This window comes from Metallosphaera sedula DSM 5348 (genome assembly GCF_000016605.1).
GTDB lineage: Archaea > Thermoproteota > Thermoprotei_A > Sulfolobales > Sulfolobaceae > Metallosphaera > Metallosphaera sedula.
Map to the genome: position 1 here is coordinate 280,585 of NC_009440.1, position 55,608 is coordinate 336,192.

A 55,608-nucleotide genomic window follows, 5' to 3' on the forward strand; every position below is an offset into this window, starting at 1 on the left:
TACTCTACGCCTGGGTTAGGGGGCCCCCTGTTAAGAACCTGGATCCCTGGAATTCAGAACAGCTCATAGGGATACCAGACTTCACGCTCAGGCCCATTGCCCTACCGCTATCCTTTGGGAAGGAGATGGATGGCACAACCCCTGAGCATAGGCATGGCTCCTATTTCCCTTCACTGTTGGGGTTGCTGTTGTGCTTCCCACCACTGGGCTTCATGTTAATCCTAGCAGGTATAACTATCCCCGGAATTTTCATGGTTTTAGCCTTCATAGGAGTGGGAATGGCTTGGCTATATAACGACTACTTCAGGCAAATTAAGCCAATGCCAGGGCTTGGGGGTTTCGGACTAACCAAGATGTTGAGCTCAACGCCAACAGGGTCCACTGGTGCCCTGGGAGGGGTTGAGAACCCAACGATCCAGGAGAACGGGGTCGAGATCGCCAGGAGGGCGAAGACGCCTGTCCTCTTCTTCATCATAGCTGAGATATTCCTATTTGGAAGCTTCATAGGCGGTTACATCTATGACGTGAACGAGACTCCGACGGTGGCTAGCCTACCAAGGTTACCTGTAGATTGGTATCCTCTTCCCCTGATCATGACGGTGGTTCTATTATCAAGTTCGATTCCAGCTCATCTCGCGTATCATAACTTCCTAAAGGGTAGGATCAAGATGTTCAAGATACTGGGTGCATTGACTACCCTGATGGGATTCTCGTTCCTAATGGGACAGGTATACGAGTTCACGCATATAGTCAAGTTCACTCCACAACAGGACGTATACTCAGCATTCTTCTTCAGCATAGTGTCACTCCACGCATTTCACGTTATAATGGGGCTAGTTCTCTGGACAATTACCCTACTTAGGACCAGGATCACCATCCCATACCAGCTATCCACAGGGGCATCCTACTACTGGCACTTCGTTGACGCTGTATGGGTGGTCGTATTCACTATGCTTTACTTGCAACTACCAATCTATCACCCGTGAGTTTATGAAAGGAAAGACTGTTTTTTTGGGAATTTTCCTTACACTATTGATAGTTAACCCACTTTTTGAGAAAATATATGGAAAAAATGCCGTGCTCTACATGGCCTCCCATTACGCCCTGTTTGCCTTGGGAATGTGGATTGGCTTGGCTATGGTCTCGAGGAAATATTGGGTGGGTAAGCTAGTTGTGGGCTCCGGATTAGCGGTACTGGCTCACATACCCTTGATATTTGATGTTTCCGCATATAGTGAACCAGTGAGACTGATCCTGGAGCTAGGCTTGGTACTAGGAGGCTTCCTAGTTGGCTCCTCATTTCAGGCGGGAGGTAACATGGTAGGTTATACCTTGTTGGGAGGATGGATGGCTGGGGACACGGCCCTCTCAATCGCTTTCCTTCTTGGTGACAGCGGGTATACCTTCCCCTCCTCTCCCTATCCCACGTGGCAAATCAAGGATGCTGGGGTGTTCATGTTCCTTCTAATGAATGTTGTGGCTTTCTTCATTATCATGAGGATCTTTATAAGATTCCTTGAGAAGGGCGAGCTATACCCTGAGAGTAGATGATACAAGATGTGCACCATCATAGTCCTCTTAACACACTTCTAAAGGCAAGATATATCACGGTGGCTAATATTACGTTCATCGCCACTATCATGAAAATCCCAGCTAAGGGGAGAGACTCAGGAGAATAAGGGGAGAAAGGATAAACCTTATTGCTGTACTCGGGGCTTCCAATGACTAGAAGAATACTAAGCACAGTATCTCCCAACATGTAAAGGGCGAAGAGGCTAATCTTACTCCACTGTGGAAGGGCGTGTATGGACGAGCCCAAGAGGAAACCACCTAAGAGTAGTGAAACGTCTAGAAGGACCCTAAACTCAAGGATTCCCGCCCCCAGGGAGAAGGGTAAGGGTAAGTGCCAGAATATCACGGGGACCACTCCAATAACAGAAAATTTCCAGTCGTTCCTTAAGAGAAGGTATCCCAGTATGAAGCCTGAGGAAACAACGGCGTAATGCGATAACATATATGCAGTTGCCGAGTGAAATTCGAGTTCCTCGGTCGCGGGGTTCAACCCTACGACGGCAAGTATTAGACCCAATGCGAGCATCTTCTTGTTCATCAATCAAGATTTGGGCCTGGGGTTTAAAACATAGGCATAAATTAGTAATTTATTCTTCCCAGAATATAATCTCTTTTCATTAGAAAAGAGTTTAATATTTTCCATCGTTCATGGGTTATAGGATTAAAATAAAGGTTAATAACGACGAAATATCATATCAAGTTTATAACTTATTATATCTAAGACCCGCGTATTCTTAAAAACTTTTAATCTACTAACTTATCTACTTGTAAATATTCGAGGAATACATGCGTATGAAGTCCTTCAGAGCAAGTCTCCCTAGAGGAGTGTCAACATATTGGATAAATCGGCTATTGCGAACAAGCCAACTAAAACCAGCGCAGGTAAAATCACGGATCTTCTCACCAGGAAAGCAGAGCCCACAATCGCCACAACCTTTAGTAGAGTCATCACTAGGAGCAGAGTCAACGGATTTCCTTGAAGTAAGTGAAGTAACGCGTTCTGTTCTGTATATCCTGCCTGAACGCCCACATAGGTAGTAAGAATATCAATTAGTCCTAGACCGCCAAGTAATGGAAGCAGTATTCTCTGAATCATAGGTTATTATTGATATCTAAAATTAAAAGTTGCATATGTTTAAGTTTATCGTTATATATAGAAACAACTAAAGAAGTAGACTCTTTTATACATTTATCTACATATCAACATAAAGTTTATTACCCATATTTTGTTAATAGGTATAATAATGGTGAAAAAGTTTGAACACTGGTCTAAAGATAGGTGAGGTTGTAGCCATAGTGCTTATCGCAGGGGCTCTCTCCCTGGGATTCTTGGGAGGGAATGTGAGCGCTCAGGTTCCCTCAATCCCATCGGTCTCGGTCCTTGATCATTACACTGGCTTAAGTTGGTCGCTCGTTAGCTCATTCAAGGGAGTTGCGGATAGTTCTCCCACCGCATTCTTGCAGAGTTTCGGATCATATGCGATATCCTACGCTAATCTCACTGATAGTGGAGGAGATCTGCTCACAGTCCTTCAAGTTTACTTCCCGTCAGCCCACTCCGCGTTATCATACCTCGAATCGGTGGCTCCCTCAAGCCCTCAGTTGATAAATGGTGTATGGGTCTCCACGTATTCACTGGGCCAAACGGAGATTGTGTACATGGTTAGCGGGTCTCATTTCGTTCAGATTTCGTATGTAGGTAGCTCTGGTGCCCTCCCAAGCCTCAGTTCGTTAGAGCAACTAGGCTCATCCCTGCTTTAGCAAGCCTTTTTGACATCTTTCCTTCATTGACTGATTTTCCTCTTTTTATTTTTAGCCAGTGAGAGATCGCACTTTTGTTATGGAGAAATTAAAAAAGGGTTAAGGTAATTTATATTCACGGGAAATGTTGTGGAGAGACCAAGCTTCAAGGCTATCTCAATGATCTATATTCTATTTGTCGTCTATCTGCTTATCTTCTTCGTCATGGATTCTCACATTTCCGTCCAAAACTTATTAGTTGGTCTCTCCATTCCACTTTCATGCATACCCCTTGCCCTCCCTAGAGCAAATCTTTACGTTGTTCCCGTGTATTCAATTACCCTTTTCCTCCCTCTGTTTCTTTATCTCTCAAACTTGGATTTGGTGGTTGCAATCCTACTAGTTGTTTCGTCGCTTGGAGTGCCCTTATCCGCTGGCGATCTAAGGAGATTAGTTGTAGTACCCTTCATGGCCTTCCTAGTCATGTTTGGTATTACCTATTCCGTTGCAGGAATTATTCTAGTTAGTTCAGGGGCATATTCATGGTTCCCTGTTCTAGCTGGGGTACCTCTCTTCATATCTCCTGTCATGAAACTGGTTCAAAGCAAGTGGAATGTTGTGCCGGGCATTGCGTTGGTGTTTATTTCACAGTTCCTAGAGAGTGGTCTTAATTTCTTGGGTTTGAGCCTTACAAGTTTCCTTTCAATATCCTCGATCTCGGTGATACTTTGGGGAGTTTTGGCCTTTCTCGTTTCAGTTTCTTTCCTGGCTCTGGGCTTCAAGAGATCAATTCCTCTGATATTCTTGGGGCTATCGGCATTAGTGTATCTTCTAGGTCCTACACAACTGGCATTTCTCCCCCTCGAGGCAGGATCAGTGAGCATAGTGAATAGAGAGGAAAGCAAGGAACTAGAGGTAAGGGCTGAGGGAAACAAGATAGTTGTGAAGTTTCGTCCAAGGGGCACGAAGACTACTCTCCTTGTGGACTCTCTTCCCCAGAAATTCTCGTGTAACAATTCGGAGTGCATCTCGACCATATTCACACGTCCTGGATCACATGAGGTGAAGCTCTGTTTCGCTGGTGAGTGTATCTCACAGAACATCGTTACCACTCAGCACGTAGCTTCAACGCCCATCAAAATAGAGAGTATGGTGAACGGTAATAAGTTGAATATAGTGGTGAAGGTTACTGGTAAGGTTAACTCGCTTGAGGTATCAGTTAATGGGGAGCCAGTGAAACTTCAGGAGAACGGGAGGGAATTCACTGGAGAGTACTTGATTCCAGCTCCAGGGAAATATGTAGTGGAGGCAACGGCAAGTATCAGAAATAACACCATTTCAGTGTCAAGGGAGGTTGAAGTCAAGTCCCTAAATCTAGAAATCAATCTTAAGGTTGATCAAAGATGGCCTGATTTGATTATTACAGCTGAAACTATTGTGGACGGTTCTAAATCCCCTGTAGATAAGATAAGGATAAGGGTAAATGACGAAGATCTCTCCTTCAATAACCCAGAGGCTGGAGTTTACACCGCGACGGTTACATCCCTAGAAGGGAAGACCTATGAGGTGGTAGTCGAGGCTCAAAAGGGCGAGATAACTAGGGTAGAGAGAAGGAAAGTGACCATATCTCCGCCTCTTCTCAGCTCCTGGGATCCCAAGATCTGGATAGGGAGGACTATCTACGGTTACGACGTGGAGAGCATTCTAGGCATTGGGGGAACCTCGTATGTGCTTCTAGGGAGGAGGGAGAACAAGAAGTATGCAATAAAGATAGCCAACGTTTCTCCTTCATCCTCAAGTTCCTCAACTAGGCTAGGAATCTCTACGTTCTCTGACCTCAGTAAGGAATCGTCAAAACTCCAGGAGATATCTGAGCGCTCCAATGACATCGTTAAACTGTATGGGGTCTACGCTGACGTTAATACCATCAGGGAGATCCTGGAGGGAAAGTCCTTCCTATACCTTACCAATCCCCCTGCTATAGTCATGGAGCTAATGACCGGCGGGACAGCGGAGGACCTAGTGAAGAAGGAGGCAGTGTTTCTCTCATCCAATTGGCCCTCCGTGGTAAGGATTATCTTCATGAGTACAGCGAGGGCACTCTCAGTGGTTCACAGGGAGAACTACGTTCACCTAGACGTTAAGCCCAGGAATATCTTTTTCAGTGAACCGCCAGGGAACACTGGTGGAGAAGTTCTGAACAATCTGGTTAACGGGAAGACTGCGGTAAAGCTTGGGGACCTGGGTTCTGCTAGGAGGAGAGGAGAGAGGATCACCGAATATACAGCCGAGTACTGCCCTGTGGATCAAGTTGAGGACATGTTATTGGGAAGAGGTGCCAGGCCAGACATGGACGTTTTCGCGCTTGGGGCAACAATTTACAGGTTAATAAACGGGACTTCACTTAATCCGCCAGAGGTGGTCAGGGAAATGGACGGAGCTGTAGACGCTTTTCTGAGGAGGGGTGACTTTAGGGCTAACCTAGATAGGGCGAGGAGGGCATATTCTGCAGTCCATTCTAGTTTAAGATTGAGCAGGTTCCATGAAGTCGAAGGTCTGGTGAAGAAAATGACGGATCCTGATCCGACAAGGAGACCCTCCATACAGGAGGTCCTTAACGAGTTAAATGCGATAAAGTGAGGAAAAGTTTCAACTGGATCCTCAAGGAAAACGACTTATCTTACCTTTAATCCTATAATTATCGCTACGGCTAGGAAGATTATGAGAGTTATTACCTTGACATAGAAAGATGATATAGTTAGTATCTGTGCAGGTTGAGTCGTAGAATTCTCACCGAGAGAACTAACGTTAGAGGATGGTGGGATAGTCGTTCTTGTTAGGTTGAGAGTGTTTCTCGTAACGTTTTCACTTTTCGTGAAGCTAACCGTGAGCGATGAGTTGAGCGGGACCACCACCTTCAAGGGGTAGGTCACGTTATAGCCATTGGGCGGCGAAACCTTAACGTAGTACAAGCCTGGATATAGGTAGAGGGTAGAATTTCCAGTCACGTTGTAGGGCGTTCCGTTCAGGTTAAGGGTGAACGGGATTTGGCTTTCCACGCGTAGCGGGAACCTCTCCTCGGTGAAGTTGATCTCGACGTAGAGCGAGACGTTGCGATATGTCCTCCCGTTCAAGGTCACCGCGTTAGAGGAGGGGGTTACGGTTACCTTTCCCTGAGAAAGTTGACCAGTTATGACCTTGACGGTGTAGTTGTAGTATTCTGGAGGGATTACGCTGAACCCGTAAACTCCCACAGACTCGCTCAGGACCACTAGTCCCGTCGAGTTCACGAGGTGACCGTCTATCTCCAGGCTCCAGTAAGGCGCACCGAAGCCCACGATTAGTAGAGTGTAAAGCGATTTGACTGGGGTAAGGAGTAGGGTCGAATTGGTGGGAGAGATCTCCCCCGTGATCACGTTGTACCCGGGCTCGGGCCTCACGGTGAAGGTGTACTCTCCTGACGGGAGGGTCAGAACTAGGGTTCCCGTGACGTTAACTTCAACGTTGCCCAGCTCGAGGACCCAATACCCTGGGTAGTTCAGGGTTATGGAGGCCGTGAAGCCGGGAGACGAGGCAGAGTACACGTATACCTGGTCGTTGACCAAGGTGTACAGGAGGATCCCTCCCTGGAATGGGACGAAGCCTACCAGGTTACCCTGGATCGGGGTCGAGGACACCTCCCCCGTGAAAAGATTTATCTCCTCAAGGCCTTGCGACAGGAGGTAGGCTGTCCCCTGGCTCTCGTATAGGAGGGATGAGGCCGAGAAGGTGATTGAGGACACCAGGGTTGACCCCCTCACAACATAGGTCTGATCCCCAGACACAACGTAGGTCACATTGAAGGGTCCAGGAATCGCGAGTTGACCCGGAGACGGGAGCGGGATCATGGAGACGCTGGAGGAGGCTATCACCAGGCTAGAGCCGTTCAGGATGAGGGCAGTGTTGCCGTCTATCCAGGCAGAGTTAACCTCGGTTAGGCCAGGGACGTACAAGACCTTGCCCGAGTCGGTGATGATGTAGGACTGAGGGCCCTCGATTATTAGCCCGCCATGTACCTTGATGAGCTTACCTGGAGACGAAACAAGTGCGGTTGGGGGACCTGATAGGAGGGTTCCAGAGTACACGAAAAGTTGTTCCAGGCTGACCTGTACTATTCCACCGTTGACAGACCATATCAAAAGGTTGGCACTATCTGCCGTGGAGTTCAGCATTTCCACCCCAACTTTCCCCTGCCCCAGGTAGACGCTAACGCCCACGAATTTCCCGGTACTCATGTTAAGGGCTGTGACGGAAGACCCAGAACTAGAGTTATACTCCAGGAATAGGTAATCCCCCACGTTCCCCACAAGCGTGTAGTTCGTCGAGATCGGAATCTCAATCTCTCTATTGTTCACCACGTTAAGGATCCACATCCTCAGGAAAGGCGTTCCGTTCACGACCACATACCCCTCAATCACGACGTAATTACCCTCTAGTCCCGCACTTCCAATCACCCCTTGCCCCATCAGGACCAGACTGGTGTTCTCCCAGACATACACGTCTCCCTGAAAGCATCCAACCATGTAATTTTCGTTTGTAACATTGGAGTGGAACACCCCCTTCACACTCTGCACGTTATATATCACGTTCTGGATAAGGGCCTGCGAACTGGTTAGCGGAACCAAGGCGAACAACAAAAGGGCAACGAGTAGAACTACTCTCATTTTAACTCCCTTATTACACCACTTTTTTAACCTTGTCCTAACTTCCGCGACGATTAGACCTACTCGATGTCCTCCTCAATCTCCCTTCTCCAGGAGAACAGAAACAATACTGAAATAGTACAGTCGTGACGCGTGGTGATTTAGTCATAACACCTTAATTCATTTAGAGCAATGTTCTGTAATTATATGATTCTATATATCATTGAACTCCAAAGATACTAATTTATGTTTCCCTAGGGTAGTTATTATCATGTCAGTAGTCGCTTGTTTCAAAGTGGTACCAGACGATACGTCTGTTCGCGTTATAGGCGGGAAAGTCGAGACAAACGTTCCCGTCAAGATAAGCACCTACGATAAGAACGCTATTGAGGAGGCCGTTAGATTGAAGGAGAAGCTGGGATGGAAGGCCATAGGCGTTACCGTTGGTAATACTGACAGGAAGAGCATCAGGGATGCCCTCTCCATGGGATTAGACGAGGTTGTGGCAATATCCACAGGTTACCTAGACGTAGCAGGGACGGCCATGGCACTTGCCGAGACCGTGAGGGGAATATCACCCAAGCTTGTGTTAATGGCTGAAACCACTACTGACAGCAGTACTTCTGCGCTTCCCCCTTACCTAGCACAACTGTTGGGTTATCCTCTCATCTCCTATGTTAGATCTCTTACGATTCACGACTCAACGATCACGGCAGAGAGGAGTGTAGGTGACGTAGAGGTCGTGGAGGCGCCTCTCCCAGCCGTGGTGTCTGTGACCGGGGAAATTAACACACCTAGGACGCCCTCAGTGAAGCAAATAATGGAGTCGGCGAAAAAACCTGTGAAGCAGGTTAATTTCTCGTCTCAACCCTTAGCTGAGCTGGTTGAAGTTCAACCCTTCGTCACAACGAGGAAGAAGGTGATAATCGAGAAACCCATGGCTGAGGCCGTGGATCAGCTCATAAACTACCTGAAGGGGGAGGGAGTGCTATGAGAATCCTAGTCGTTTCAGAGGACCCAGACTTCTTCAGATCCTCATCGTGGATCGCACAGCAACTTGGAGGTGAAATACTTGGGATCCATCCCTCGGAGAGCAGGTATGTGGACAAGTTGTTCATTCCAACCCTGGAGGGAGCGTGGGAACTACCCCTCTCCGAGTTTGCATACACCCTAAAGCCTGATGTAGTGATAGCTGGAGGTACCAAGAGGGATAGAACCTTCGCCTTCTCGCTTGCGGGTAAGCTCAAGGCCTCAGTCGCCTCAGATGTGATGGAGGCCAAGTTTGAGGGACAGTCCCTTCTGGTAAAGAGACCAGTTTACAGCGGTGTGGGAATAGCTACCCTCAGGCTCAAGTTGCCCGCAGTTATCACGGTTCAGAAGAACACGATGGAGCCTAACCTCCTCAAGGGAGAGGTAGAGAAGGTTACCTTGCCTAGCTCCAGTGTTGTCTTGAAGGAGAGGAAGCCCGCACAACAATCGGTTAGTCTTGACAAGGCCAAGATAATCGTGTCAGTGGGAAGGGGAATGGGATCCAAGGAGAACGTCAAGTATGCCGAGGAATTGGCCAAGTTGTTGAATGGCGCAGTGGGAGGTAGCAGGCCTGTGACTGCGGAGATGGGTTGGCTCCCTGAGGACAGGCAAATAGGCCTATCAGGGAACAAGGTTAGACCTCAGCTCTACATAGCCCTGGGAATTTCGGGTCAGCCTCAACATATAGCCGGGATCAGGGACTCGAAGATAATAGTGGCGGTCAACAAGGACAAGAATGCCCCGATTGCCGAGAACTGCGATTACCTAGTTGTGGGGGACGCAATAGAATTCTGTAAGGTAATGATCGGGAGGCTTTCAAAATGAGCTTTGATGCAGACGTTATAGTTGTGGGCGGAGGCCTCGCTGGCCTATCAGCTGGGATAACCGCGAACAGGGAAGGTCTGTCCACCCTAATCCTGGAAAGAGGTGAGTACTCTGGAGCAAAGAACGTTAGCGGGGGGAGGATGTATGTTCACGCACTTAAGAGCCTAGTTAACCTTGAGGAGGCTCCCCTTGAGAAGCCCATCGTTAGGGAGACGTACGAAATTACCTGCGGGGAGAAGAGACTCACCTTCTCTTTTTACGATCCGAACACAAGGAATAGCTACTCGGTGTTGAGAGCTAAGTTTGATCCATGGCTCGCAAAGAAGGCAGAGGAGGAGGGGGTTTTAGTTATGTATGAGACCTTGGTTCATGATGCAGTGAGGGAGAATCAGGGTATCACCGTGAGAACCAGCAGGGGAGATCTTAGGGCTAAGTTAGTGATTGAGGCAGATGGAGTGACCGCAGGCGTGTCTAGGTACCTAGGACTGAGGAGTCTCTCCCCCGACTCACTCATGCTGGGAGTAAAGGAAGTGATAAAGCCTGACAGCGTTCCTGAGGAGGGTGAGGCGAGGGTACTAGTGGGGTACCTGAACGGCCTACTTGGAGGTGGTTTCATGTACGTGAACAAGGACACTTTGTCGATAGGTGCCACAGTCAAGGTCAATTCCCTGCAGAAAGAGAGAGTCTTGGCCAGGGATATAGTGGAGGATCTAAGAACCAAACTGGGAGTTGAGGGTGAAATACTTGAGTATTCGGCTCACCTTATCCCCTACTATGGTTATACTAAGCTTCCCCCTCTTACCGCACCTAACCTGCTCGTTACAGGTGACGCGGCGGGTTTCCTGATTAATGACGGATTTGTCATAAGGGGAATGGATCTGGCCATTGGGTCAGGGATTGTGGCCGGAAGGGCTGCCAAAAAGATACTGGATCTAGGGGATCCCTCTAACACGAAAATTTATGAGGATATGCTCCAGGAATCCTTCGTGATGAAGGACCTTAAGACAGCCAGCAGGGCTTTTCAGCTCATGAATAACGAGAGGTTGTTCAAGGTTTACCCAGAACTGTTCTGCAGGGTCCTTTCAAGAATGTTCACAGTGGAGGGAGAGAGGAAGACTCTCATGACCGTCTTCCAAGAGGAAGTGAAGAGAGATGGTCTCACCCTGACGCAGGTAGTGAGGGACTTGACGAAGGTGATGTGATTGGATCTAGTTAAGAGGCTTTCACTCAATAAGTACCGAGTTGACAGGGAACCACACATTAAGGTTAACCTAGAGGTATGCAGGACCTGTGCCGAAAAACCCTGCGTTAAGGTGTGTCCTGCCGGAACCTATGAGAGATCCGGTGACGTTATAGAAGTACATTACGAGAGGTGTCTAGAGTGTGGTGCCGCCCTCGTAGCCTGTCCCTTCGGCGCCATATCCTTCAAGTTCCCTGAGGGAGGAGTTAGCTTCAGATATGGTTAACTTCAGGGACGGTTCATTGCTATTTATAACTTGCATTTGTATCTTTTTATTATGGTCCTTTCTCTACGGCTAGAGGGCTCTCACTTATTTTCGTGGAATGGGGAGCTCAAGTTTGCGTTTCGAGCGACCATAGTCCCGGAGAGAGTGAAACCTGTACCCCTTGACCTCTTCATAGTCCTTGACGTGAGCGGTTCCATGGGTATTATTGATAACCCTCCTGAGGTAGACGATAGCCTGATTGCAGGCACGGCCGAGGTTGATGGACACGTAGTTAGGTACTTGAAGGACGACATAGGCGTTAACAACAGGTTAGAGGTGGCACTCGAGGCCATAAGGAACCTTTTGGAGAACGCTGATACTTCCACAAGGGTTACGATTATCACGTTCTCGGACCACGTGAACGTTCTCTGCAGGAGGGTTACACCTAGTACGGCCCTGGAGCACTTAGAGGAAATAGTCCCTGACGGAAACACTGCCCTCTACTCCGCAGTCAAGAAGGCCATTTCCCTCATTGACGAACATCCAGCCAGAGTATTACTCATCACCGATGGCTATCCCACTGATGTGGAGGATGAGACGGAGTACTCTAAGCTAGAGGTCCCTAGATTCTCGCAGTTCATTCCCATTGGCGTAGGCGAGTATAACGCGAAAATCCTACGCAGTTTGGCAGACCTTAGTAACGGACGCTTCTATCACGTGAATGACGTGAGCGAGATCTCAAGGATAATGGAGGAAGAGAGGGCGAAGCCATCTGGTGGAGTGAAGGTCAGGGTAGACGTCCTCTCTAAGTTTCCCGTGAATTATGTGAACTACACCCCTCCGATCTACATTGGTACAGTTGAGGGTGTCACAAGGATTTACGGTTTCATTCAAGTGCCCCCCAAATACTCTGGCGAACTCGTGAGGGTTAAGTTAACCTACACAGACACGCTTGATGACAGGGAGTATTCCCTAGAGAAGTTCATCTCCGTAATCCCAGCGACGGACAGTGCGCAGTTCGTCTCTGGGCTAAACAAGTACCTTCTATGGGAGGCAGAATATTACGAGAAGATGAAGGAGATATCCAAGCTCCTGGAGTCGGGCATGCAGGTCGAGGCAACCAGGAAGATGCAGGAGCTTAAGGATATTGCAGAAAGGACGAGAAAGGCAGATCTGATTGAGGCTACGAAGAAGTTGATGAATTCGAGCGACGAAAAGGAGATAAGTAGTGAAATAACGAGGAAAATGAGATCATGAAGGTCCTCTACGAGGAAAGGGATGGAATATCCTGGATAACCTTCAATAGACCTGAGAAACTCAACGCCTTAGATGCAGAGAGTTGGAAACTCCTGGGGGATCACGTGAGGCGTGGGGATTCCTCCGACTCGAGGGCTATCGTCATCACTGGGAATGGGAGAGCCTTCAGCTCTGGGGATGACATTGGGTCCATGACCTCCCTTAACGATCAAAGGGAGGCTGAGGACTTCTTTAACGCGTTACTCTACGCGGTGGATGGGCTAATCTACACCAACAAACCCGTGATAGGAGCAGTTAACGGGTTAGCTTACGGTGGAGGGTGCGAGATACTTCTCTTCATGGATGTCGTAATCTCAACTAGGTCAGCGAGATTCTCAATCCCCGAGGGAAGACTAGGCCTTATCCCTCCGATGGCATTATCCGTTGGATATAACTCGATTGGACGTTCAGTTGCATGGCTAGCCATCACAGGTGAGGAGATAGATGCCATGAGGGCGAAGGAAATAGGCCTTGTTGATATTGTGGGAGATGACCTCAACCTAGAACTGGAAAAGGTAATGGCCAGGATTTCGTCCATGGATCAAGGCTCCATAAAGGTGATCAAGGCCTGGTTGAGAAAGAGTAGGGAACCGATCAGGGAAGCGATTAGGGAACTGTCCTTTATGTCACTATCGACTCAAGCAAAGGAAAGGATGAAACGATTCCTTTCACGATAACTTTCTAGTGTTTATTCCTGGAATAAAGGTAAGGAATATTCCGAAGAGGGTTACCGCTGATCCCACGGCCTCCTCCAAGGTGGGAATTTCCCCTAGGAGCAGATAGGAGAAAAGATAGGAGGAAACAGGGACGAGGAGGACGATGGTACTTGCCCTCACTGGTCCAATGGACTTGACAGCGTTGAACCATAGGATGAATCCAAGGGCCTGTGCCGTGACTGACACAAGTAGGGCTAGCCCTATTCCCTCCAGATTAGGCGTGAACCTAGGCTCAACCAAGGAAACTGGTGCCAGGAAGAGTCCAGAGAAAAGCGACATATACGCATTTAGGGCGAGAACGTCCCTATCCCTCAGGTAGACCCTGTAGTAAATGGTTCCCACGGCCCACGTTAATCCTCCCAGGAGGGCAATTACGCTTCCCAAATCAAAGTTCGAGAGTCCCACCGAGGCTATGACGCCAGTGAAGGCCAACACTATTCCAAGAACTTGAAGAAGGTTTATTCTCTCCTTCAGGACTAGTCTAGATAGTATGAGAACGAATACCGGTTGCGTGTAGATCAAGGTTGAGGCAAGTCCTGGGTTGGCCGAATACTGTATCCCCAAATTGAGAAGAACCAGGAAAATTCCTATATTTAGTAAGGCGGAGATCGACTCCTTCACGCCATATGCCAGTTTCCTCACAACAAGAAATAACAGGGTTCCTCCAACTGTCACCCTGATAAGGGCTATAATGAAGGGTGACATAAACTGTAGGGTAATCTTTATGATGGGGAAAGCTGATCCCCAGAACAATATCAGTAATATTAAGCCCATGTATTGCTTGGGTGGCACAGTTGCTACTCCGTTAAATGCTTAAAAGTTCATTTGTGAAGATAATATATCTCTAGATAGAGAAAGACGTTAATATGTATACAATCTCCTCACGTTTTACCTCTCAACTTCATCAAGGGAAATCACGTTAACTATCCCCTTTTTCCCTATCTTTCTCCTCAGTTTCTCATCCTCAGTCACCAGTTGGACGTTGAGGTCACTGGCTAAGCTAACGAATGATGCGTCGTAACAGGTTATGTCGTTGGAAATGGCAATCATTTCGGTCCTAACCATGTTTACCTCGGCAATTATCATGGCGTCTAAGACATTTTCTATGTATGTAGTTAATTTCAGGCCCTCTTCCTTCGTGAGATTCTTCCTTAGACTTACTTCCTTCCAGATTATGTTCCCTAGCTCGAATCTGGCCAGTGGCGCAGTATAATTTCCTCCTAGGAGGTCAACCCTTCTCTCGAGAATTGCCCTATAAATTGAGGAAGAATCGAAGAGGTAACTCATCTACTTTCCCTATCTTCCCTAATCGATGAGACCCCTTCCCTCGTTGATAACTTGCTCAGGATGTGATCTATTTTGTTAAGTTCCATGTTGAGTTCCCTGGCCTTGGCCCTTTTCACCTCCATCATTAGAGCCCTCCTAATAACCTCAGCCTCGTTAATCCCGTACTTCTCCAGTTCCCTCTTCAACTCCTCAGGTATCCTAGCCGATACGGTAACAGTCTTACTCATGGATATAAACTATATCACTGTGAAAATAAGGTTTACTCTTTGTAAACAGTAGAGTGTAGGGTTAAACTTATTCCCCTTGTACCCACATGATCGTGATGCATTCAATTGTACTGCATGGAAAGGGGTCGTCACCATCAAAGGTAGAGTGGTTGTCAGTTCCTCTCAAGAGGTTCGGCACTGTTGAGGTTCCAAACTTTGATTATGATGTGGAGCAGGGACTAGAGATCGTGTTGAAGACCGATTTTCAGTTGATCGCAGGTCACTCAAGGGGAGGTACCGTTGCGCTTCTCGCTGGAGCTAGGAGGGGTGTACCAGTGATTGCGGTCTCTGCCCCCACCGATAGGTTGCTCCAGCTGGAACACCTTTCCAAGTTTCCGGAGGACAGTGAACAGGGGAAACTCTACAGGTATCTTTCCTCCTTCCCCCGGGAAAAACTCCTCGAGACGTCACCAATAGCCCACGCCTCTTCCCTTAGGAACATACTTCTAATACACGGAGAAGGCGACGACGTAGTTCCCATCATTCATTCGGAAAGGCTGTGTGATAAGGTGAGAGAGGCCGGGAACAGCTGTGAGATTGTGAAGCTTAACATGAGACACTCACCACCTAAGCACCTGTATGGCGAGATAGAGAACGTAATCGTCAACTGGGTTAATTCACTATGTAAAAAAGGAGTACTGTCTTGCTCTACGTAACCTTGTCAAGATATTCCTGACAAGATCTCTTCCATTTGTTGCTGAGATGCGGTGAAGTTCACTAGATTGATCTCTATCAGGGTGTTGTCCTTGTAAGCTAGAAGGTATGTATGCGGGTAGAAGAAGGAGTTCTCGGCATAGATTACGGTGTATCCGTCGTAGGTGGTCACGTTATATCCGAAGATATGATGGAATAGGCCTCCATGAAATCCCAACATCATTCCGTGAGCCCAGAAGCTTATGTTGGAGGTAAATGTTATGACGTTTACGCGCATCACCACCTTAGTCCCGTTGATGTTACCCACAAGCACCTCGTGGTCCACAGACTTAACTTGATGAGGGTATGGAACAGTGACGTTAGTCCCGTTAGCATAGTATATCGAGATGGTGCTGGTCGGATATTCCTTAAGGTAAGTTTGGTTTTCGAGAACCTGCCATGAGCCTCCTAGGGTAGATTGAGCTGTCGAGGCTGACAAGACTACAGGCGTGGGATTTGCTAGCGCTAGGTAAATCGGTATTGAGATGACCAGAGCAGCAACAACAGCTATTCCGGCTAGAAGGAGAGCGAATTTCCTTTTCATGATTTCAACCTAGATCGAGTACTTTTAAACTTTATCGAAATATCGATTGAGAAAAGGTCTGTTGTCTGAAAATTAGACTAGGATCAGTTGAGTTTTTAGAGTCAAATCTCCATTTTATGTCTAATGTGTTTATACGTAAGCGATACCTCATGATTTGTTCGCAAGTGGAAAAGGTGGTGAGTGTTACAGGGTCTCATGCGCCCACAATGGCTTGTTTAACTTGCGGTTGTCGAGCACTTCCATGTTAGCTTTTAAAACTAGGTCCAGTCACTCTCCCCATGGAGACAGCTGTAGTAGTCGTGATAGGGGCTGATAAACCGGGAATTGTGGCAGGCATATCGTCAAAGCTCGCAGAGAAGAACGTGAACATCGTAGACATCTCACAAACCGTGCTAAGGGGAATTTTCTCCATGATCATGATTGTGGATTTGGATACCGGGCACATTTCGGTGGGCCAACTCAGGGATGAATTGCAGAGGAGAGGCAAGGAGCTTGGAGTAGAGGTATTGGTTTTCCATGGTGAGGTATTCAAGTACATGGAGAGGATCTAGATGAATTACTCCGCAGAGGAGATAGCTGAAGTAATTAACATGCTCACGCACGAGGATCTAGATATAAGGTCAGTCACATTGAGCGTCAACACTCTGTTCGCTGTATCTGATGTCCCTGAAAGAGCCCTGGAGAAGCTATCGTCTCTGAGGTCTGCATTCTCTAGGTTTTCCGAAGTGGTCAACTCAGTGCAGGATAAACTTGGGGTTAAGATCGTAACTAAGAGAGTTGCTGTTTCCCCAGTTCAGTACTTTCTCGAGCCCTATCCAGACGTGAAATATGCGATAAAGCTAGGGGAGTTCCTAGATACCCTAGCTAGAGAGTCGGAGATTGACTACATTGGGGGATTCTCAGCGTACGCTGATAGGGGGATTAGTAGGGGGGCCCACGTAATGTTGCAGAGCTTAGCAGATACCATGAACTCTACCTCAAGGTTGTCCAGTATGCTCAACGCAGCTTCCACTCAGGAAGGTCTCAACGTGGACGCTGTCAAGCTATTTACCTCACAGTTATTGAGGATGTCCTCCCACGCCTCTTCTAGGGTGGCAATAATGGCTAATTCACCGCAGGACTCACCCTTCGTTCCCTCGGCACATCATGGCCGTGGGATGCCCAACTCATCCATTAACATAGCCGTGAGTGGGCCTGGGGTCGTCGCGGGGGCCATAAGGAGAGCCAAGCCTGCCACTTTTCAGGAGTTATACGAGGTAATCAAGAAGGCTTCATTCAAGGTTACGAGGCTTGGGGAGCTCGTGGGGAGGATGGTGTCGGAGGAACTAGGTGTGGCCATGGGTTCCGTAGACCTATCGCTTGCCCCATCCCCAAAGGTAGGCGATAGCGTTGCAGAGATCCTGGAGGTTATGGGAATCTCCAAGGTAGGTGGACATGGCTCTCTCACGGCTCTAGCCATACTTATGGATGCTGTGAAGAAGGGTGGATCCATGGCAACAAACCTAGTGGGAGGACTTAGCAGTGCCTTCATACCTGTGAGCGAGGACTCCATCATGGCCCTGAGAATGAGGGAGGGTTATCTAGAGCTCAATGACCTGCTAGCAATGTCGGCCGTCTGTAACAGTGGAATAGATATGGTTGGGGTTCCCCGAGACGCAGGACAGGACAAGATTACTGCCTTAATTCTCGATGTTCTCTCTCTTGGGCTAATGCTTAACAAGATCGTTGGAGTAAGGGTGATCCCGATAGAGGGTAAGCCTGGGCAGGAGGTGGATCTGGGAGGACTCCTTGGAAAAGTGGTCGTGGCCAAGATGAAGGATGTGGATAGCTCTGAGTTCACATCTAGGGCAGGGTTCATTCCCACACCAGTCAAGAGGCTAGAGTTGGGTTAATAACATTCTTGTAGACATTCTTTTTATCTACCTTGGCACCTTCCTATATGCTTCAAGAAATTCTTGAAAAGTACAAGAGGGTCTGGTCCCTGAACTACTCTCAAGCCCTTCTAGCGTGGGATCTGGAAACCTACATGCCAGAAGAGGACTCAGCGTTAAGGGGAGAAGTACTGGCTAACATCTCCACCATGATCAGGGAAATGACCATGGCACTTGAACCTGACGTGGAAAAGGTGAGGGAAGAGGACTTAGACGACTTCGGGAAGGGCGTAATTCGGGTACTGAGGAGGTCACTTAGGTTCTACAAGCTTGTCCCCAAGGAGATCACAGAGGAACTGGACAGGTTAACCTCCCAAAGCGTGGTAGTATGGAGGGAGAGTAAAAGGAAAGGGGACTTCAACCTGTTCAAGCCTTACCTGGAGAGGATAGTGGAGCTTCAGAGGAGTATTGCTGAGAAACTGGGTTACGAGGGACATCCCTATAACGCGTTAGTTGATCTCTACGAGGAAGGGATAACGGTGACCGATCTAGATGCCGTGTTCTCTCAGTTACTTCCAGATCTGAGGACCATCCTGGAAAAGGTGTTGGCCGAGGGCTATTTTCCCTCTAATCATCCGCTCAAGGAAATGAGCTATGACCCAAAGGTTATGGAGGAGGTGAATAGGGAGGTCCTGAAGATTCTCAACATGCCCACGAAAACGTTTAGGATGGACGTATCCGCACACCCGTTCACGATTAGAATATCATCTAAGGACGTAAGGATTACGACCCGATATGAGGGGATAGACTTCAGGAGTACCATATTCTCGGTAATACATGAATCAGGACATGCCATGTACGAGCTTATGGTTGATCCTGCATATGAGATGACTCCAGTTGCCGGTGGAGCCTCAACAGGGATTCATGAGTCTCAATCGAGGTTCTGGGAGAACATAGTGGGTAGAAGTAGGGAGTTCACTAACATCCTCTACCCCATCCTTAAGAGTAAGCTCCCAATCAAGGATGACCAGGAGTCGCTGTACAGGTACTTCAACATGGTGTCGCCAAGCCTCATTAGGGTAGATGCAGACGAAGTCACATACAACTTTCACATTGCCCTCAGGTACGAAATTGAGAAGAACCTTATCTCCGGTAAGCTGAGCGTAAGCGATCTTCCGTCAATGTGGAACGACTTCATGGATAAGTACCTGGGAGTCAGACCCAAGCATGATGGAGAAGGGGTTCTGCAGGACATCCACTGGTCACAGGGTAGTTTCGGCTACTTCCCGACGTACACCTTGGGAAACGTTCTAGCTGCGACCATCTACCATTTCATAGAGGACTTGCCTACGAAGGTGAGCAGGGGAGACGTGAACGGAATAAGGGCTTTCCTGTCGGAGAAGATATGTAAGTATGGGGCTGTTTATCCACCTAAGGTTCTCTTAACCAAGGCATTCGGTGAGGTCTATAACCCAAAGAGACTATCGTCCTATCTTGAAAAGAAATACATAGCCTAATGCAAAGCGGCTCTTAAGTCATAGCGAGTGGGTTAAGTTATCAACCCTTCCTCCATCTGCCACTATAATTTGTCCGGTAACATATCTAGCCTTTTTGCTTGCTAAGAAGCTAACAATGTTAGCAACGTCCTCAGGCTTCCCTGTGGTGTGAAGAACTGTCTTATTCCTGAACGTTTCCCTTAATTTCTCCGCCTCTTCAGGAGTCTTCCCTCCTAGAGTCATGTCAGTCTCTATCCAGCCTGGTGCCACAGCGTTAACCCTTATGTTATATTTACCTAACTCGAACGCTAGTCTCCTTGTTAGGATTATTACCCCTGCTTTGGTTATGGCGTAAAAAGTTGTTCCCTCAGCGGCTGTCCCAATACCTGCATTGCTGGCTATGTTAATAATCGATCCATTTTCCGACCTCTTAAGAAGAGATAGAAATTCATACGTGACGTAAATTACCCCGTTAAGATTAACCTTTAACATGGCGTTGTATTTTTCCTCATCGAAATTCTCGAAGGGCATCAGATACCATATACCAGCATTGTTCACGAGCACGTCCAACCTGGGAAAATCTTTCTCGAGCTCTTCCCTAGCCTTCCTCACCTGAGATCGATCTCCCACATCACATTTCACAGTAAGCACTCCTTTTTCTTTCAATTCTTTAGCTTTTTCATCAGAGCCGTGATAGAGTATTGCAACCTTATATCCTTCATTCACGAAGGTCTTAGCTATTTCCCTTCCTATACCCCTTGAACCTCCAGTAACTAGGGCATACATAATGTGGAAGATGGAGAGGATCGTTTTAAAGTTTAATAATTTTGAGTAAAATTTACAATAATAACATTGTACAGGGACATATATGACGATAATGGAAGCTTGGAAATTAGAGTTCGGTGACGTCTTCCCATATGTTGTCCTGATGATCCAACGTTCAAATGGAAGGAAAAATCTGGTAATTGTTTTTAAGTTCCTATGAATTCACTTACACGTTGAAGAGACTAGTCTTCTTCGCCATAAATTCAGTCGCTCCCTTAACCTTGATGACCCTGCACTCCTCACTTAGGGATGCAATTCTCTCCTCGCTAATTATCTCTCCCTTGGGGATATCCCTTTACCTTTACCTGAGAAGCTCATGGCCTAAAACAGGTTTGTATGACGCGATCCAAGGATCTAGGCTTGGAAAGGTACAGCTATACTCCTGGGTAGTTAGTTACTTCCTTTACCTGTCCTACACTCTCGATTATGCAGTATTTTACGATCTGAACCTCCACGGAGTTGTGGCCTACTCCTTACTGGGTCTACTTACACTCCTCACAGGATTGGTCCTTCTGGGAAGAGCCGAGATGCTCTTGATCCCTCTTGCCCTGGGGCAGTTGGGATTGGCATTCCTGTACTGGACTCCTAGCCCTGCTCAGGCACAGCACACAATAGACTTTCTCGACATCCTTAACTCCTCCCTACTCCTTGTTTGCATGACCCTGATCCCATATGCCGATGGGGAGCCTAAGATGGCGTGGGTGGTTCCCATATCCCTTGGGGTGGGAGTGGGTTCCTTGATAGCAGGCTCCTTCTTAGTAACTCCCCTCTCGCAGATATACGGGTCAATCTCCATGATAGGTCTAGTAATGGTGGAGGGTCTCGCTCTCAACAGGGTATTTAGGTCTCAAAAGGTGAACCCAATGTTTCTCTTGACTGGGTTCCTTGTCTCGGTCTTAATTAGCCTAATATCTCCCCTAACCTACTACAATCTCACCATAGCTCCCTCCGTAGCCCTTCTCTATCTTTCTCTCTTCCTTGCATTCGCCTATCTCCTTACTGGTGTAGGACGTATTTTTTCGTGGGCATCGGCAGGTCTAATGATGTACGGCCTTTACAACTCATTTTTGGTGGGCGATTTGATTCAACAGGTCTCAATTCTTTTGGCCATTTTCGTGATAGTTTTGGTAGGTTTGACTCTGAAGAGGAAAGGAGCTTCAACGCCCTAGATGTTGTGAAAAGATTTATTATAGATTAATCTATTATTATGTATGGCACTCTTTAAAAAAGAAAAATTGTATAAAGTGAATGGAGATTTGCAGGAGATAGCCTCAAAGTTCATGCAATATCTTCAGATGGACGGATGGAAGGTTCAATCCAAGACTGAGGGCGACAAGGTGGTTATTCAGGCGCAGAAAGGAGGAATACTTCGAGACATTGTAGCAGCAAACCGGGCTCTTACCTTCCTCATGGAGAAGACGCAGGATGGAATAAAGGTAACAGTAGGGGTTGGAAAGTGGATTCAGAACATTGCTGTAACTGCGATTGAGGCCCTTCTCCTGTCTGAACTTTTCCTAGTTGTTGACGTGCCAGAGATGCTATGGAACGCTCATGTAGAGGATAAGTTACTCAAGGAGTTGGACAACATAGTTGGTATCTCCACGTGAGGCGGGATTTTACAAGTTAGGTCACTTTTTCCAGCCTTGTTTCAATACATCAAGTTAAAATCTCACGCAACAATATTACCTCAATGAAATCTCTCAAGTATACCATACCAGTGGCACTGGCCGTTTGGTGGATACCCATTCTCAACGGAATAATTGTGGGAGCAGTGGCCGGATTTTCAGAAAGGAGAAGAGATACTTCCATGGTCTCCTCAGGTGTAGCGTCCCTTATTGCATCAGCACTTTACCTCTATCTGGCCTTTAAGGTACTGGTAGTCCCTATTTTCGGCAATCTACTTCCAGTGTTAGCGGTCATCTTCTCCATAGTGGGTATCTCCCTGGGTCTTCTCGCATCATACACGATATCTAACAGGACCACGGTTTCAGTTGTTACCCCAGAGGGAGCTGAGATGGAGTTTTACGCAAAGAATAACGACGAAATAGAACAGAAGTTGAGCTCCCTAACTCAAGGTTGCGGAAATCCTTCCTATAACGTGATTGATGAAAACAACATGATTGTAACGAGGAAGTGCAACGGATATGAGCTTCAATACCAGGTGAGAAAGGAGGGGAGAGGATACAGGGTAAACATTAAGGTAAAAACCAACTTCGACCGGGGATGATCACTTTTCTCTCCACCTAGATGTTTTCATGGCTAGAAGTACGAAGAGAGGTCCCTCAACAAGGAATAGGAGCAAGGCAATTACGTTGAAGTTTGTTAACCCTGTTACTCCTTGCGTAATAACTGAGGCAGGCGATGAGGGAATTACTAGGGACAGATAGGCCACAATTCCATGTAATTCAGAATATGGATAATATATTGGCGGTATTATTGTGAAGACTGTCCCTAGAACGCCTGAGATAGCCCAGGAATGACGCGTGTATGGGACAAAGGTGCCAATGATAAACGCTAATCCTGTCATGGAGTAGTTCAGGTAACAGGCTATCAGGAAACTGATCAGGGCACTAGTTATGGAGAATACGTGAAGGATTAGGCCCAGAATCACGTATACTATCATTCCCACAGACGAGAAGATTAGATTCGCCGTTGCCAACCCTAGCATGTATTCGGCGGGTCCTATCCTAGTGGCCACAAGCATATCCTGTAACTTCATTTCCTTCCTCAACATGACTACGTCAGAAAGGCTTACCACAGAGTTCGTGGCTACCACGGAGATCAATCCTCCCACAACAGCGTACTGGAGCAGAGCTCCCCTGGAAAGTACGTACACTAGGAAAAGGATTGAGAGCGGGGTAATCAGGTAGCTGAAAACGTAGGTGTACCCTCTTTTCAGGAACGAGTAACCATAGAACCACGCAAACGCCAGTACATACCTCAGGTTCAATTCCCATCCTCCCCATGAAGAATAAAGAGGTCCTCCAGCGAAACTGGTTTAATCACTGCCTTACCCACGATCTCCTTGGCCTTGTTCTCATCCATATAGGAAATCTGGGTTTTGCCAATTAACCTGTCCCCAATTCCCTCTATCCTTACCTTTCCGCGAAGGGGAGCAAGTAACTCTTCCTTGGTTCCCTTGGCTATGACCTTTCCCTTTCCCAACATTACTATGTCCTGTGATAGTTCCTCAGCCTCTTCCATGTAGTGAGTCGTGAGAACTACTCTAGAGCTGATGTTCTTTATCACAGACCATACCTCGAGCCTGGATATGGGATCCAGACCCGTCGTAGGCTCGTCGAGAAAGATGAGATCAGCATTTGACGCCAAGGCCATGGCCACGAATACCTTCCTTTTCATGCCACCCGACAAATCGTCGCAGGGCTTGTCCCTAACTTCCCAAAGTCCTATTTCCTTGAGTGCTCTCCTGGACTCCTCCAGTGCAGATTTAATGGACTCTCCCCTAGCAGTGAGAAACATGGTGAGGTGTTCCAGGGGACTCGCGAATCCCACCGGCTTCGCCTCTTGAGGTATTGAGACTATTCTCGTTCTGAGCTTCTCGGCCTCTGAGATCACGTCAAGTCCAAGTATCCTAGCTGTCCCGGAGGACGGGAGAAGTTGAGTGGACAGAATTCTCATCATCGTGGTTTTTCCTGCCCCATTCCTTCCTAGAACGGATAAGACCTTGGCATTAGATTGGAAGGTCACGTGATCAAGCGCAACTGTGCCATCCCTGTAAACCTTTGTTAATCCGTCAACCTCTATCATAAATCAGGAATAGATCTCTAAAGCTTAAATAGTCAACACAATTTGTGGGTTATTTCCATGTATTTAAATGAGGACTAACCTGGCTTTTTTAGTTATTTGATTATTTATGTTGTCCACGAATTAACAACTGTTTAGTATTCTCGAACATAAATACTTAAATACTTAAACTGCTTAAAGTTCTTAATGAAGTCGTATTTCACTATTAAACAAACATCCAATTGTCCCACAAATTACGGATTATATGAGTGCAGTATAACCAGCGAAGGAGAAAATTGTAAGTTATTGGCGTGTGTATTACCAAGATTAGCTACTCCCTTCAACTTAGATGATACGAGACCTCTTTTTTAGACCTATTAAGCTATGTGATTTTTAATCTTAAATAGCTAAAAATTATATCACTTTCTATATCAGAAATACTCCTAGAACCAGCGTTAAAAAGAGGTTAAGAAAAGATCAGGCCTTGAAGTTCTTGCCTACTATCTTTAACATGCCCATCATTACTCCTAGCCCCCTCTGGATATCAGGATCCTTCATCATAGCTATTAGCTTTCCAAGTGTGACGTTCTCCGGGTTAGCCAGGACCTTCCTTGCCTCTTCGCTCGACCAAACCTCAATCAGGGAGCTCAGGGGTGGGGACGTTGCCTTATTTAGGAACTCTAATCCCTTGGGTAAGAACTCAAATATCAGCGAAAGGGTAGTTCCTAGATTTGTGATGGCATCATCGTTGAGCGCATCCCTCAATGACTTCAGGGCATAGGACATGTTTATTAACACGTCTAAGGTGCCGCTGTTCTTTAGATCCATGACCCTATTCAAAACCTCATTCAGTGCTGGAGCCTTGTCTATTATCTGCTTTAGTCCATCTGAAGTCTTGGGATTCATGGAGCTAAGGACTTCCATGAGATTACTGAGGGTAGAGCCTAGGTTCATGATGGCATCATCGTTAAGAGCTTCCCTCAACGACTTCAGGGCATAGGACATGTTGACAATAACGTCAAGGGTTCCGCTATCCCTCAATGCCTTCAACCTCATTAGGGCATCTTTCAATGCGTCTGCATTTTCAAGAATTTGGGCAATGTCGTTTTGTTTATTCTTCATCTCACCCGCAATTATCATGAGATTGGAAAGCATGTCGGCTATGCTCTGTATGGCATCATCGTTGAGCGCATCCCTTAGTGACTTGGCCCCGTAACTGAAGTTAATTAGAACGTCAAGGGCACCGCTATCCTTTAGTTGACCTATCTTTGTGAGGACCTCATTTAACGTAGAGACGTGATCGAGGAAGTTAGCTAGTTCCTCCATCTTCTTTTCGTCTAGTTTCGTAAGTACCTTATCCAGGTTTACCTCTGTAGCCATGGTATCACCATATGCTTATGATCTGTCCTCCCTCAACTTCCATGGAGAAGGAGGTAATCCCAACTATGTCATCGACCAGGTCCCCATAGTCATCCTTGTCTAGGCCATGGATCTTGCTTGCGTAGGAGCAGGCCAATATCTTCAGTTTTCCCGATTTCTTAGCTTTCCTGAAGTGTTGGAAAACATCCTCATTACTTTCCCTTATGGTCTTGGAGGTTCCTGATTCGACCCTTAGATCCGGATTCTTCAGGAAGGCCTTAACTCCGTCCATTGTGGCAAAAAGAACCACTTCGTTGTCTAGGGTGGCTGAGATTAGGGCGTGCATACCCGCATAGGCTACTCGGTCCAGCTCATTGGAGCCCAAAATAATTCCAACTTTCATGGCCTGTCACACTATGGCCTTGGCGGTCACTGTCCAGTACAACTTGTTGTACATTAGTTTGCCCCACCAATGTACGTAGGAAGGTGGTGGAGGTACTGGAGGTGCTGCGTAGTTAAATCTGATATAGGTCCCAGAGTCAAGTCCCGTGGCAATGTAGCAGAACACTGACCCATCATATGTCTTCTTGAGTCCGTTACCCCTTATCTCGTTCGTAACGTTGTTTGCAATTACGTAGGATTCAAAGTCCGCAGTTGACCCGGCCTTGGAAATTGGAATGTCCGTGGTATCACCTATTACGAATACGTTGGAGTGATCCTTCATTCTCAAGGTGAACTTGTCGGTTGGAATCCAGTTCCTCTTGTCCCCAATGCCGGACTTCCCTATAACATCAGCACCTGTGTGCGGTGGCACCCCTATGGCGAGGTCGAACTTGATTTTCTCCCCCTCTTGAGATTCCATCACCTTATCCTTCGCATTAACGTTGGTTACATTGAATGGAGAGATTATCTTTATTCCTCTTTCTTGAAATATCTTTATCATAACGTCGTTTGTGGTCTTGATACCGAATATCCCAGGTACAGGATAGGTGTAGATAATCTCTGTCTTGTCCCTGATTCCCCTCCTCTTTAGGTAATCGTCCAGCATCAAGGCAATCTCCATGGGCGCTACGGGGCACTTATGGGGTAACTTGGCAACGTTAATCACCACTGTTCCTCCACTAAATTGATCCAATGCTTCCCTCAGTTTTAACGCACTCTCGTATTCCCAAGGGGAGTAGACGGCGTCCCTATAGCCCGGTACTTCATCCCATCTTAGATGTGAACCAGTAGCTATAACCAGATAGTCGTAGGAGTGGGAAACCCCGTCAGCTGTTGTAACGGAGTGGTTAGCCGGGTCTATCTTAGAAACTTCTCCCTTTTGACCGTGAAGAAACTTAACTCTATGATCTAACAGCTCCCTCTCCGGTCTGATTAGCTCCATGGGATCTTGAACGTTAAAGGGAACTAGAGCTTGGCCTGGTTGATAGGTATGTTTCTCGTTCTTGTCCAGGACCACTATCTCTGCGTCTCCCCTCTCCAGCTCCTCTGGCATCATTCTAGCCATTCTGTTGGCTACGATTGTTCCAGCTATACCTCCACCTACGACTATAACTCTCTTCATTTTGTGATCACCAGTGTGAACTTACCACCCTCATTTTTCTCGGAAACGACCTTGTAACCCTTCTTAGTTACAAATGCTACCACGTCCTTCTTGGTAGCTTCATCCCCTAAGATAGCCTCTACTGCCTCCCCTGGACTTATCTCCTCTAGGACTCCAGAGAGTTCTCCTAGAGGTCCTGCGCAAGATTGACCCGTTAGATCCAACTTTTTATATATCTTTAAGGACATTTTTATCATTACATACATCTTACCCAAGGTTATAAACTTTTATTTAAAAGTGTTTATAATGGATTATTCCATAAAAACTAAATTAAATAAAGGGAAGTGATATCGGGCTCTGAGCCTTAAAAGATGAGTATAACCCAGTCTTATTACATGGATTTAGGAACACTGACCCTAGAGAAGGATCAAGTAATTAGAAAGTGTATAGCTATCCTAGGAATAAGAGGATCAGGAAAATCAAATACTGCGAAAGTGTTCGCTGAGGAACTCATCAAGGAGAAAGTTCCCCTAGTTATAGTGGATCCAGACGGTGAATATAGGGGGCTTGAGGCTATAATTTTTGATAAATTTAACGTTGATCCAGAGGAAGTGGTTAACCTTCTTATGGTTGGTAAAAGCGTGGTCCTTGATGTTAATGACTGGAACGAGGAAGTATTCAAGTTCCTGACCACCTTCTTCAACATCCTTTGGGAGACTTCCAAGATTTATAGGAGGGACATCTTCGTCCTCCTAGAGGAGGCACATGAGTTTATCCCCCAGGGAACAAGAACCCCGCTTAGCGACGTCTTGGTGAGGATTGCCCTTCGAGGGAGAAAGAGGGGGATTGGGATGATCCTGGTGAGTCAGAGATCAGCCAAGGTAAACAAGGATGTCCTTACCCAGAGCGAGATCTATTTCCTCCACAAGGTGGTTCACCCAGTCGACGTAAGGGTTTACAAGGAAATACTACCTCTAAAATCCAGGGAAATTGAGGCTGAGATAAAGGCCATGGAAACTGGAGATGCGATATTTTACAAGGATGGGGAACTAAGAAAGGTTAGAATTAGAAAGTTTGATGAGTTTCCGTCGGTCATCCAGAGCGGTGAAAAGGCGGAAATATAACTACCTTTCCACTGGAACTCCAACCATGTTTCCCCATTCCGACCATGAACCGTCGTAAAGTCTCACACGGGGAATGTTCAGAAGGTATTTCAGGTAAAACCATACGAGGGAGGCCCTCGCCCCAGTTCTACAGTATACCACAGTGTCGTCCCTAGACACGGATATCTCAAGCTTATCCGGCGGAAGAAGTTCTTCCGTGATGGGATCAAAGAACTTGTTCCATGGCACATTCACAGCCCCGGGGATGTGACCCGTTACTTGAGATTCCTCGTTGGGGTGTTCAGGCGGGGTACTTGCCTCTCCCACATATTCTTCACGGTATCTAACGTCGAGAAGCTGAAATTTCTCCCCCCTATTGATCTTGGGAAGTAACTCCCACACCATGATCCTTTGACTCCAGTCAGGTTCCAAGGCTTCATATTTGCAGGCTGGTCGACTCCTCACCTCTGTCTCTCTTGGAAACTCCTTGATCTCCCACGCGACCTTTCCGCCATCCAGAACGCTCATCTCCCTGTGGCCGAAAGCCCTCAATATCCAGAACGCGTAAAATGCATACCTATTGTTGAAGTCACTGTACAAGACCAAGGGATCTTCGTGGGAAATTCCAAGTTCGCCTAATCTCTTCTCAAGAATTTCCCTAGTGGCGAAATCCCTTTTCACGGGATGCCTTAGGTATCTCCAGGGGAGCCTGATGGCGTTGGGAATGTGCCATTCAACGTAGGAATCGTCATAGAAAGTGACCTCAACCACCTTATAATCGTGAAGGTCCTCTAGTAATTTTGGTGCGGAAATCAAGTATTTCATTTGAGAGAGACATCATACATTAGGTAATAAAATATTCGATAATATCACAGAAAATTTTAATTTTAACTGTCTTAAGGGCTTCTTTAACGATTAGACCGCAATCATGTAATTCTTTTTATTATACAGTAAACCAACATTCTTTCATGTCTGGAAGGCTGTCGTCTTTGCCTTACTTCGAGAAGTGGCTCATCCTGGGCATCTTGCTCGGGGTGGTTGCAGGCTTTGCCTCTACAGTTTTCTACCTTTTGCTTCATGTGTTCGAGTATATCTTCATTACTAGATTTGTGGGTATGTCTTATCCTCACCCCCTGGGAGAGGGAGGAACTCTGAACTTCACGTTTCACCCTGGGAATTTCATCCTAGTGCCTGTTTCCCTCATGATAGGCGGACTCATATCAGGTCTTGTGGTATATACCTTCGCCCCCGAAGCAGAGGGCCACGGTACTGACGCTGCCATTAAGGCATATCATTATCTCCAAGGAAAGGTCAGATGGGTTGTAATTCCCGTTAAGATATTCGCTTCAGCGGTAACAATAGGATCGGGTGGTAGCGCTGGAAGAGAGGGCCCCACAGCTCAATTTTCCTCAGGGGTAGGATCGGTTATTGCGGACTTACTTAAGCTTTCGCCAGAGGACAGAAGGAGGGCGTTAGCTGTGGGTATAGGAGCAGGAATAGGGACTATATTTAAGACGCCCATAGGTGGTGCGCTCCTAGCGTCGGAGATACTTTACAAGAGGGACTTGGAACCCGAGTTAATTTACCCTGGACTAATTGCCTCCTCGGTGGGATACACGATCTTCGGCATCATTTTTGGTTTTACTCCCGTTTTCGGGTATTATACGGGAACTTTCAATCCCATGAGGTTACCCTTGTACGCCTTGCTCGGGGTAATATCAGGGCTGTTGGCCATCCTTTACGTTAAGTCCTTTTACGGAATATCGGGATTATTCAAGAGACTAAAGCTTCCCAATCACGTTAAGCCCATGATTGGGGGAGGACTTGCTGGGCTCTTGACCCTTCTTTTTCCCGAGGTTATGGGTACAGGATATGGGTGGATAAATCTGGCTGAATTCGAGAGATTCTCGTCCTTCTATTCACCTGTATTACCTGTTCTACTTCTGTTGGCACTACTTCCCCTCGTGAAGATTCTAGCTACCTCGCTCTCTATAGGATCAGGAGGAAGCGGAGGTGTCTTTGCCCCTGGCCTATTTATCGGAGCGTTCTTGGGAGCAGATGTGGGTCTGATTTTTCATTATCTATTTCCTTCCCTTGTGCCCAACATCGCTCCCTTCGTTATAATAGGCATGATGTCGTTTTTCGCTGCTGCCGGAAAGGTTCCACTATCAGTGATAGTGATGGTAACTGAAATGACCTCAAGTCTTCAACTACTTCCAGGGGCCATGATAGCCGTGGCCATCTCCTACTTGGTTTCAGGAAATTACACGATCTACAGAAGTCAAGTCCCAACAAGGAGGGATTCTCCAGCCCATAAGAGCGAGTACGAGATCCCCGTCATGCAGAGGCTGAAGGTGGGACAATGCAAGAGATACGACATACGAGTGTCTCCCTCAACTACGGTAGAGGTGGCTCTCAAGGTCATGTTAGACAACAACTTTCTGAGCCTCCCAGTCGTGGACGAATCGAGCAGGTTCATAGGTATAGTGTATTACAGGGATATCGAAGGGAAGAATCCTTTGGATCAGGTAGGTCGCTACGTGATGAGAGGCTCTCCTCACGTTTCACCTCAATCTTCTCTGGAACAAGCTTGGGAGATAATGGCTCTAAACAGGAGCAGATGGGTAGCTGTAGTGGACAAGGGAATCTTCCAGGGCATGGTTACCATGGATTCCCTCTTGGCACTCTATGAGCATGAAGTTAGGGCCCTAACAGATACTTCGCGTGATACATGAATTTAGCCCTTGAGGGGTACATCGAGAGTTGAGGATATTTGTCTAAAGGGGCAGAGTAGTCCCAGCCCTCGCCAGCATCTTAACATCAAGAATGTCAAACTGAACAGTAGATAAAGGTTGTATTCTAAGGTATATTCTCTAGATGAATTGCCGAAACTAGCCACATAGTTTTTAAGCTCCCCTTTATCATGTTAAACCCGAATGAATCAACTAGATGCATTTTATTTAATATTTGGATCGCTAACCTTATTCCTTTCACTGGTTTACTTTATTCTAAATTCCTACTTCTCTATTAACGTAAGGATGCCCAGAAGAGTAGACTCGAACAAATTATCTGACGTGACCGTTCTAATCCCCGTGTATGGGGAAAAGGCGTCAGTGTTTGAGAGAGTGATCTCTGCAGTTGCGGAGCAGGACGTGAAGTTTCTAGTTGTGGGAGACGGTTGCGATGAGCCCTATAGGTCAATCACCTTTAGGTATGGTGGAAGATTTATCAAGACACCTGCCAGGTCAGGGAAGAGGAATGCCCTAGCCACTGGTATATCCCACGTGGACACGAAGTTTGTTCTCTTCCTGGATAGCGACACCGTATTGCCCAGTGACGGAGTAAGAAGGATGTTGTCCCTCATGGACGAGGGAGTAGGTGGGGTAAGCGTTAACGTGAGGAATGTAAAAACTGGAAATACCTTCTACTTAGCAGAACTGATTGAAAGACTAAAGGAGGCCACAATGAGGGCCGTAAATAGGTCGGGCTATGCAGTTCTTCTGAATGGAAAATGTTCCCTTTATAGGACCGAGTTGGTTAGGCCATTTATCCTTAGTGAAGAGTTCAGAAACCCGAGGTTCATGGGAAGAAGGGCATTAATAGGAGATGACAAACAACTTACAAACTACGTCATCTCGAGAGGTTATAAGGCATTGCTGGACTTTGAGACCACCGTGTTGACTTATCCTCCAGAGAGTGTTAAGAAACTGTACAGACAACTAATTAGATGGTCTAGGGCAAACTACTACTTTTTCTATAGGGAACTGAGGGATGGAACCATGTTCAAACGAGGTCCCCTTTACGTTTTCAATTTTCTATACACAACGATTCTTCCATTCCTCGTGATGGGGGTTTCAATCTTTGATATGATTTTCTTGGGCTCCACAATTGTGGATACGAATCCATCAGATTACGAAGTAGCTCTTCTTCACGGGGGCAACTTCCTCCTTCACTTACCCATCATCTTGGCAAAGAGGATAGTATTCTCCCTTCTGCTGGGAACTATGACAACTCATTACCCATTTTCCGTGACCCAGTCAGCGTTTATCACTCCGTTCCACTCTGCATTTCACTCAACCCCTACTTTCCTAGGCCTCCACTTTCCTAGGCTAGGCTTCAAGTATTCTGTTATCTTAATGCATGTGGCAAGCTACCTTACGGCAATTCCCTTCATTTACGCTCTGTGGAGACTTCTGCACGAGGAAAAGTTGAAGACGCTGGTGATTGGTTCCCTAGCCTTAGCAATTCAACTCGTTGTGAGCATTTACGCGTTACTCACGATTTGGGATCAGGACAAGTGGCTGACTAGGTAACTACACAAGTTAACTTAGAGAATTTCTAGATTTAAATAGTTCATACTTGTTGATAAATTGGTTTATATATCCATCTTCTTAATAAAGCCCATGCCAGAAATAGGTCAAATTGCACCGGACGTAGAACTAGTGGATACAGACCTGAAGAAAGTAAAGATCTCCGATTTTAGGGGAAAAGTGGTAGTACTAGCTTTCTACCCAGGGGCCTTCACTTCTGTATGTACAAAGGAAATGTGCACGTTTAGGGATTCCATGGCCAAGTTCAACGAGGTAAATGCTGTAGTTCTTGGAATTAGTGTGGATCCCCCATTCAGCAACAAGGCATTCAAGGAAGCCAACAAGCTTAACTTCACCATACTAAGCGATTACAAGAGAGACGCTGTGAAGGCATATGGCGTCGACATGGAATTTCTACCTCTTCCTGGGTACGTTCTAGCTAAGAGGGCGGTTTTCATACTGGACAAGAACGGCAAGATTGTGTATAAGTGGGTAGGAAAGGAGTTAGCCAACGAGCCAAACTACGCGGAAATAGAAGAGGTAGTAAGAAAATTGAAGTAATTTTTCTCTCCTGATATTTTTTCCCTTTCTGCTAACTTGATCCAGTTCCGCAACCACAGTATCCGTACTCATCTATTTCCAGGTTGCAGACTGGGCAAACATAGCCTGTTCCTGTCGTCTCATGGCACATTTTCCCGTACTGAGAAAGGTGGGGATTCATTAGGCTCTGATACGGGTCTGAGCTACGGCTTGTGAGCCTTATTCTCCACGATTTCCTATCCTCCTTAACGAGGGTGAACTCTATTTCCATATCGTTCCCAGTCTTACTAACCGTTGAATCATGTCTCAAGTAAACTTTTCTCATAAATCATCATTTCCTCACAGGTATTAATAAACCTGTCTGTGAATTATCTAAAAAATTTTAATCATTTAAAAGACGAGTGATTGTTTCAACAATTTAAGCAGGATAGTCAATCCAGTGAAGTATAGAGAGTTTCGTTACTATGACGTGTGAATCACTCCCGCCGTCACGACATGTAGCTTCTGGTATTTCGATTGGTATATATTGATGTTCCGAGATAATATCTTATTAGTTATGTTTAAAATTAAAAATCATAATCAGAGAGAACATTTTAGTCATGATAAATCTTGATATACTTTAACATTATTAACTTAATATTTATAATCTAAATTTACATCGGTCTTAAATAAAAGGTCTACTATAATATAAAAATTACTTATTAATCTAAATTTCCTAGGAAGACTTAAATAACATTAATGGTATGTTACCTTTATGTCCGACGGTAAAGGAATGAAAAAAGAAATTGGATTAACTTCACTAATAATCATAGGCTTAGCCTCTGCCGTAGCTACTGCCATATTCTTTAGTCCATTACAAATGACGGAGGTAGCAGGGCCAGGAAGCTTAATTGCTTGGATAATAGCTATTCTATTCTACGTAACTATTTCAATAACATACATAGAATTATCACAAACCTATGCAGAGGCGGGAGGTCCATCCAGATATTCAATTTATAGTCATGGAGCTGTAACCAACTTAATTAACGCCATGGCGGATCTTCTTTGGTACTTGTTCATTCCTCCCATAGAGGCATTCGCCACAATAGAGGGACTCGACTACATTTTCCCATCCTTACTCGATTCCCAAGGATTTCCCACCCTTGAGGGGGCCATTGTAGGAGTTATCCTTATGTTTGCTTACATTCCCTTCAACTATTACGGAGTGAAGACCTTCTCTAGAATCACGTCAGGATTTGGAACAGTAAAATACATCATTTACATCTTGCCGGCGTTTCTCCTCCTGCTAGTCTTCTTCAACGTCAAGAACTTCACAGCCTATGGCTTTCTGCCCTTTGGAGTTGCCGGAATATTTTCTTCAATGCCCTATGCCATGTTCGCCTTTGGAGGTGCCAGAGTAATACCGGATTTCGCAGAGGAAGTTAAGAAAAAGACATACTTAATTTATGCACTTATCATAACGGTGATTGGAGAAGGTCTAGTTTATCTGCTCTTTGATTTCACTTTCATAGCCAATCTAGACTGGACAAAGCTAGGACTTACACCTGGGAACTGGGCGTCCCTAAACAAGGTGGTGGGGAATCCCTTCATTGTTCTAGCTAGTACCCATCATTCCGGTCTAGGTCAGATAGCTCTTCTGCTCTTGCTTATTGGGGGTATAGTGGGGCCTTTCCTAACGGGTTACGTATACATGGGAGGCGGAGCTAGGGTTCTGTTTGCTTCGGCAAGATCTGGGTTCCTTCACGAGAAGTTTAAGGCTCTTCATAGTAAGTACGCAATACCCTATTGGGGTCTGATACTCTTTGCCATAGTGGGGGCAGTCATAGCATTCCTTTTCGCTCCAGTGCCTAGCATTTACGGTCTTATAGATGATGCAACAGTTGCAGGGTACATTGGTTTCGCTACCAATCCGGTTGCCATGATGGTACTGAGGATGCAGGGAGTGACTAAGTGGAAGATTAAAGGAGGATCTATCATCTCCCCAATTGCCTTTGCTGCATCCTCACTTATCGTATTTTGGAGCGGATGGCCTGCGGTTCCGTATTCAGTCATCATTCTCGCCATAATTACGGCCATATTGGGGATAGTGGGAAAGGTAACTGAGGGACTAAAGGAGTCTACTTGGTATATTGGCTATATAGCGTTCTTAACCTTCATGACCTATATAGGATCAGATGGAGCACTCTCGTTGGTACCATATTTGACCGCAACCCTAATTACTGTTATAGTGTCTCTAGTTCTTTTCTATCCACTGGGAATATATCAGGGATTGAGGGAGAGAAACTATCTCTACCACAAAGAGGCCTCTGCCCCCGAAGAGGGAGAGGCCTCTGCCCCCGAAGAGGGACTTGAAAGCGAAGAAGGTGGAAGATAACTAGATAATAGGTCTCTTTTTACTATGCCTTCCCCAGAATCCCTTGAACCTTTCCTCATCCCACACGTTGCCCCTCTCGTGATATCCCCTTTCCTCCCAATATCCGTCCACGTACTCAGGGATAAGTTCCATTGCGGTTACCCACTTTGCACTCTTCCATCCATAAAGGTGAGGAAAGAATGGCCTGGCTGGAAATCCCTCCTCCTTTGTTAGGGGTCTGCCATTCATCATTAGGACTAGGATTGAGTCCTCATTCATTACGTCTTCAAGAGGTACCGTAGCAGTATATCCATCCAGTGAGTAGAATATCACCCACTTTGCCTCAGGCTTTGGGGAGGCCCTTTCCACGAGTCTTTTCAAGTTTATTCCTTTCCAGGACACATCCAGAACGCTCCAACCGGTGACGCAGTGGAAATCCCTCTTGTACTCCATGTCCATCATGTTCAGAAGTTCCTGGTAGGTGAAGCTTAACTCCCTCTCTACCATCCCTGTTATCTTGAACCTGTACTCCTCTACGTTAACCTCAGGGACACCAAGGGCCGCGTAGTATATGAACCTCTTGATGGGACGTTGCCCTGGTGGCATTTGTTTTTGGTTTTCCATAATTACACGGTGTTAATGATCAATAAAAACATGCGTAAGAATTTCCTTCACGTATACGCGAGAGTCACGACTCTGATGTAATTTAAAACACATCGGCATTATAAAGTTCTTTCTCTCGAAATGGAAAAATGAATGATAGTTAGCTATTTAAGTTTTTATAGTTTTAACTTTATTTAAGAAAAATTTAAATTACCTCTCCCAAAGCTTGATTCAGTGATAACATGGCGGAGAAACAGGGTTTGAATCCCGGAAATTCAACGAGGATGGAGTACTTGTTCCCTATCAGGTTCGCAGTGGGATGGATGTTTCTCGATGGAGGACTTAGGAAGGCCGTGCTAAAGCCAGCTAAGTTGGATCCGAACTCCTCCTCCTTCGTTGGAGGGAAGTTAGTAAACTTCCTGCCACATGCAGGTCCCTTCAAGCCCTTTCTTTTAATGACATTGGAGAATAGGGGACTCGACGTTACGTTCCTAACAGCATTTAGCTACATAGAGATAATTGCTGGGCTATTTCTTGTGATAGGATTCTTAACTAGGTTATCAGCTCTAGCTGCGCTCTTCATGTCAGTGGGTTTCGCACCAGCTTACTGGTTAGGATCCACTTGTGAAGATGAATGGCAAATAGGTGCTCTTCTCACAGCAGGTTCCGTAGTGCTAATGCTTACTGCTACGGGTAGGGTATTCGGGTTAGATAGCGTCCTTTACAAGAAGTTTGGCGACAGGCCTCTTTCCAAGAGGATTCCCATACTCAACATGATAAAGCTGTGGTGATCAAATTGGATAGAACATCCATCATAGCTCTAGTGTTTGGAATCCTTGTCATTGGATTCATTCTAGGCACAGGTCAATGGGCATATGGTAATGTCGTGGGACCACTGGTTAATTACTCGAAGTTGCCTAAGCTAGAAATAACCTACATCACAGCTAAGGATCAGGGTAATCAGACGCTGTTGATAATGAATATTACTGACGTGAACGGTCCAGACGCGTATCCAGCATCAGCTCCTCTCATGGAAATTTACAACTCAACGTGGCATACTTATCTGAATTCCTCGGAAATCGCCAACTACACGGTCAAGGTAATTCAAGCTCCATGGAATGAGAACAAGAAGGATTATGTTAACTGGTACACAGGGTTTGCCATAGTTCTCGGAAGTGAGGCTCAGTTCCAACTACTCCTTCCAATTCACCTCAGCCCAGGAACTTACCACGTCAAGTTGTACACACCAGCAATCAGTCAGAAGTCAATGGCAATAGCTAATTTCACTATAAGTTAATTTTTTCCTATCAGTCTTTGGCTTAAGATTTTATATAACGGATTGATAAACTATGTCATGAGAAGAAACGTAGTTATCGTGGGGGGTATAATTCTTTTAATTGGACTAGCGATAGCGATTGGGGGATTCTTTCTAGCCAAGTCTGGGATTCAGATAACCCAGGTTTCGCTATCACCGAGTCAAGGAAAGACTTTCCCCCTTAAGAGCGGGGTCAATAGCGTGAGCATAGGTTATAATACATCGTTACCACCGAAAGTGGAGATTACGGGTAATGTCATCACTACATCATCGTCCAAAAACGTCGAGGCCCTACTCATCAACGGAACTTCCCCAAGTGTATATGTTGAAGATAACTCCACTACCCCTATGCAGGTAACCCTTGTTATGACCCAGTTGAACTCCTCCATAGAAGCTGGAGGACTGGCGTTCATTCTGGGCGTTGTAGTATTCTTTGTGGGACTTGGCATACTAATATATGGTCTCATAAGGAGATAGCTCCTAGTGAGAGACAAAAAGTATAGAAGGCAATGATTAAGTTCGTCGTAGAGGCCTTCCTGTGATGAAGATCCCAAAGTTGATTACCGAGACTGTATGTGCAAATGTTCTAACTCTGGAGTTTACAGCAATTTAATCAAGTCTCAAGGTTAACTATCCTTATCACATTTGGCCCTATACAGGCAAAAATCACACTGCCACCTCATATCATCCCTTAACTTAGCCTCAGGTTCTGGAACTTTCCTTTCCTTGATAGCCCTATGAAGGAGTTCAGCTCTCTCCATAGTTTTCAGATAGAGTTGCTCATCGAAATCGAGGATAAACTCCTCCATTTCGAAGTTGGACCTATCCACGTAAAGGAGAACTCCCTTCGACTTGGGAAAGGCCTTCATGTAGAGATTGAGTTGAGCCCTATGTTCGAGTCTTGGTAAGTACCCGTTCCTAACCTTGTGCTGAAGGTTATCCACGCTCTTAACCTCCACAAGGTACCTCTCCTTCGTGAATTCAATCACGATGAGGTCATCAGCCCTTCCCGAGATCACTATTTCGTGGTTGGTCGGGTGAGGGATCCTCAAGGGTAGTTCACTGGTGACCTTCACGCTATCCTCCTTCTTCAGTATCTCAGCTACGAGTTCGTGAAGCGCCTCTCCCAGGACAGTAAACCTCGCTGAATCAATTCCAGAAAGAACAGGCGAAGTCCTATCATAGTACTGCTTCCTCAGGCAATTCCAGATCTTGGAAGGCCAATACTCACCTTCATACGGTTGCTTAAACTCGTCATCAACAATATGCTTGTAAATAATTTCCTTCACAACCACATGATGTATTCATGATCCAGGAATAAAAGGGGATTCGTTGCTCTTCTCTAGTAGAACTCCCAAAAGGAGTTACAACTTTATTATTTTAGGGCGGATACTATAATATGCCATTTGTAAATGAGAGAACCTATCAACGCTATTTACAGGAGAATAGGGAGGAAGAGTTTCACAAGCTGGTGGACGAAGGGATAAGGAGAGTTGAGGAACAGCTAGGGCAGGAATATCCAATCCTCATAGGAGACAAGGAGTTAAGGACTCCCTCTAAGTTTAACGTTAGGTCGCCAGTAGACACTTCTCTCACCTTAGGAGTTTTCCAGAGAGATGATGGGGAGCTCTTGAGAAGCGCCATAAAGTTGGCTAGGGAATCCTATAGGGATTGGAAGGACTCAGATTGGAGGGACAGGGTTGAGCTCACGGTCAAGGCTGCCAACGAGCTCAGGAGAATGAAGTATGAGCTGGCAGCTACGATCACCTTTGAGAATGGTAAAAACAGATATGAGGCCGTTGCTGAGGTTGATGAAACCATAGACTACTTCAACTATTACGCTCAACTCCTTGAGGAGAACAGGGGTTATACCCGGGAGATGGAGGGCAGGATAGTCAAGGGAGAACACGGGATCTCTGTTATGAGGCCCTACGGTCCTTGGTTGATAATCTCTCCCTTCAATTTCCCTCTGGCCATAACTGCAACCATGACCCTAGGTGCCCTGATCACTGGAAATACCGTCGTAGTTAAACCTTCCTCTGACACACCGCTCTCAGCGTATAAGCTTGTGACTACGTTGAGAAGAGCTGGCTTCTCAGCAGAGGTGGTGAACTACGTAACTTCTCCAGGCGAGGTGGTTTCCAAGGTCATGGAGGAAAACCTTGACATAGCAGGGTTCGCCTTCACGGGTTCAAGGGAGGTGGGACATAGGCTTCTGAAGCAATTCATAAGCCTGAAGCCCAGGCCAGCCGTGTTGGAACTCGGGGGAAAGAACGCCACAGTCATCACAGCGAAGGCAGACCTAAGGAAAGCTGTTGAGGGAACATTTAGGGGAGCCTTCGGATTTGGGGGTCAGAAGTGCAGTGCGACCTCGAGGGTTTTCGTGGAGAGCTCAATTTATCAGGAATTCTTGGCTAGGTTCAAGGCTCGTACTGAGACAGCACAGATAGGAGATCCTAGGCAGAAGTCAACGTTCCTGGGACCCCTAATTAACAAGGGAGCGGTGGACAAGTTTAGAAGGTATGTGGATCAAGCCATATCCGAGGGTGGCAGAGTCATCACTGGCGGGAGAGTTAGGGAGGACACGCGAAGTTATCTGGTGGAGCCCACCATAATCGTGGATCTCCCCTACACCAGTTCCCTGTGGAGGACTGAACTCTTCGTCCCCATAGTCCTAGTGAAGGAAGTCCAAAACCTGAAGGAGGCCATAAGGCTTGTTAATGATGTAGATTATGGTCTTACGGCAGGCATATTCTCGCAGGACACGGAAGAGGTAGAGTACTTCTTCAAGAACGTTGAGGCAGGGGTAACTTACGCGAATAGGGAGTCCGGTTCGACCACGGGTGCCATGCCTGGAGTTCAACCCTTTGGAGGATGGAAGGATTCAGGGTGGACCGGGAGAAATGCAGGTGGACCCTATTACTTGCTATCATTCATGAGGGAACAGGCTAGAACCACTTACGATTAACTCATCCTCGTTCCAGTAATCAAAGGTAGTAATTTTAATGTTCTCACGTACTCGACCCATATCTTGGATAGATCCTGTTCATTAGGATCTTCCATTGAAATTTTGAAATCTAGCTTTCGAAGAAGTGCAAGATAACACCCCTCGCTTAATACCTCTATACCGGCAATCACGTTTAGAGAGGACAATCTGGTGAGATATTCCTTGATTCTATCCCTCAGTTCTAGAACCCTCTCACATCCAATTCTCCTAGCTATATATAACAGGGTGACACCGGAATCCATGATATCTACGTAGCTGTTGTCCATGAACCTTATCCTTATACCCCTTTCTATACTTTCAAAGCCTCTGGTAGGCATTCCATGCTCCACTAGAAGTCGGGTGAGCAATTCTTCTTTATCCATAGTATAAGTTCTAGTGTTATTTCTATATAACTATTACTATAATAGATCCTAATAATAGCCGTTAACTGTTAATTATCATAGTACTAAGGTAGTAGTCTATTAACGTTCATCAAGGTGTGTAGCCCTAGATAGAGGACGGGGAATAGTAATATTATATGTAGAAAAATTAATTGTTCACTGCAAGTTATATAGTGAACGTTTAAAATGTACAGCTAATGCGGTTCTAGGCCGAATAGGAAGTCGTCTTAACGACGTTCACACGTCACCAGTCGTCCGGACCTAGAACCCCATTCAGGAAGGGATTGGATCTAACTTCATCCTGTAATGTGGTCCTGTCTCCGTGTCCTGGGAACACGTCCACAACGTTCATGGTTTTGATCTTTTCAAGAGTAACTCTCAGCGTATCCCTATCGCCACCAAGATCATATCTCCCGACGGTTCCCTTGAATAGGGTATCCCCAGTGAACAGGGATTGCCCCACAAGAATTGAGGTACTCCCCATGGTGTGACCCGGTGTGGATATTCCCATCAAGGTAAGATCGCCTACCCTAATCTCCGTTCCGTCCTTAAGTTCGTCATCTGGCTCTGGTGGAAGTTCTCTCCAGTCGTAGTAGAGGGGCATTAAATCCACATCCTTGAAGTTGATCAAGAACTTGGCCCCAATTCTCTTCAAGGGTTTCACGCCCAGCACATGGTCAAAGTGACCGTGGGTTGAAACTATGTACTTGAGCCTCAGGCCACTTCCTCTCAGAAAAGCGATGACCTCGGAGGGATCTCCACCAGGGTCAATTACTAGGGCCTCTCCCTTATCCCAAATAAGGTAACAGTTTGTGTGAAGGGGGCCCAACACGAATGTTCTAAGGTTCACGTATCAAGTTGATTGTCCTAAAAAATAAGCGTGGCTTTTGATTGGGAACTCTTCAGGGCGAATTCTGAAACTCCTCCAACCTTGACCTTGTACACGAACTGGTCCTCGTGTATACCCTTGACCCTCATTCCAAACTCACAGGCCGTTATCTCGAGATCCTCCCCAGCCAGTTCCACTAGGTTATCTAGGTAATACTTTAGCGTCTTAGTACCGTTGAGGACTATCTTCTCCGACTCTGCTGTGAGCGCCCTAAGCGCGTCCATTGTGAAGAACATGTATATCTTGTTTCCACTAGAGGCGTAACCAATAGCAGTGATCACTCCCATCATCATCTTTTCGTGCTCGCCTGAGATCATCATGAAGGAGTACATTTCAGTCATGATCCAACCTCCTTGGACTGCACATATTTCACCAGGGAAACCCAAAACATGATCAACCCAACATAAACCACGGTGTAGCAGATCCACGTCGTAGCCTCGAGGTAACCCTGCAATTGGTCTGGTGGAACGTAAACAAGGAAGTTGGCCTGGTTCAATGCAATGTTGTCAGCCCCCGTCAAGTAAATCTTGCTGAATTGATACCACGCTATTGCGAACAGTGAGAGGACTAGAGGTCCTATTACCCTCCTCACGGGATAGGGTTTAGCTTTAGGTTTAGATTTCTCCATTTCCTCCATTTTCTCACCCTAAAGTTTCTCCTGCACCTTGACTGCGAGGTATATCCCCGCGAGCATTCCACCTAGGAAAATGTAGCCGTCATACCCTAACTGTCCAAAGTTTGTCCACATTAATCCAACGTTGCATCCTAGGGCCATTCTTACACCTATTCCCACGAGCATCCCACCTACGAAACCTATGGCCAACCTCTTCCTGTCCTTGGGTATCCTGATCTTGAAGTCTCCGCTCAAGAATGAGGCAGAAAATGCCCCCACGCAAAGCATTACCACCATTAAGGTACTGGGGTCAACAATAGGCAAGGAACTGTTGAACCATGGGGTGTTGGTAAATAGGTTGATTCCCAAGGGCATGAGGATGTATTCGAAGAACCTTCCCCCGTCTGACGAGGTAATTACCAGGTAGTTAAACGTGTACCCAGCACCAACGATGAAGACGAAGATCATGTCCAGTGCTAATATCACGGTGGAGAGATTGGTTCCGTAGGGCTTCCTGAGAAGGAGCATGTCCTTAGCCTCCTGCCTCAGCCTAAGTCCAGAGGGGATTGACGGTGAAGAGGGGCCTGGTAAACCTGGTAGTGCCTTCATTCCAACCGCACTTAGACCAGGTCCCTTCATGCTCACTGACTTATCCCACTTGCTTCTCGTCCTCATTTGCAGATATATCCCTAAGAAGAGAAGTGGAAGCGCCACTATCATTGTGGTAATGTAAACTGACATGTTGGAGACGGAATGGAATAGGACGTAAGGCAAATACTCTACGTATCCGCCAGAGCTAGTGGAGAGAATCCCGCTCTGCATTGTATAGGACTGGAAGGGCCAGATTGCAACTGCGAAAATGTAAGTTCCGATCATCATTCCAAATAGCTCAATCCAGTTCTGGACGTAACCGCTACTGGCCCTGTATAGCATGGAAAGGTTGCATCCACCAGCCAGTGCTGCACCAAAGCCGAATATGAATGATCCAACCAGTATGTACCATCCTGCGAAGTAGTTATTGAAGTATTGATCTACGGGAGGAATTAGCCCAAAGGCCACGAGAAGTCCAGTTCCTAGGGCAGTGAGACCAAAAAGGATGAGAAGTGCCCCAAATCTCTCGAAGCTCTTTGTCGTAAAGATCGACGTCATCGCGTTCACAAAGCAATAGTTCCCCCTTTGGGCTACCCAGCCCAGGATAAACCCGCTTAACCCAAACAATCCAAATATGAGAGCCCAGGACTCAGAAAAAACAGGTTGAAGTATCATTGAGGGAGTTGCCAACCCTATCCCACCTTTAGTATTCTAAACCTGTAAACATCGCCGTCCTTCAACACGAGATAGGGATAACCCATGTTCTTGCAAAGGGACGGCAACGTTACGTCTACTGCAGGTTGGTGGTCCGTGATGACCTCGAGGACCTGACCGGGCTTCATCTTCTTTAACTTCTTACTGGCCATCATCTCTGGCACGGGGCAGGACTCGCCGATGACATCAAGTTGATCGTCCGGTTCCTTCACCTTTAGGGGCTCGGAAGACATTACATCACCAAGATCATTTACCCTGGGATTCTTTTAAGTTATGCTCTTTTTTAAACGGTTTTTTAAATAGAGTAAAAATTTAGTAAATTAGCAGATAAAGTATCACGATCACGTAAATGACCGTACCAGCTATGGCCCACGGTGTAGGGTTCTGAAGGACCTTGAATCGGGTTGAAAGCGCCGAGTCTAACGATAATTGACCAGGCCCCCTCACGACCAGGTAGAGGTTGAGGAGCATTAGGAGAAGGTTAATTCCATACTCCTCCGTTCCTGTCCAGTAGGCTGAAAGGAAATAGATGAGGTTGGTGTAGAGGGCGACCGTGCTAGCTAGTCTAGACATGAGACCTAGAAGGGTGAGGACGCCGAAGCTTATTTCCCCTATCATCACTAGAACTCCCACGGTGTAGACGTGTGGAAATACGACTGCATATAGGAACCCCCTGATTGGGGAGCCCTCGGCCAGATACTGCACAGTGAAGCCTATGTATGACGTGGAACCTGCGTTAAGGAAACCTGGGTTCAGAAGCTTGTTGAAAACTCCAGCATCGAGCCAGATAGAGGCTACAGCAAGCCTTAGGATAAGTCTCTCGAGGCTGGACTCATTTCTGAGGGACTTCAATACCTATCGACCTCTTAACCAGTTGAGAGGATATAACTGTTATCTGCCATATTCCCACGCCTAGAAGGATCATTCCCGCGATTGTAGGCGAGAGTAAGAGTATGGCCTGAAGAATTCCCCCAGTCCATGCCCCAGCTATGAAAGCCCCATATTTCCAGGTAATCCCCTTGGTCAGGGCGGGATATGAGCCCGAAAGCAGGTAAAGTAGCGAGTTCATTGCTGTGGGAGAGAGGCAACATATCCCCGCAATTGTCCCGATAGACGGTATGGAAGCAGTTAGGAAACCTGCAGTGGTATTTAGAGTTCCCATGCGAAGAGACTTGGGGGCCGCCCATTTCATGGCGGAACTGGAAACGTAAAGGAGTGACATCACGTAATACGAGAAAATGAGGGATAAAGTAAGGACGACGTCGTTGAGTACTCCTAAGAGCAAGAGAGGGACATTCAGCACTAGATCTCCAAGCATGGGTATACCCTCTCCCTGGTAGGTAATTGCAGTAAGCCCCATGAAGTAGGAACTAACGTTCAGGTTAGGGATAAGGAGGAGGCCAGACACCACGAGGAAACTCAGGTAATAGGCCGGTACAAACACAGCTATCATGGCCCTACCAACACTATCCTTAAGTGTGGCCCTTAGAACAGCCCTCAGCCTCATGGGTCCATGAACTAGAATGAATCTTCCTCTCCTTGATTTGTATAGACTAACTCCTACAATAACCGAGACCGCAAGATATGCAATCACGAACACGAGAAAGGGCTTAACAAAGGTAATTTGCCCCGTATCTGCAAGCGGAGAATACCATAGACTCACAATTCTAATACCGTTTATTACAATGGGCAAAAATACAGTCGCATTAAAAAATAGAAAGACGTAGAAAAAAGGGTTGATTGGTCTCATGATGACACCTTAGCAGTGCAATCCTGTAACAGGAGGTAACATTACCTGATCCACAAGGTAGGTTCCCATGCTCTGGCTTATTGGTATTACAATCGCGGGGGCAGTTGTCAGGGGTAGAGTATAGGACACTGAAAGGGTGGACAAGGAGATCAAAACTATCATACCTCCAGCGCTAACGCTTCCGTGAATCACCACATATGCGTAACTCCCGCCAGGCGTGATCTCTATGTCCGCTAAACCTGCGGGAGAGATTTGTGGAAGAGCTATCTCCTTAACTATCTGGAAATTGGACGTAGATATGACAACCACTGTGTCGTTATTGCTTGGCGCCTCTAAGTAATACTGTCCATTTGGAGTGAAAACGCCTCTCTGAGGAGTCATTCCCTTGGGCATCTGGACCATTCCAAGTAGTTGAAGGTTGGGTAAGGAATAGAATCCCACAGAGTTATTCCCAGCAAACTCTACCGCAACCATCGTACCCTGTTCGTTGGGGCTTAACATGTAGGGTTGTGAACCTAAGCTCGTCGGTTTCACTAGTAGAACCGAGCCGTTACTAGCGCTTATGATATCTATACTGTTATTGAACCTCATGGGTATGAGAAGTTCGCTCCCATCTGGAGTCCATCTGACGTCACAAGGATAGTACGTCTTACCTGTTGGAGAAACAAACTTTTGACTCCACACTGTCTGAAGCGTCTGCATGTTAATAACTAGAACTTCGCCTGAGGGTCCATCAGCTATGGCCGCATAGTCACCGTTAGGGGAAATTGCAACTCCAATGAAACCTGTGGAAGATCCAACCTGTAAAGTTTTAACTACCTTGAAGTTGGTCGTGTTTATAATGAAGACAGTGCCGTTATTCAAGGGCATAAACATGTACTTTATGGATGCTCCAACAGGTACCTCTTCCCAGTAATATACCTGTGTGGGCACACTAGTAGATATATTCTCTACTCTCTGGAAGCCAAGAAAACTCTGACTGCTGCTGAAGGGGTTGAGAACTTGAGCTATCCCCTTTTGCGTAAGGGCCAAGAAGTAGAAGTTGTTATTTGGAGTCGAGGTCGTGGTTGAGGTACTGGTGTTGGTTGTCGTGGTGGTAGTGGTCGTTGTAGGAGACGTGGTGGACGTGGAGGGACCGCTGGTGTTGCTTCTCATCATAATATAAGCTGCACCTATTCCCACAAGAAGTATCACGACTATTCCAGCTATTAATAACGCCTTATAGTTCATACTCTCTCATATAAAAGCAAGTGAAGCATCTTTTAAAAATAGCGTATTTATAACTAGTTTCTATCTTTTGCTTTATTTTTTATTAAATAGTTATAACTAGGTCAACGTCGTCTATAACTGCCTTGTAAAAGTCTGGGAAACATCCTATCTTGCAGGAGGGAATCAGTTTATCGGCTATATTCCTCATATATACGCACTGATCGCAAGCCTGAAGGTATATTCCCTTCTTTGAGAGCTCCTCAAGTCTTTGACCAAGGGGATTCTCCCTCATGGGGATGTAAACGTTATCGTGAATGAAAAACATCCCCTTAACCTCAACTCCGTGTCTACCTTCCTCGAGTTGAGGCACTATCATCTGACCGAGGATGTAGGAGCCAAGGTTGGACTCAACTATGTACGCTACTCTTTTCAACTTCCATCACCTTAGCTAGCTCCTCAGCTAACTTCTCAAGGACATGGTTAATCTGCAACCCCTTTACCCTTCCTAGGACCTCCCTCCAGTTCTCAGGAGTGACTCCATCCTCCATAGCCTCTAGAAGTGCCTCCAAACCTATGATAACAAGAGGGCACTCTGAGGATTTGTACCTTATCTCCTCTCCCCTCCTGTAAATCTCAAACCATCTCTGACCATCCAGGTTAACCCTAGTTACTAGTCTAAAGCCCCTTTCCCCGTTCAGGGCGTAAAACCTTCTCACGAGGAAGTCTGAAGCATACTTCCTCTCTACAACGCAACCACATGAATCTTTCTTGACCATACTTTTTATGATTATTTGCTAATTTATAAATGTTTTGAATATCAACAGAATAAATGATAAATCATTCATACGTTCATGGAAGATGACGAGTCTTCAAGGGCTTTCCAGTGATGCAAGAAGTGCCCTGAGGCTAACCTTAAATTGAAAATAAAAAATACTTATATATCTGAAAAACTAATTAATCATGTGGAAACTTCAGTTGTGTTGAGGGTGAGGGGGTTCCAGCAACTCCTAGATGTGGAGAAGTATCATAGGCTCTACATGCTATCCGACGTTAGGAGATTGAGTTGGGGTTACTCTGCCAAGTTAAAGTTGGGCAAGATCTCATTCCCCGTTTTGGTGAAGGTTGGGAGAAACTCTCTGGAAATGTACGAGGAGCAGGGTAAATTCATGGTTCACTTGGAATTCGTTGAGGGAGACAGCGTCAAGGTAAGGATCAGGGTGGAGGCGTCGAATGAAATGGTGAAGTCTTCCCTAGAGGAGGGAATTTCCAGGAACCTTAATGAATACGCCGAATCCATCTGTAAGGCTGGGAAGGGAAGATCTCAGGAGCCCTTGGGATTAATCATGATGATGAAACCCTTTGTCAGGAGGCATCTTGACGTTAGGGGGGAGCAATGTCCTATTCCAGAAATTGCAGCAAAGAAGGAGTTAACCAAGATGAAACCAGGGGAGGAATTGGAGATATTAGTGGATCATCCTGCTGCCGTAGACGTGACGCTTCCTGAGGTTGCGAAACTCATGAACTGCAGGTATGACATCTACAACATGGGAGATTACGTTTCCTTTGTGATGCTGAAACTGGGAGATCCAATCATGAATAAAAATTACCTTGAGGCGTTGACAAAACGCGAGAGGATACCTGAGATGATGAAGGACATGGGATTCATAGCGTTTCTGTACTCTGTCTTTGACAAGGTGATAAGGCAATTACCCACAGATGGTCTTTACCCAGAGATCTTCAGATATGACGGCCTCACCCTCGTAACCTCTGCGTCCATAGGTCGCGGTTGGCTAGCGGTAGCATTAGTTGAAGACGACAAGATTTTGGGAATGATGCTGGACATTAAGGGAGATAGGTACTGGAATCAGGACGCGCTGAAGGTCATAAACAGGGTGAAGGGAATAGGGAACGTCTTTTACCTCAAGGCTAGTTCAACCTAAAGCCTGCTGTTGCAATACCGCAATCTCCATGGATTCACTGGGTGTCACGGTTCCGTTCAGGACGACCAGGATTACGTAGTTCCTGTAGTATGCGTAAAGGTACTGGTAGTGGGCCGAGCTCACGCATATACCGTTCACCTCACCAGTAACGTTCTTGATGGACCAGTTTAGGACTCTATAGATTTTCGCTATGGAGTTCACAACCTCTGGAAGGCGAGACGCTGACTGGTACTGGAATACCAGGATAGTTAGATTGGCGTTAGATGAGTGATATGACGAGTATAACGTTTCTGTGGAGCTATTGGAAAGCATCTCAATTATGGGAGATACCCCTGTGGGATCGCTTATTCTGCCTTCATTGACTACGACCCAGTTCCCACCCAGTTTGCTATCCAGGGCTGAAGTTGAAACGAACTTTCCGCTGGCGTTAGTCAGGAAGGTTAGGAGCAACACCATTGTTGTGACAGAAACCACAATTACCACAACAAGGATGGCAAGGAGCAATAGCTTTGTTTTCATTAGCTTCGTTTGAACTCGAGATTTTTATGAGTTATCATTACAACATCTTGGAAAGTAAGTGGAAAGGAGCTAGTGGGAGAGATTTTTGTAGCAACTAAGGAAGGCTAGCTCTAAGTTAATATTTAATTGTAGATTTTGATATTTGATTATGAAACGCAGATCTCAGCTCTACGTTCCTGGGATAAATGAACGCATGATAGTGAAAAGCTTGGATATACCTGCAGACTCTATCATATTCGATCTTGAGGACTCGGTTCCCCCGGATGACAAGGAGAGGGCGAGGGAACTAATCAGGAGGTCGCTTTCAGCTTACTCGTGGAAGGGGAAGGAGTTATGCGTTAGGGTCAACCAGCTCACCACGAAAGATGGATTGAGGGATCTCCTCTTTGTCTCGGATCTTCCCGTTGACGTCATCCTAATCCCTAAGGCCGAGGGGTCTCTGGATTTCGTGCACAAGGTTACTGGGAAGATGCTGGAACCCATAGTGGAGACGCCGAGGGGTCTAGCGGAAATAGAGGATCTGGTTAGGTCAGACGGGGTCGTCGCAATTTCCTACGGGGCAGCCGACTTAGCGCTTCACTCCCAAGGAGAGATAAAGGGATATGAGGGCAACATTTACGTTATGACGAGGGTCGCAACTTCCGCCAGGGCCTACGACGTGGAACCCGTGGATAAGGTTTACTTTGACCTAAGAAATGCAGAGGGTTTTAGGGCAGAGGCTCAGTTGGCCAAGAGCCTGGGCTTCTCAGGAAAACAGGTGATTCACCCCAGTCAGGTGGAGATAGCCAACTCGGTGTTCTCTCCCTCCAAGGAAGAATTGGAGTGGTATAGGGAAGTGGTGGACAGTTACGAGAAGGCCATGAGGGAGGGAAAGGGGGCGATCAGGTTGAGGGATCAACTCGTGGACCAGGTTCACTACAAGATAGCGAAGAGATACCTGCAGGACTATTCTGAGATAAAGTGAACCTGTGTACTTGTCCTGAGATCCATTGACTCTTTCAGGATTCCTGTTTAACTCGTACTTTCCTTAGATCTAACAATCTATGACTTGACTGTGCCCCAGTACTTACTTCTCAACTCTGTCTTCTCTTCGCTCAAAATCAAAAATCTCTGCAAATTAGCGTTCATATTTTCCCCGCTTAGCAGTTATGTCACCGTAAAGTAGCCTAGCACTGACTGGTTGAAGTAGTCCAGGAGTTGAACTGTATAGATCCCGGGTTGGAAGGTAGTGAAGCTTCCTTGAGGAATAATGGAGGTAGAACTGTTGTTGGGTATCCAGTACCCACTCACGTTCAAGGAGAACTCGTTGGGAATTGTATCTACAACTTTCCCTTGGTAAATTAATTGCATCGAATCACTTGAAGGTAAGAGCTTATACTGTGTAGCTAAGAAGAGATTGGGGCAGTCATATACCCCAGGTGCAATTAATATTAGCGGTTCCGCCTTTGAGATGTTGGCTTCGGTATAATATCCCTTGAAAATGTTAAGGCCAATAGGACGAGATTGTGCGCAAGGATAGGGAGCGGGGAGGCTAAAATAACTAGAGTTTATTATAAGGGGCTCATTACCTCTGTAATACATCATTGCGATAATATGAATTGCCTGTCCGGGACTTATCTCAGTCGTGTTGAGATTTAGGTAAAGGGCTATCGAGCCATTAACTAGGGAGTAGGTTTTCCCCTTGAGATTCTCCAGAGGGAGACTAGAGGAGACCAGCTCCTGATGTATGGCTAACCCTGCAAAAACTGAGCCCACGACCAATATCAGAATGACATAAGCTACCTTCATGCCATTCCATTTGTTGATCGTTTTTTAAGGATTATCCAAGCATTCACTCGAATATTCAAGACCTGGCCAAGTTAAAAAATGGGCACGAAGTCCTCCTCCGAGACCTCAACCTCTTCCCCTGTTATCCCAAGTTCGGGGAACGAAGGCATCTTCACCCCATACCTAGCTAGAGTCGACCCAACCCTTATCACTGCAGTCCTCCAGGCCTCCTCCTTCTCCTTGAGGTCAGGAATATGGAACCCTGCACTCCTAGCTAAGTCCTCCATCCTCTCGTTGACCTCCTCGAACCATGGGGGTAACTTCCAAAACTCCTTTGGTGGCCTATACGTGATCAGGGAGAGGAACACGAACCCTGCCCTGACCTGCTTGGTTACGAGTCTCTTTTGCTCATCGTTCATTCTTGAGGCGCCCTGAGTCATGATCAAGTGGGTGAAGGCGTAATGCCTCGTCTCATCAACTGCGGTATTACGGAAAGCCTTGGAGAACTCCTCGAGCTTCGCCCCACGCGACATCGTGGTGAACACTGTGGTTGCCGCTGCCTCCCCCATCATGAATGAGGTGAAGAGAACGTCGAGCGTGTACTTCTTGTAAGCCTCTAGGTAAGCCTTCCAGTACCTAGCTCCATTATACCACGTCCACTCCACGTTTAACATGGCCTTCCTTTCAAGGTCATCCTGAGGTTTGAACTGGAAGGGAAAACCTCTCATCATGGAGTCTATTGCCAGACCGCATACCATGTTGTGTCTGTTTTCGTCATAGGTAATTGTCGTCAGGATCCCCCTTACCGCCGTGTCCAGGTGGTGCTCAAACCCCTTGATTACCGCGTGGGCAAATACGGGAGTTGCGTTGTCGAAGTTGGACAAGAGCGACCACCAATAAGCGATTGCCAGCCTCTGCTTCCTGTCTAGCCCTGAGGCGATTTCCCTGACCCTATCCCAGTTAATATCCTCCTCATCCCACTGCTCCCTTTTGGCTCTCCTGTAGAGTTGCCAGGCCTTCTCATTGTCAAAGTTCCATCTGGGAGGGTAAACATTGGGTTCAGGATAAACGGGATCTAGAGAGTAATCAATCTCGGACATCAAATCACGTTAATATATAGAGCCCAGAAATATATAAATGTTCTTTAACCCCATTAAATGTTCAGGCTTTATGAACTGGGGTCAAGTCTTCCACTCCGGTTTCCTCTTCTCGAGGAAGGCCTTCATTCCCTCCCTCCCATCCTGAGAGACTAGAGTGACGTAGAAGTTCCTCCTCTCCAGGTCCAGGCCTTGCTGAAGTAGGGTATCCAATGCCCTATTCACCGCCTCCTTTCCCAGCTCAACAGCGAAACCGGATTTACCTGTTATTTCCCTTGCAAGCCTCATGGCCTCGGGAATGAGAGCTTCATCAGGTACAACCTTGGTTACAAGTCCCATCCTGTAGGCGTCCCACGCGGTGATGAGCCTTCCAGTTAGCACCATCTCCATTGCCCTATACTTTCCCACGGTTCTGGTTAGCCTCTGCGTCCCGCCTGCCCCGGGTATTATTCCCAGGTTGATCTCAGGCTGTCCCAGTCTAGCGCTTTCCCCCGCAACTATCATGTCGCAGGCCATTGCCAGTTCCAGTCCTCCACCTGCTGCTACCCCATTGAGGGCAGCGATCACGGGTTTCCTGAACCCCCTAAGGGCGTCCCATAGGGGCATGTGACCTTCCCTCGTCACTTGTTCTATGGACATATCCAGCATCTCCTTTACGTCTGCCCCTGCAGAGAACGCCTTACCATTTCCGGTTATGATTACTGCCCTTACCTGCGACTTGAGTTCGTTGAGCGCCTCAACCAGATCGTACACCATTTCCATGTTGATTGCGTTCAGTTTCTCTGGTCTGTTCAACCTGATTATTCCCACGTCTCCCTTCTCAACTATCACGGTTCTCATGTCATTCACCCCTGAAACTAGGTTTCCTCTTCTCGAGGAAGGCCTTTACACCCTCCTTAAAGTCCTGCGTGGTTCCCAAGTAACCCTGCATCGCTGACTCGTATTCTAGGTATTCTTCAAGGTCGTGATATAGTGCTCTATTTATCAGCTTCTTGGACGCTACGTATGACCTGAAGGGTCCGGAGGAAATCTCCTCGCCCAATTTCAGGGCTTCGGACAAGGGATCATCGGATATCTTCAGTATGCCCTCCCTCTCTAGCTCTTCAGCCGTAATCTCACCTCCAAGTAGAAGCCTGTCCAGGAATCTGGTACCGCCTAACCTAGCTAGGATGAGGGTCAGCCCAGTGTCAGGTGCTAGCCCAATGTTGTGGAAGGCGGTGACAAACCTAGATCCCCGTGAGGCTATCCTTACGTCGCAGGCTAGGGCCAAACTTATCCCTGCACCTGCCGTGACTCCGTTGACGGCTGAAATATAGATCTTGGACGAGAACCTGATTTCCCTGAGGATTGGGTAAAAGGACGACCTAAGGTCCTCTGTCAAGTCAGAGGATATGGAGCCAAGATCTGCGCCAACGGAGAAGGCCTTCCCTTCTCCCGTGAGGATTGCCACGCGCTTCCCAGGGTCTGAATTGAATCGTTTAAGGGATCCAAGGAGTTCAGACCTAAGTTCAAGGCTTAGGGCATTGAGCTTATCGGGTCTAGAGAGTGATATGACTGAGACGGGTCCGTGATCCCGAATCTGAACTAGAGACATTGAGATAGTTTTTGAATGATATATATAAAACTTGGAGCAAATGCATTAAGTCGCGACAAGATATTGAGGGAGCGTAGAAGCTGAGATACACCTGTAATTATTCCGCGCTAAAAACGCTTTAATTTATCTGAATTGATTTTTATGTAATAAACTGAAAGAAAAACATACATTATCAACACACATGATTTTGAAGTTATAAATTATCAAGAAAACATATATAGTTCCAATGTAAAACTTACTCGATGAGAAGGAGAGTAGGTATAGTAGGTGTGGGGATGTCCAAGTTCGGGAAGAGGGATGACGTTTCTGTTAGGGAACTCTCATGGGAGGCCATAATGGAGGCCCTTCAGGATGCTGGAATTACGCAGAAAGATGTGGACCTTGTGGTCGCAGGGAGCACAGCCTATCGGGGTGTGGAGCTCTATCCAGCTCCCCCTGTCTCAGAGTACTCTTCCCTTACGGGAAAGACGCCCATAAGGGTAGAGGCAGCTTGTGCCACCGGATCGGCTGCGGCTTTCACCGCAATCAACTCAATCGCATCAGGAATGGTGGATGTGGTCCTCGCAGTGGGTTTCGATAAGATGACAGAAGTTGATACCCAGACCTCCCTAGCCATAGGCGGGAGGGGAGGAAACTATGAGTGGGAGTTTCACATGTATGGTACAACCTTCCCTGCGTATTATGCCCTTTACGCAACAAGGCACATGGCAGTGTACGGAACCACGGAGGAGGACATGGCCCTGGCCTCCGTGAAGGCACATAAATATGCCTCAATGAACGAGAAGGCCCACCTCAGGAACAGGGTTACCGTAGAGGACGTGTTGAAGTCGAGGGTAATATCGTGGCCCATTAAGCTACTGGACTCCTCTCCCATAAGTGATGGAGCAGCAGCCGTGATATTCGCGTCAGAGGAAAAGATAAGGGAGCTCAATGTGGATACCCCAGTCTGGGTTGAGGGAATAGGTTACGGTAGCGACACCTCGAGCATTGCGAGGAGGGGAGAGTGGACCAGTTTGAGGGCAGCTAGGGACGCCGCCAACATGGCTTATTCCCAGAGTAAGAGGTCTCCAAGGGACGTGGAGTACGCAACAGTTCACGACTGTTTCACGATCGCCGAGATCATGGCCTATGAGGATCTTGGGTTCGCGGAAAGGGGTAGAGGGGCTACCCTTCTGAGGGAGGGACAAACGGAGAAGGGAGGGAAAGTTGCGGTGAACCTCTTTGGAGGACTCAAGGCCAAGGGACATCCGCTAGGCGCAACGGGTCTCTCCATGATGTACGAGGTAACAAAGCAGTTGAGGGAGGAGGCAGGTCCTGTTCAACAACAGTTCAAGAATTACGTAGCCCTGACACATAACGTGGGAGGGACCGGGCACTACGCCTACGTAAGTATTCTCTCGAGGTGATCTCATGGAGGGAATTCCATTACAGTTGAGGTATACGGTCCCTGAGAAGGGATATGAGAAGTTCTGGGAGGGGCTGAGGAAAAACGAGATCTGGGCCACGAAGTGTAGAAAGTGTGGGACACTGTATTACCCCCCGCAAAGGGATTGTACCTCGTGCTACACCTCCGAACTTGAGTGGGTGAAACTATCCAACAGGGGAAAGCTCATGACCTATACCGTGGTGAAGGCGAAACCGCAAGGGTACGAGAGTGAAGAGGATTACGTCATTGGAATAGTTAGAACTGACGACGGAGTTGACCTGATGTGTTGGATCAAGGGAACCCCAAGGGTTAACTCCCACGTGAATCTAGTGACTGATGGAAAGAGGGTTGTGGGTGAGATCCTTGATGTATGATGAGACTGACCCAAGGGCCTTAACCAAGGAAGAGATCGAGAACGTGCAGGCTTTCAGGCTCAGGCGGGCGTTGAGGAGGGCCTACGAGAGAAGTCCCTTCTACAGGAGGATCTTTAAGGAGAGAAATCTGACTCCCGACGACATTCGCACGAAAGAGGACCTAAGGAAGCTACCTTTCACCACTAAGACCGACCTGAGGGAGAAGGGCTACCCATACGGAGGCGAGTTCATGACGGTGGAACTGGAGGAAATAGTGGGCTGGCATATGACCAGCGGGACCACTGGGGTTCCCACAGTTGGGGCTTACACTTCCTCGGATGTGGAGTTGTGGGCTAACCTCGTTGCGAGAAGTCTCAGGACAGCTGGTGTCACGCGGAAGGACATAATTGCAAACGTTTACGGCTACGGTCTATTCACAGGCGGAATGGGACTTCACTTGGGGGCGCAGAAGATAGGGGCAAAGGTAATCCCTTGGAGCACTGGGAGGACAGAGGCACTGGCCAAGACATTGAAGGACTTCAGGGCCACGGTAATCACTGGAACACCCTCATACGAGCTGGTAATAGCCGAGAAGGTAAGGG

General features: G+C 46.7%; 65 protein-coding genes (2 of these 65 cut by a window edge). 31 read left to right on the forward strand and 34 right to left on the reverse strand.

The genetic code is table 11. The features are described from left to right. Both MSED_RS01680 and MSED_RS01685 read left to right on the forward strand, forming a co-directional pair. A protein-coding gene (locus tag MSED_RS01680; protein WP_011921469.1) for a cbb3-type cytochrome c oxidase subunit I crosses the window boundary here: on the forward strand, positions 1–986 show its end. 1,420 nt of this gene lie to the left of the window's left edge; the window shows 986 of its 2,406 coding nt (coding positions 1,421–2,406); its start codon lies beyond the left edge, outside the window; its stop codon occupies positions 984–986. Positions 987–990: 4 nt separating this feature from the next. Further along, positions 991–1,551, forward strand: coding sequence for a DUF1404 domain-containing protein (locus MSED_RS01685; RefSeq protein WP_011921470.1), 561 nt, complete (start codon positions 991–993; stop codon positions 1,549–1,551). A 16-nt stretch (positions 1,552–1,567) separates the two neighbouring features. Here MSED_RS01685 and MSED_RS01690 read toward each other — a convergent pair whose 3' ends face one another. Next, complete coding sequence (locus MSED_RS01690; protein ID WP_011921471.1) at positions 1,568–2,110, reverse strand: DUF1404 domain-containing protein; 543 nt, start codon at positions 2,108–2,110, stop codon at positions 1,568–1,570. Between the two features lie 279 nt (positions 2,111–2,389). Continuing rightward, complete coding sequence (locus tag MSED_RS01695; protein ID WP_011921472.1) at positions 2,390–2,668, reverse strand: DUF5658 family protein; 279 nt, start codon at positions 2,666–2,668, stop codon at positions 2,390–2,392. 161 nt (positions 2,669–2,829) lie between these two features. Between MSED_RS01695 and MSED_RS01700 the strand changes: the two genes are divergently transcribed. Together MSED_RS01700 and MSED_RS11775 are read left to right on the forward strand one after the other, a co-directional pair. Further along, complete coding sequence (locus tag MSED_RS01700) at positions 2,830–3,333, forward strand: hypothetical protein (protein WP_011921473.1); 504 nt, start codon at positions 2,830–2,832, stop codon at positions 3,331–3,333. Between the two features lie 129 nt (positions 3,334–3,462). Then, entirely contained in the window at positions 3,463–5,952 is a 2,490-nt protein-coding gene (locus MSED_RS11775) for a protein kinase domain-containing protein (protein WP_052292725.1), read from the forward strand. 35 nt (positions 5,953–5,987) lie between these two features. On the opposite strand, the gene MSED_RS01710 is transcribed toward MSED_RS11775, so the two are convergent. Further along, on the reverse strand, positions 5,988–8,015 hold the full coding sequence (locus MSED_RS01710; protein WP_011921475.1) for a hypothetical protein: 2,028 nt from the start codon (positions 8,013–8,015) through the stop codon (positions 5,988–5,990). A gap of 250 nt (positions 8,016–8,265) precedes the next feature. Between MSED_RS01710 and MSED_RS01715 the strand changes: the two genes are divergently transcribed. Genes MSED_RS01715 through MSED_RS01740 form a run of 6 tightly spaced genes read left to right on the forward strand, consistent with a single transcriptional unit; the run spans position 8,266 to position 13,266 of the window. Continuing rightward, entirely contained in the window at positions 8,266–8,988 is a 723-nt protein-coding gene (locus MSED_RS01715; RefSeq protein ID WP_011921476.1) for an electron transfer flavoprotein subunit beta/FixA family protein, read from the forward strand. Further along, positions 8,985–9,848, forward strand: a complete 864-nt coding sequence (locus MSED_RS01720; RefSeq protein WP_011921477.1) for an electron transfer flavoprotein subunit alpha/FixB family protein — start codon at positions 8,985–8,987, stop codon at positions 9,846–9,848. The genes MSED_RS01715 and MSED_RS01720 overlap by 4 nt, the downstream gene beginning before the upstream one ends. Next, entirely contained in the window at positions 9,845–11,050 is a 1,206-nt protein-coding gene (locus tag MSED_RS01725) for an FAD-dependent oxidoreductase (RefSeq protein WP_011921478.1), read from the forward strand. Before MSED_RS01720 ends, MSED_RS01725 begins: the two co-directional genes overlap by 4 nt. Next, the gene (locus MSED_RS01730) at positions 11,051–11,314 is read left to right on the forward strand and encodes a ferredoxin family protein (RefSeq protein WP_011921479.1); all 264 of its coding nucleotides are present in this window, start codon (positions 11,051–11,053) and stop codon (positions 11,312–11,314) included. 51 nt (positions 11,315–11,365) lie between these two features. After that, the gene (locus MSED_RS01735) at positions 11,366–12,550 is read left to right on the forward strand and encodes a VWA domain-containing protein (RefSeq protein WP_011921480.1); all 1,185 of its coding nucleotides are present in this window, start codon (positions 11,366–11,368) and stop codon (positions 12,548–12,550) included. Further along, positions 12,544–13,266, forward strand: coding sequence for an enoyl-CoA hydratase/isomerase family protein (locus tag MSED_RS01740; RefSeq protein WP_048059958.1), 723 nt, complete (start codon positions 12,544–12,546; stop codon positions 13,264–13,266). The genes MSED_RS01735 and MSED_RS01740 overlap by 7 nt, the downstream gene beginning before the upstream one ends. Here the strand turns inward: MSED_RS01740 and MSED_RS01745 are convergent. The 3 genes from MSED_RS01745 to MSED_RS01755 form a co-directional block, all read right to left on the reverse strand. Next, on the reverse strand, positions 13,258–14,097 hold the full coding sequence (locus MSED_RS01745) for a DMT family transporter (protein WP_011921482.1): 840 nt from the start codon (positions 14,095–14,097) through the stop codon (positions 13,258–13,260). The genes MSED_RS01740 and MSED_RS01745 overlap by 9 nt on opposite strands. A gap of 96 nt (positions 14,098–14,193) precedes the next feature. Beyond that, complete coding sequence (locus MSED_RS01750) at positions 14,194–14,592, reverse strand: type II toxin-antitoxin system VapC family toxin (RefSeq protein ID WP_011921483.1); 399 nt, start codon at positions 14,590–14,592, stop codon at positions 14,194–14,196. Then, positions 14,589–14,819, reverse strand: a complete 231-nt coding sequence (locus tag MSED_RS01755) for a hypothetical protein (protein ID WP_011921484.1) — start codon at positions 14,817–14,819, stop codon at positions 14,589–14,591. Before MSED_RS01755 ends, MSED_RS01750 begins: the two co-directional genes overlap by 4 nt. A 95-nt stretch (positions 14,820–14,914) precedes the next feature. Here MSED_RS01755 and MSED_RS01760 point away from each other — a divergent pair, with 95 nt between their 5' ends. Then, positions 14,915–15,514 carry an alpha/beta hydrolase family protein gene (locus tag MSED_RS01760; protein WP_225938898.1) on the forward strand — a complete coding sequence of 200 codons (600 nt, stop codon included), beginning with the start codon at positions 14,915–14,917 and terminating at the stop codon, positions 15,512–15,514. A 5-nt stretch (positions 15,515–15,519) separates the two neighbouring features. Here MSED_RS01760 and MSED_RS01765 read toward each other — a convergent pair whose 3' ends face one another. After that, complete coding sequence (locus tag MSED_RS01765; RefSeq protein WP_011921486.1) at positions 15,520–16,095, reverse strand: hypothetical protein; 576 nt, start codon at positions 16,093–16,095, stop codon at positions 15,520–15,522. 278 nt (positions 16,096–16,373) lie between these two features. Here MSED_RS01765 and MSED_RS01770 point away from each other — a divergent pair, with 278 nt between their 5' ends. From MSED_RS01770 to MSED_RS01780, 3 genes are read left to right on the forward strand one after another with little or no spacing between them, the layout of a single operon-like run. After that, on the forward strand, positions 16,374–16,646 hold the full coding sequence (locus MSED_RS01770) for an ACT domain-containing protein (RefSeq protein WP_011921487.1): 273 nt from the start codon (positions 16,374–16,376) through the stop codon (positions 16,644–16,646). Continuing rightward, complete coding sequence (locus MSED_RS01775; protein ID WP_011921488.1) at positions 16,647–17,987, forward strand: PFL family protein; 1,341 nt, start codon at positions 16,647–16,649, stop codon at positions 17,985–17,987. It begins immediately after the preceding gene. Positions 17,988–18,034: 47 nt separating this feature from the next. Further along, positions 18,035–19,483 carry a carboxypeptidase M32 gene (locus tag MSED_RS01780; protein ID WP_011921489.1) on the forward strand — a complete coding sequence of 483 codons (1,449 nt, stop codon included), beginning with the start codon at positions 18,035–18,037 and terminating at the stop codon, positions 19,481–19,483. Between the two features lie 18 nt (positions 19,484–19,501). Here MSED_RS01780 and MSED_RS01785 read toward each other — a convergent pair whose 3' ends face one another. Next, the gene (locus MSED_RS01785; RefSeq protein ID WP_011921490.1) at positions 19,502–20,248 is read right to left on the reverse strand and encodes an SDR family oxidoreductase; all 747 of its coding nucleotides are present in this window, start codon (positions 20,246–20,248) and stop codon (positions 19,502–19,504) included. Positions 20,249–20,460: 212 nt separating this feature from the next. On the opposite strand from MSED_RS01785, the gene MSED_RS01790 reads away from it, so the two are divergent. From MSED_RS01790 to MSED_RS01800, 3 genes are all read left to right on the forward strand, one after another. Beyond that, positions 20,461–21,456: a hypothetical protein gene (locus tag MSED_RS01790; RefSeq protein WP_048059959.1), complete on the forward strand. Its 996-nt coding sequence runs from the start codon at positions 20,461–20,463 to the stop codon at positions 21,454–21,456. A 42-nt stretch (positions 21,457–21,498) separates the two neighbouring features. Then, positions 21,499–21,894, forward strand: a complete 396-nt coding sequence (locus MSED_RS01795; protein ID WP_011921492.1) for a hypothetical protein — start codon at positions 21,499–21,501, stop codon at positions 21,892–21,894. Between the two features lie 83 nt (positions 21,895–21,977). Continuing rightward, a complete protein-coding gene (locus MSED_RS01800) occupies positions 21,978–22,514 on the forward strand; it encodes a hypothetical protein (protein WP_011921493.1) in 537 nt (178 codons plus the stop codon). Here MSED_RS01800 and MSED_RS01805 read toward each other — a convergent pair whose 3' ends face one another. The 6 genes from MSED_RS01805 to MSED_RS01830 form a co-directional block, all read right to left on the reverse strand. After that, positions 22,515–23,237 carry an ABC transporter permease gene (locus MSED_RS01805; RefSeq protein ID WP_011921494.1) on the reverse strand — a complete coding sequence of 241 codons (723 nt, stop codon included), beginning with the start codon at positions 23,235–23,237 and terminating at the stop codon, positions 22,515–22,517. It abuts the gene before it with no gap. Next, positions 23,234–24,055, reverse strand: a complete 822-nt coding sequence (locus MSED_RS01810; RefSeq protein ID WP_011921495.1) for an ABC transporter ATP-binding protein — start codon at positions 24,053–24,055, stop codon at positions 23,234–23,236. Before MSED_RS01810 ends, MSED_RS01805 begins: the two co-directional genes overlap by 4 nt. A 453-nt stretch (positions 24,056–24,508) precedes the next feature. Continuing rightward, positions 24,509–25,411 carry a DUF1641 domain-containing protein gene (locus MSED_RS01815; protein ID WP_011921496.1) on the reverse strand — a complete coding sequence of 301 codons (903 nt, stop codon included), beginning with the start codon at positions 25,409–25,411 and terminating at the stop codon, positions 24,509–24,511. Between the two features lie 4 nt (positions 25,412–25,415). Further along, positions 25,416–25,793, reverse strand: a complete 378-nt coding sequence (locus MSED_RS01820; RefSeq protein ID WP_011921497.1) for a DsrE family protein — start codon at positions 25,791–25,793, stop codon at positions 25,416–25,418. 6 nt (positions 25,794–25,799) lie between these two features. Continuing rightward, entirely contained in the window at positions 25,800–26,954 is a 1,155-nt protein-coding gene (locus MSED_RS01825; protein WP_011921498.1) for an NAD(P)/FAD-dependent oxidoreductase, read from the reverse strand. Beyond that, positions 26,951–27,181: a sulfurtransferase TusA family protein gene (locus tag MSED_RS01830; RefSeq protein WP_144418723.1), complete on the reverse strand. Its 231-nt coding sequence runs from the start codon at positions 27,179–27,181 to the stop codon at positions 26,951–26,953. Before MSED_RS01830 ends, MSED_RS01825 begins: the two co-directional genes overlap by 4 nt. A 147-nt stretch (positions 27,182–27,328) precedes the next feature. Here MSED_RS01830 and MSED_RS01835 point away from each other — a divergent pair, with 147 nt between their 5' ends. Beyond that, complete coding sequence (locus tag MSED_RS01835) at positions 27,329–28,057, forward strand: ATP-binding protein (RefSeq protein WP_048059960.1); 729 nt, start codon at positions 27,329–27,331, stop codon at positions 28,055–28,057. Here MSED_RS01835 and MSED_RS01840 read toward each other — a convergent pair whose 3' ends face one another. Further along, positions 28,058–28,861, reverse strand: coding sequence for a sulfurtransferase (locus MSED_RS01840; RefSeq protein WP_011921501.1), 804 nt, complete (start codon positions 28,859–28,861; stop codon positions 28,058–28,060). It abuts the gene before it with no gap. 143 nt (positions 28,862–29,004) lie between these two features. On the opposite strand from MSED_RS01840, the gene MSED_RS01845 reads away from it, so the two are divergent. The 3 genes from MSED_RS01845 (at position 29,005) to MSED_RS01855 (ending at position 32,907) form a co-directional block, all read left to right on the forward strand. Continuing rightward, complete coding sequence (locus tag MSED_RS01845) at positions 29,005–30,771, forward strand: chloride channel protein (RefSeq protein WP_011921502.1); 1,767 nt, start codon at positions 29,005–29,007, stop codon at positions 30,769–30,771. 303 nt (positions 30,772–31,074) lie between these two features. Next, positions 31,075–32,349: a glycosyltransferase family 2 protein gene (locus tag MSED_RS01850; protein ID WP_230842373.1), complete on the forward strand. Its 1,275-nt coding sequence runs from the start codon at positions 31,075–31,077 to the stop codon at positions 32,347–32,349. Between the two features lie 90 nt (positions 32,350–32,439). Then, positions 32,440–32,907, forward strand: a complete 468-nt coding sequence (locus MSED_RS01855) for a peroxiredoxin (protein ID WP_048060231.1) — start codon at positions 32,440–32,442, stop codon at positions 32,905–32,907. Positions 32,908–32,938: 31 nt separating this feature from the next. On the opposite strand, the gene MSED_RS01860 is transcribed toward MSED_RS01855, so the two are convergent. After that, a complete protein-coding gene (locus MSED_RS01860; RefSeq protein ID WP_011921505.1) occupies positions 32,939–33,211 on the reverse strand; it encodes a hypothetical protein in 273 nt (90 codons plus the stop codon). A 429-nt stretch (positions 33,212–33,640) separates the two neighbouring features. Here MSED_RS01860 and MSED_RS01865 point away from each other — a divergent pair, with 429 nt between their 5' ends. Beyond that, the gene (locus tag MSED_RS01865; RefSeq protein ID WP_011921506.1) at positions 33,641–35,260 is read left to right on the forward strand and encodes an APC family permease; all 1,620 of its coding nucleotides are present in this window, start codon (positions 33,641–33,643) and stop codon (positions 35,258–35,260) included. On the opposite strand, the gene MSED_RS01870 is transcribed toward MSED_RS01865, so the two are convergent. Beyond that, a complete protein-coding gene (locus MSED_RS01870; RefSeq protein WP_011921507.1) occupies positions 35,261–35,863 on the reverse strand; it encodes a sulfite oxidase-like oxidoreductase in 603 nt (200 codons plus the stop codon). Positions 35,864–36,084: 221 nt separating this feature from the next. Between MSED_RS01870 and doxD the strand changes: the two genes are divergently transcribed. From doxD to MSED_RS01885, 3 genes are read left to right on the forward strand one after another with little or no spacing between them, the layout of a single operon-like run. Continuing rightward, on the forward strand, positions 36,085–36,633 hold the full coding sequence (doxD, locus tag MSED_RS01875) for a thiosulfate:quinone oxidoreductase large subunit (RefSeq protein ID WP_011921508.1): 549 nt from the start codon (positions 36,085–36,087) through the stop codon (positions 36,631–36,633). A 5-nt stretch (positions 36,634–36,638) separates the two neighbouring features. Beyond that, positions 36,639–37,139 carry a thiosulfate:quinone oxidoreductase small subunit gene (gene doxA, locus MSED_RS01880; RefSeq protein ID WP_011921509.1) on the forward strand — a complete coding sequence of 167 codons (501 nt, stop codon included), beginning with the start codon at positions 36,639–36,641 and terminating at the stop codon, positions 37,137–37,139. Between the two features lie 57 nt (positions 37,140–37,196). Continuing rightward, a complete protein-coding gene (locus MSED_RS01885; protein ID WP_011921510.1) occupies positions 37,197–37,634 on the forward strand; it encodes a hypothetical protein in 438 nt (145 codons plus the stop codon). 149 nt (positions 37,635–37,783) lie between these two features. Here the strand turns inward: MSED_RS01885 and MSED_RS01890 are convergent, their stop codons facing one another. Beyond that, entirely contained in the window at positions 37,784–38,452 is a 669-nt protein-coding gene (locus tag MSED_RS01890; RefSeq protein ID WP_011921511.1) for a PD-(D/E)XK nuclease family protein, read from the reverse strand. Positions 38,453–38,556: 104 nt separating this feature from the next. Here MSED_RS01890 and MSED_RS01895 point away from each other — a divergent pair, with 104 nt between their 5' ends. Beyond that, positions 38,557–40,125, forward strand: a complete 1,569-nt coding sequence (locus MSED_RS01895) for an L-glutamate gamma-semialdehyde dehydrogenase (RefSeq protein ID WP_011921512.1) — start codon at positions 38,557–38,559, stop codon at positions 40,123–40,125. Here MSED_RS01895 and MSED_RS01900 read toward each other — a convergent pair. From MSED_RS01900 to MSED_RS01950, 11 genes are all read right to left on the reverse strand, one after another. Continuing rightward, on the reverse strand, positions 40,122–40,526 hold the full coding sequence (locus MSED_RS01900) for a hypothetical protein (RefSeq protein ID WP_048059961.1): 405 nt from the start codon (positions 40,524–40,526) through the stop codon (positions 40,122–40,124). The genes MSED_RS01895 and MSED_RS01900 overlap by 4 nt on opposite strands. Before the next feature lie 262 nt (positions 40,527–40,788). Then, the gene (locus tag MSED_RS01905; protein WP_011921514.1) at positions 40,789–41,394 is read right to left on the reverse strand and encodes an MBL fold metallo-hydrolase; all 606 of its coding nucleotides are present in this window, start codon (positions 41,392–41,394) and stop codon (positions 40,789–40,791) included. Between the two features lie 17 nt (positions 41,395–41,411). Next, on the reverse strand, positions 41,412–41,774 hold the full coding sequence (locus tag MSED_RS01910; protein ID WP_011921515.1) for a DsrE family protein: 363 nt from the start codon (positions 41,772–41,774) through the stop codon (positions 41,412–41,414). Continuing rightward, complete coding sequence (locus tag MSED_RS01915) at positions 41,771–42,070, reverse strand: hypothetical protein (protein ID WP_011921516.1); 300 nt, start codon at positions 42,068–42,070, stop codon at positions 41,771–41,773. The genes MSED_RS01910 and MSED_RS01915 overlap by 4 nt, the downstream gene beginning before the upstream one ends. A 9-nt stretch (positions 42,071–42,079) precedes the next feature. Then, a complete protein-coding gene (locus MSED_RS01920; protein ID WP_048060233.1) occupies positions 42,080–43,312 on the reverse strand; it encodes a YeeE/YedE family protein in 1,233 nt (410 codons plus the stop codon). Positions 43,313–43,329: 17 nt separating this feature from the next. Next, positions 43,330–43,584 carry a sulfurtransferase TusA family protein gene (locus tag MSED_RS01925; protein WP_011921518.1) on the reverse strand — a complete coding sequence of 85 codons (255 nt, stop codon included), beginning with the start codon at positions 43,582–43,584 and terminating at the stop codon, positions 43,330–43,332. A gap of 79 nt (positions 43,585–43,663) precedes the next feature. Further along, a complete protein-coding gene (locus MSED_RS01930) occupies positions 43,664–44,203 on the reverse strand; it encodes a TQO small subunit DoxD (protein ID WP_011921519.1) in 540 nt (179 codons plus the stop codon). Further along, positions 44,184–45,044 carry a hypothetical protein gene (locus MSED_RS01935; protein WP_155464918.1) on the reverse strand — a complete coding sequence of 287 codons (861 nt, stop codon included), beginning with the start codon at positions 45,042–45,044 and terminating at the stop codon, positions 44,184–44,186. The genes MSED_RS01930 and MSED_RS01935 overlap by 20 nt, the downstream gene beginning before the upstream one ends. A gap of 66 nt (positions 45,045–45,110) precedes the next feature. Further along, entirely contained in the window at positions 45,111–46,331 is a 1,221-nt protein-coding gene (locus tag MSED_RS01940) for a YncE family protein (RefSeq protein WP_048059962.1), read from the reverse strand. An 82-nt stretch (positions 46,332–46,413) separates the two neighbouring features. Then, the gene (locus MSED_RS01945) at positions 46,414–46,743 is read right to left on the reverse strand and encodes a DsrE family protein (protein ID WP_012020342.1); all 330 of its coding nucleotides are present in this window, start codon (positions 46,741–46,743) and stop codon (positions 46,414–46,416) included. Then, the gene (locus tag MSED_RS01950; protein WP_012020343.1) at positions 46,718–47,086 is read right to left on the reverse strand and encodes a hypothetical protein; all 369 of its coding nucleotides are present in this window, start codon (positions 47,084–47,086) and stop codon (positions 46,718–46,720) included. The genes MSED_RS01945 and MSED_RS01950 overlap by 26 nt, the downstream gene beginning before the upstream one ends. Before the next feature lie 186 nt (positions 47,087–47,272). On the opposite strand from MSED_RS01950, the gene MSED_RS01955 reads away from it, so the two are divergent. Further along, positions 47,273–48,250 (forward strand): sulfurtransferase TusA family protein, encoded by a 978-nt coding sequence (locus MSED_RS01955; RefSeq protein WP_012020344.1) that lies wholly within the window; start codon positions 47,273–47,275, stop codon positions 48,248–48,250. Here the strand turns inward: MSED_RS01955 and MSED_RS01960 are convergent. Continuing rightward, positions 48,242–48,769, reverse strand: coding sequence for a hypothetical protein (locus MSED_RS01960; protein ID WP_012020345.1), 528 nt, complete (start codon positions 48,767–48,769; stop codon positions 48,242–48,244). The genes MSED_RS01955 and MSED_RS01960 overlap by 9 nt on opposite strands. A gap of 148 nt (positions 48,770–48,917) precedes the next feature. Here MSED_RS01960 and MSED_RS01965 point away from each other — a divergent pair, with 148 nt between their 5' ends. Next, positions 48,918–49,733, forward strand: coding sequence for an HpcH/HpaI aldolase/citrate lyase family protein (locus MSED_RS01965; RefSeq protein WP_012020346.1), 816 nt, complete (start codon positions 48,918–48,920; stop codon positions 49,731–49,733). A 182-nt stretch (positions 49,734–49,915) separates the two neighbouring features. Here MSED_RS01965 and MSED_RS01970 read toward each other — a convergent pair whose 3' ends face one another. From MSED_RS01970 to MSED_RS01985, 4 genes are all read right to left on the reverse strand, one after another. Then, positions 49,916–50,557 carry a hypothetical protein gene (locus tag MSED_RS01970; RefSeq protein WP_012020347.1) on the reverse strand — a complete coding sequence of 214 codons (642 nt, stop codon included), beginning with the start codon at positions 50,555–50,557 and terminating at the stop codon, positions 49,916–49,918. A gap of 71 nt (positions 50,558–50,628) precedes the next feature. After that, positions 50,629–51,636: a hypothetical protein gene (locus MSED_RS01975; protein ID WP_012020348.1), complete on the reverse strand. Its 1,008-nt coding sequence runs from the start codon at positions 51,634–51,636 to the stop codon at positions 50,629–50,631. An 81-nt stretch (positions 51,637–51,717) separates the two neighbouring features. Beyond that, complete coding sequence (locus tag MSED_RS01980; RefSeq protein ID WP_012020349.1) at positions 51,718–52,473, reverse strand: enoyl-CoA hydratase/isomerase family protein; 756 nt, start codon at positions 52,471–52,473, stop codon at positions 51,718–51,720. 1 nt (position 52,474) lies between these two features. After that, complete coding sequence (locus MSED_RS01985; RefSeq protein WP_012020350.1) at positions 52,475–53,227, reverse strand: enoyl-CoA hydratase-related protein; 753 nt, start codon at positions 53,225–53,227, stop codon at positions 52,475–52,477. A 242-nt stretch (positions 53,228–53,469) separates the two neighbouring features. Here MSED_RS01985 and MSED_RS01990 point away from each other — a divergent pair, with 242 nt between their 5' ends. The 3 genes in view from MSED_RS01990 to MSED_RS02000 are tightly spaced (at most 4 nt apart) and all read left to right on the forward strand, a layout consistent with a single transcriptional unit that may run on beyond the window. Continuing rightward, complete coding sequence (locus tag MSED_RS01990; protein ID WP_012020351.1) at positions 53,470–54,633, forward strand: thiolase domain-containing protein; 1,164 nt, start codon at positions 53,470–53,472, stop codon at positions 54,631–54,633. A gap of 4 nt (positions 54,634–54,637) precedes the next feature. Continuing rightward, positions 54,638–55,027 carry a Zn-ribbon domain-containing OB-fold protein gene (locus MSED_RS01995; protein ID WP_012020352.1) on the forward strand — a complete coding sequence of 130 codons (390 nt, stop codon included), beginning with the start codon at positions 54,638–54,640 and terminating at the stop codon, positions 55,025–55,027. Next, a protein-coding gene (locus MSED_RS02000; protein ID WP_012020353.1) for a phenylacetate--CoA ligase family protein crosses the window boundary here: on the forward strand, positions 55,020–55,608 show its 5' portion. 695 nt of this gene lie beyond the right edge of the window; only the first 589 of its 1,284 coding nucleotides appear in the window; it begins with the start codon at positions 55,020–55,022; the stop codon falls past the right edge of the window. Before MSED_RS01995 ends, MSED_RS02000 begins: the two co-directional genes overlap by 8 nt.

What these genes read in the sequence shown, in the direction of transcription:
- MSED_RS01685 (WP_011921470.1), top strand. Translation starts at nt 991, where the DNA reads ATGAAAGGAAAGACTGTTTTTTTGGGAATTTTCCTTACACTATTGATA.
- MSED_RS01690 (WP_011921471.1), bottom strand. Translation starts at nt 2,110, where the DNA reads ATGAACAAGAAGATGCTCGCATTGGGTCTAATACTTGCCGTCGTAGGG.
- MSED_RS01695 (WP_011921472.1), bottom strand. Translation starts at nt 2,668, where the DNA reads ATGATTCAGAGAATACTGCTTCCATTACTTGGCGGTCTAGGACTAATT.
- MSED_RS01710 (WP_011921475.1), bottom strand. Translation starts at nt 8,015, where the DNA reads ATGAGAGTAGTTCTACTCGTTGCCCTTTTGTTGTTCGCCTTGGTTCCG.
- MSED_RS01715 (WP_011921476.1), top strand. Translation starts at nt 8,266, where the DNA reads ATGTCAGTAGTCGCTTGTTTCAAAGTGGTACCAGACGATACGTCTGTT.
- MSED_RS01720 (WP_011921477.1), top strand. Translation starts at nt 8,985, where the DNA reads ATGAGAATCCTAGTCGTTTCAGAGGACCCAGACTTCTTCAGATCCTCA.
- MSED_RS01725 (WP_011921478.1), top strand. Translation starts at nt 9,845, where the DNA reads ATGAGCTTTGATGCAGACGTTATAGTTGTGGGCGGAGGCCTCGCTGGC.
- MSED_RS01735 (WP_011921480.1), top strand. Translation starts at nt 11,366, where the DNA reads ATGGTCCTTTCTCTACGGCTAGAGGGCTCTCACTTATTTTCGTGGAAT.
- MSED_RS01750 (WP_011921483.1), bottom strand. Translation starts at nt 14,592, where the DNA reads ATGAGTTACCTCTTCGATTCTTCCTCAATTTATAGGGCAATTCTCGAG.
- MSED_RS01755 (WP_011921484.1), bottom strand. Translation starts at nt 14,819, where the DNA reads ATGAGTAAGACTGTTACCGTATCGGCTAGGATACCTGAGGAGTTGAAG.
- MSED_RS01760 (WP_225938898.1), top strand. Translation starts at nt 14,915, where the DNA reads ATGCATTCAATTGTACTGCATGGAAAGGGGTCGTCACCATCAAAGGTA.
- MSED_RS01765 (WP_011921486.1), bottom strand. Translation starts at nt 16,095, where the DNA reads ATGAAAAGGAAATTCGCTCTCCTTCTAGCCGGAATAGCTGTTGTTGCT.
- MSED_RS01770 (WP_011921487.1), top strand. Translation starts at nt 16,374, where the DNA reads ATGGAGACAGCTGTAGTAGTCGTGATAGGGGCTGATAAACCGGGAATT.
- MSED_RS01775 (WP_011921488.1), top strand. Translation starts at nt 16,647, where the DNA reads ATGAATTACTCCGCAGAGGAGATAGCTGAAGTAATTAACATGCTCACG.
- MSED_RS01780 (WP_011921489.1), top strand. Translation starts at nt 18,035, where the DNA reads ATGCTTCAAGAAATTCTTGAAAAGTACAAGAGGGTCTGGTCCCTGAAC.
- MSED_RS01785 (WP_011921490.1), bottom strand. Translation starts at nt 20,248, where the DNA reads ATGTATGCCCTAGTTACTGGAGGTTCAAGGGGTATAGGAAGGGAAATA.
- MSED_RS01795 (WP_011921492.1), top strand. Translation starts at nt 21,499, where the DNA reads ATGGCACTCTTTAAAAAAGAAAAATTGTATAAAGTGAATGGAGATTTG.
- MSED_RS01800 (WP_011921493.1), top strand. Translation starts at nt 21,978, where the DNA reads ATGAAATCTCTCAAGTATACCATACCAGTGGCACTGGCCGTTTGGTGG.
- MSED_RS01810 (WP_011921495.1), bottom strand. Translation starts at nt 24,055, where the DNA reads ATGATAGAGGTTGACGGATTAACAAAGGTTTACAGGGATGGCACAGTT.
- MSED_RS01815 (WP_011921496.1), bottom strand. Translation starts at nt 25,411, where the DNA reads ATGGCTACAGAGGTAAACCTGGATAAGGTACTTACGAAACTAGACGAA.
- MSED_RS01820 (WP_011921497.1), bottom strand. Translation starts at nt 25,793, where the DNA reads ATGAAAGTTGGAATTATTTTGGGCTCCAATGAGCTGGACCGAGTAGCC.
- MSED_RS01825 (WP_011921498.1), bottom strand. Translation starts at nt 26,954, where the DNA reads ATGAAGAGAGTTATAGTCGTAGGTGGAGGTATAGCTGGAACAATCGTA.
- MSED_RS01830 (WP_144418723.1), bottom strand. Translation starts at nt 27,181, where the DNA reads ATGTCCTTAAAGATATATAAAAAGTTGGATCTAACGGGTCAATCTTGC.
- MSED_RS01835 (WP_048059960.1), top strand. Translation starts at nt 27,329, where the DNA reads ATGGATTTAGGAACACTGACCCTAGAGAAGGATCAAGTAATTAGAAAG.
- MSED_RS01840 (WP_011921501.1), bottom strand. Translation starts at nt 28,861, where the DNA reads ATGAAATACTTGATTTCCGCACCAAAATTACTAGAGGACCTTCACGAT.
- MSED_RS01845 (WP_011921502.1), top strand. Translation starts at nt 29,005, where the DNA reads ATGTCTGGAAGGCTGTCGTCTTTGCCTTACTTCGAGAAGTGGCTCATC.
- MSED_RS01850 (WP_230842373.1), top strand. Translation starts at nt 31,075, where the DNA reads ATGCCCAGAAGAGTAGACTCGAACAAATTATCTGACGTGACCGTTCTA.
- MSED_RS01855 (WP_048060231.1), top strand. Translation starts at nt 32,440, where the DNA reads ATGCCAGAAATAGGTCAAATTGCACCGGACGTAGAACTAGTGGATACA.
- MSED_RS01860 (WP_011921505.1), bottom strand. Translation starts at nt 33,211, where the DNA reads ATGAGAAAAGTTTACTTGAGACATGATTCAACGGTTAGTAAGACTGGG.
- MSED_RS01865 (WP_011921506.1), top strand. Translation starts at nt 33,641, where the DNA reads ATGTCCGACGGTAAAGGAATGAAAAAAGAAATTGGATTAACTTCACTA.
- MSED_RS01870 (WP_011921507.1), bottom strand. Translation starts at nt 35,863, where the DNA reads ATGGAAAACCAAAAACAAATGCCACCAGGGCAACGTCCCATCAAGAGG.
- doxD (WP_011921508.1), top strand. Translation starts at nt 36,085, where the DNA reads ATGGCGGAGAAACAGGGTTTGAATCCCGGAAATTCAACGAGGATGGAG.
- MSED_RS01885 (WP_011921510.1), top strand. Translation starts at nt 37,197, where the DNA reads ATGAGAAGAAACGTAGTTATCGTGGGGGGTATAATTCTTTTAATTGGA.
- MSED_RS01895 (WP_011921512.1), top strand. Translation starts at nt 38,557, where the DNA reads ATGCCATTTGTAAATGAGAGAACCTATCAACGCTATTTACAGGAGAAT.
- MSED_RS01900 (WP_048059961.1), bottom strand. Translation starts at nt 40,526, where the DNA reads ATGGATAAAGAAGAATTGCTCACCCGACTTCTAGTGGAGCATGGAATG.
- MSED_RS01910 (WP_011921515.1), bottom strand. Translation starts at nt 41,774, where the DNA reads ATGACTGAAATGTACTCCTTCATGATGATCTCAGGCGAGCACGAAAAG.
- MSED_RS01915 (WP_011921516.1), bottom strand. Translation starts at nt 42,070, where the DNA reads ATGGAGGAAATGGAGAAATCTAAACCTAAAGCTAAACCCTATCCCGTG.
- MSED_RS01920 (WP_048060233.1), bottom strand. Translation starts at nt 43,312, where the DNA reads ATGATACTTCAACCTGTTTTTTCTGAGTCCTGGGCTCTCATATTTGGA.
- MSED_RS01925 (WP_011921518.1), bottom strand. Translation starts at nt 43,584, where the DNA reads ATGTCTTCCGAGCCCCTAAAGGTGAAGGAACCGGACGATCAACTTGAT.
- MSED_RS01940 (WP_048059962.1), bottom strand. Translation starts at nt 46,331, where the DNA reads ATGAACTATAAGGCGTTATTAATAGCTGGAATAGTCGTGATACTTCTT.
- MSED_RS01950 (WP_012020343.1), bottom strand. Translation starts at nt 47,086, where the DNA reads ATGGTCAAGAAAGATTCATGTGGTTGCGTTGTAGAGAGGAAGTATGCT.
- MSED_RS01960 (WP_012020345.1), bottom strand. Translation starts at nt 48,769, where the DNA reads ATGAAAACAAAGCTATTGCTCCTTGCCATCCTTGTTGTGGTAATTGTG.
- MSED_RS01965 (WP_012020346.1), top strand. Translation starts at nt 48,918, where the DNA reads ATGAAACGCAGATCTCAGCTCTACGTTCCTGGGATAAATGAACGCATG.
- MSED_RS01970 (WP_012020347.1), bottom strand. Translation starts at nt 50,557, where the DNA reads ATGAAGGTAGCTTATGTCATTCTGATATTGGTCGTGGGCTCAGTTTTT.
- MSED_RS01975 (WP_012020348.1), bottom strand. Translation starts at nt 51,636, where the DNA reads ATGTCCGAGATTGATTACTCTCTAGATCCCGTTTATCCTGAACCCAAT.
- MSED_RS01980 (WP_012020349.1), bottom strand. Translation starts at nt 52,473, where the DNA reads ATGAGAACCGTGATAGTTGAGAAGGGAGACGTGGGAATAATCAGGTTG.
- MSED_RS01985 (WP_012020350.1), bottom strand. Translation starts at nt 53,227, where the DNA reads ATGTCTCTAGTTCAGATTCGGGATCACGGACCCGTCTCAGTCATATCA.
- MSED_RS01990 (WP_012020351.1), top strand. Translation starts at nt 53,470, where the DNA reads ATGAGAAGGAGAGTAGGTATAGTAGGTGTGGGGATGTCCAAGTTCGGG.
- MSED_RS01995 (WP_012020352.1), top strand. Translation starts at nt 54,638, where the DNA reads ATGGAGGGAATTCCATTACAGTTGAGGTATACGGTCCCTGAGAAGGGA.